This is a genomic window from Acinetobacter sp. YH12070 (assembly GCF_013419625.1).
Taxonomy (GTDB): Bacteria; Pseudomonadota; Gammaproteobacteria; order Pseudomonadales; family Moraxellaceae; genus Acinetobacter; species Acinetobacter amyesii.
In genome coordinates this window covers 1-50,404 of sequence record NZ_VOZT01000023.1, presented here as the reverse complement: position 1 = coordinate 50,404, position 50,404 = coordinate 1, and the positions used below count along the sequence as shown (strand labels likewise).

Sequence of the window (50,404 nt, the reverse complement as noted above, 5' to 3'; positions counted from 1 at the left end):
GATTCATATTAAGCTTTACGAGGGCGTTGTATCGTCTGACGAGACGTGTATCAAGATGGGAGATATTAAATTGAAGAGCATGCTCTTCAATTTAACCCAAAACTTGGGATTTGTGTAGATACCTATGTTAATAAAGAGGGGGAAGCCTCCCTTTTGTAAAGGGAGGTTTGGAGGGATTAATTTATGGGAAATTTAAAGGATTTTTAAAAATCATCCTTTTGATACATATGCGACATACGATCATGTTTGGTTTTTAAATATTGTTCGTTGAATGGATTTAAACCCACAGTAAGCGGAACACGATCAACGACATTCACCCCTTGCTCTTGGAGCGCTTCAATTTTTAATGGGTTATTGGTAATTAGACGCACTGCAGTAATGTTGAGATGATTCAACATGATAGGACACATATCATAACGACGTGCATCGGCAGGAAGATCCAATAATAAATTGGCATCCACTGTGTCATGGCCTTGGTCTTGTAGGGCATAGGCACGGATTTTATTGGTTAAACCAATACCGCGACCTTCTTGGCGTAAATATAAAATCACCCCTTGACCCGCTTCATTAATTAATTTTTGGGTGGCTTGAAGTTGTGGGCCACAGTCACATTTGAGTGAAGCGAAGGCATCACCAGTCAGGCATTCGGAGTGGATACGTACTAACACAGGTTCAGTGGGAGCTTGTTCTAGTCCTTTAGAGAGTGCGACATGTTCTTCACCGGTTTCAGGATCCTGAAAAACCGTAATATTGAATTCACCAAAAGCGGTCGGTAATCTTGACGTTGCGACAAATTCTATAGGCACTGCTTAACCCGTTTATTCGATTATAAATTGGCTAAAGTATAGCGTAATGCTTGGACATTGGTAGAATTGCAACGACGAATTTATGCAGAACATTTTCTTTTTTGTATAAAGCGAACGATAATAGTTGATAAATAGGAAGATTATTCAGGATAATCTGACTCATTCAAAATCTCCCCAACGAGATCATTGCTAAAAATTACATCGCTACAAGTTTGGCTGATTGTAAGGTGATACAATTCGACGATATGATCGAGTTACCCATTTAGACCGAGCTTAGGAATTTGCCAGGCTTTAGAAGGCTTTGCCACATTATGCTGTATAAAGAAATACCATCTCAACGCCCTGTAACACCGTTGCTGGATACGATTAACCATCCTCAACAACTTCGTTTACTCGAGCGCAGCCAATTAGAGCAAGTGGCGGATGAGTTACGTCAATTTATTTTGTATGCGGCCGGACAAAGTGGTGGGCATTTTGGTGCCAATCTTGGGGTGATCGAATTAACCGTGGCATTACATTACTGTTTTGATACGCCACGTGATCGTCTGATTTGGGATGTGGGTCATCAAGCCTATCCGCATAAAGCCTTAACCGGTCGTCGTGAACAATTAGTGACGATTCGTGCCAAAGATGGTTTAGCTGCTTTTCCTGCCCGTGAAGAATCTGAATTTGATACCTTTGGCGTAGGCCATTCATCAACAGCGATTTCTGCTGGTCTTGGGATGTCATTGGCACGTCGTTTCAAGCAAGATCCCTGTCATGTGGTTGCAATCGTGGGTGATGGCGCGATGACAGCGGGCATGGCTTTTGAAGCAATGAACGATGCGGTGGCACACAATGCTGACCTCATGGTGGTATTGAACGACAACGATATGTCGATCTCATGCAGTACCGGTGGTTTTGCCAAACATTTGGCTGCGATTTGGGAAAGTGGTCAATCGGTTAATATTTCGGAAAATGGAGAAGCCTATATTCAACCGCATCCTGAATGGGCGTATAACTCACGTTTACATTGTGCTGCGACCGATGCTGCAGATAACTTATTTAAAGCCATTGGTTTTGACTACTTTGGTCCTTTTGATGGGCACGATGTTGAACAATTGACTCATGTGTTTGAAGCCTTAAAAAAACGCAAAGGCCCACGTTTAGTGCATGTCTATACCAAAAAAGGTAAAGGCTTTGCACCTGCCGAAGCAGATCAAATCAAATACCATGCCATCAGTAAAGTGAATGCACCTGCTGCAGTGGCAACTGCACCGAAATATTCAGATGTTTTTGGTCAGTGGTTATGTGATGAAGCAGCACAGGATGAACGTTTATTAGCGATTACTCCAGCGATGTGTGAAGGCTCAGGCATGGTGCAATTTGCCAAGCAGTTCCCTGAGCGCTTCTTTGATGTTGCCATTGCAGAACAACATGCGGTGACTTTGGCAGCAGGTATGGCCTGTGAAGGAGTGAAACCGGTTGTTGCAATCTATTCAACCTTCTTGCAACGTGGTTATGACCAACTGATTCATGACGTCGCTTTGCAAAATCTTGATGTGACATTTGGCATCGACCGTGCAGGCTTGGTTGGTGAAGATGGTCCAACGCATGCGGGTGCATATGATTATGCTTTTATGCGTACCGTGCCAAACATGGTGATCATGGCGCCGAAAGACGAAAATGAATGTCGTCAAATGTTGCATACGGCTTATTTGTATAAAGGCCCAGCGGCGGTACGTTACCCACGTGGTAATGGATTGGGTGTTGAGATTCAGCAAGAGATGACTGAGCTTGAAATTGGCCGTGGTGAAATTCTTGCAAACTTCAATGATCAGCAAGATGACACCATTTCTATATTGGCATTTGGTAGCCGTGTTCAAGCGGCACTAGAGGCAGGACAGGCTTTAGCGACAAAGCTAGATGTGGCTGTGCGTGTGATTAATATGCGCTTCGTGAAACCCTTAGATACACAGTTGATCGATCAAATCGCGGCAAGCACGCAACTGTTTGTGACAGTTGAAGAGCATGCCGTCATGGCGGGTGCGGGCAGTGCAGTAAATGAATATTTAGCCCAAGCCGGCGTGGTTAAGCCTGTGCTGAATTTAGGTTTGGCTGACGAGTTCATGCATCAAGCAACACATGCTCAAATGTTGCATCAGGCTGGACTGGATGCTGAAGGCATTAGCGCTTCTGTGACACTAAGCTGGCTAAAACATAAGCAAACTGTGGTTTGTTGATTTTCTAATTTTTAGAAACATTTTTTCCCTAAAAGCCCTTATATTTGATAAGATATAAGGGCTTTTATGCATTATTCTTTATCAGTATCTTCAAATTTGTAGTGGGTGTTCAATGGAACCTATGGTGGTTATGGCTGCGCGTGCGGCTCAATTAGTTGGTCAAGAGCTTTTAAAAGCGCATCAAAATCGTCATAAACTCGATCTACAAGTCGAAGAAAAAGGAATTGATGGTCCAGTAACGCGTGTAGACCGTTATTTGGAACAATTGACTATCGATACCCTACGTAAAAGCTATAAAAATCACAGTTTCCTAGGCGAAGAGTTCGGTCTTCAAGAAGGCAAAGGTCACGACGCTGATTGGTGTTGGATCATCGACCCACTTGATGGCACATTAAACTTCGTTAATGGTGTTCCACATTTCTGTATCTCTATCGCAGTTCAACATAAAGGTGTAACTCAACACGGTGTTATTTATGACCCTGTGAAAGATGAGTTGTTCTCTGCAAGCCGTGGTCGCGGTGCGATGATGAACCAACGCCGTATTCGTGTAAATGTAAAAGACAGCTTAGAAAATACTTTCCTTTCAGTGGGTCATGCGTATCGTAAAATTCGTAATGGCGAAGTGGTTTCTTATGCGAAAAACCATTTCAACTCATTGTTAAATGTGACTGAAGCCGGTGCTCAATACCGTCGTTCAGGTTCTGCTGCTCTTGATCTAGCATATGTTGCTGCTGGTCGTTTCGATGGTTATTTCGAACTAGGTTTGAAACCATGGGATATCGCTGCGGGTGAACTTATTGTGAAAGAAGCGGGTGGTACTGTGGTTGATGCTCGTGGTGGTAACGACTCAATGGACAATGGTCAAGTACTTGCATGTTCTATGAAAATGCTTAAACCGCTTATGCAAGCTGTAGTTCCAGCTTGGGGTGAAGCTGCTAAATAATAGAACGCATAGTTCGAGTTTATTGACAGAATAATGAAATAAAGCCCTCTTTATGAGGGCTTTATTTTTGTCTAATCGGTCAAAAATAATAACTTAAACACCTATAATTTAAAGCTTCTTACAAAAAATATTCTGAAGTTGACTAAAACAGGTGACATTTAAAAACTTTCTGCTATAATCCCCGCACGCACTAAATTTCGTTCATTACCTGAACATTCTCTTCTATCATTGTGTATGCGCGTTCCGGTCCAAAGAGAGGACGATATTTCGCGCCCCACCCAATCGCTAAGCGATTCCTTCAGGTTGCGGCTGTAATCATGTGTGCGTTATACGCATCGTCGTTCTCGGATCGCCGCTGATTCTATATTTTCAGCGTCTTTTGCTGTGCCGCTTTTTGCCGATGTCCATCTGAATTTATATTTTTAATGGAGCACCCACTTTTGGGGTGAAATACTCTATGAGCAAAACTTTTGCTGATTTTCCTTTACATGAATCTTTACAACTAGCATTACAAGGTCTAGGTTTTACAACTCCGACTCCAGTGCAAGAACAATCAATTCCAGCTGCATTGGATGGTAAAGACCTTCTTGTATCAAGCCAAACAGGTTCTGGTAAAACTGCTGCATTCTTACTCCCAACTGTGAATGCATTAGCTGGTCAAGACACATTGATGTCTTTCAAAGATCGCATGAAAGCGGTTACTGCACCTTCTATTCTTGTACTTTGTCCTACTCGTGAATTGGCTCAACAGGTAAGCCAAGACGCAATTGCTTTAGTACGCCACATGAAAGGTGTTCGTATTGCTGCAATCATGGGTGGTATGCCTTTCGGTAAACAAATCCAACAGCTTAAAGGTGCACAAGTTGTCGTAGCGACTCCAGGTCGTTTACTTGACCTTGTTAACCGTCGTCAAATTAAATTAGACAACGTTGATGCGTTAATCGTTGACGAAGCTGACCGTATGCTTGACTTAGGTTTCTCTGAAGACCTAGAAGCGATCAGCGACTTGGCTGCTAACCGTAAACAAACATTAATGTTCTCTGCAACATTTGCGCCGCGTATCATTACACTTGCAGAACGCATGATGAATGATCCACAGCGTATTGCGATTGAAACTGGTCACTCTACAAATACTGATATTACTCAGACACTTCACTGGACTGACGGTTTCGAACACAAGAAAAAACTTCTTACTCACTGGTTATCTGATGAGTCTGTAGATCAAGCGGTTGTATTCGCATCTACTCAAGAAGATACAGATATGTTGGCTGAAGAACTTGCTGAAGCAGGTCACTCTGTTGTAGCACTTCACGGTGCTATGCCACAAACTGTGCGTAACCGTCGTTTACGTAGCATTCGTGAAGGCCGTGCAAAAATCTTAGTTGCGACTGACGTTGCTGCACGTGGTCTAGACGTACCAACAATTTCTCACGTAATTAACTTCGGTCTTCCAATGAAGAACGAAGACTATGTACACCGTATCGGTCGTACAGGTCGTGCGGGTCGTACTGGTAACGCGATTACTTTAGCGACTTACCGTGAACGCGGTAAAATCCGTGCTTTAGAAGACTTCTTAGATGCACGTTTAAATGTATCTGAAATTGAAGGTCTTGAGCCATCTCCACCTCCTGCACGCGGTAGCCGTGATGGCGGTCGTGGTCGTCGTGATGGCGGTCGAGGTGGTCGAGGTGGTTTCGGTGGCGGTCGCCGTTTTGAAGGTGAATCAAACTTCAAACGTCGTGAAGGCGGTGATGATCGTCCACGTCGTAGCTATGATGATAAACCTCGTGGTGAGCGTCCATCATTTGGTGGCGAAGATCGTCCACGTCGCGAATACAACAATGATCGTCCACGTCGTGAAGGCGGTTTCGAAGATCGTCCACGTCGCGAATTTAACAACGATCGTCCGCGTCGTGAAGGCGGTTTCGAAGATCGTCCACGTCGCGAATTTAACAACGATCGTCCACGTCGTGAAGGCGGTTTTGAAGATCGTCCACGTCGCGAATTTAACAGCGATCGTCCACGTCGTGAAGGTGGTTTTGACCGTCGTTCTAACGATGACAACCGTGGTAACCGTGTAGATTACAAACCAGCTCGTGAAGGTTATGGCGATCGTCCAAAACGTTCATTTGGTGAAGATCGTCCACGTCGTGAATTCAACGGTGACCGTCCTCAACGTTCATTTGGTGAAGATCGTCCAAAACGTTTCGGCGATGACCGTCCAAAACGTTTCGGTGATGATAAACCACGTGGCGAACGCACTTTCGGTGAAGATCGTCCACGTCGTAAATTCAATGACTAATTGAATTTCGAAAGAAATATCGAAAAAACCGGTGGAAACACCGGTTTTTTTTATGGATTTAAATTAGCTTTTTAATCAGAAAAATGTATATAGTCAAACTACTTTATTATTCATACAGGATTCGAAAAAAACTTGAAATAACTCATCGACTGAGTCGATCAACCATTCTTTACGCTTACGTTTAACCCATGCCCACATCTGTTCTATAGGATTTAAATCAGGGCTGTATGCAGGAAGCCAAAGAATTTTATGCCCTTGTTGTTCCAATAACTCCTGAATATCTGCTCTTTTATGAAATGCTGCATTATCCATAACCACTACACTATTTTCTGGTAATGCTGGTATGAGGAATTGCTCAATCCAAAAATGAAAAACATCTGAATTGATTTTGCAGTCAAATAAACCGACTGAAAATAAATACCCTTTATGGATTGCTCCAATGGCATTGGTCTGATTCTTTAATTGCCAATTATATTGCCCTAGACAGGGTACTCCTTTTCGTGAGTAGCCATGAGGTCTGTAATCATGTGACTTAAAACCACTTTCATCCAGATAAATAATCGGGTGGTTTTTTTCTAATTCATTCACTTGCTGAATAAATTTATCCCTAAGCTTTGTATCTGCTTTAGGATGGCTTAACGTCTTTTTTTAACTGTAATATTTAAGCGCTTTAATGCAGCACCAATAGATGAAACACCACAATTAAAACGTGCAGCACGTTCATATTGATAAGCATCAGGATACTTTTCAACATCTGCACGTAAAGCATCATCGTTAATTTTAGAAGGTTTACGTACACGAGTTTTTTTAATCTCTATACGTTTCTTCCATTCAACAATGGTATTTTTATTAATTTCAAATTGTGCAGCTACCGCTCGAATAGAATAACCTTCCTCAAGCTTAGCTAAAATTTTACGTCTAAAATGTTCTGAATAACTCATTGCACCATTGTATTGGTTTTATAATGATTTGACTATACTTGATCAAACTTTATGTGTTTAATGATAATTAATATGAACGGAAACGCGTTGGCAAATATGCGTACAGTGATGATCGAGGTACTTATGCCTTATATCGGTTTGACACTCTTATTGTGTAATATCGTTTACTATATATACAATTATTTTAACTAAATTCTTCTATTGGGTTGAAAACACCCTTTATAAAATCGCATTAATAATAAAAAACAATTTACCTGATGGAATGCAGGGATATGCGCTCATGCAATGGTAACATTTTAAACTTCAATCCTTTATAGTATGCATGCTGAAAAAAATGCAGGAAAATCCTCAGCTATGAATAATCAAACGTCTTCTCAGACTCAGGCACTGATCGAAGTGAAAAACCTGAGTTTTAAGCGAGGAGAGCGCGTCATTTATGACAATGTCAGTTTAAAAATTCGTCGTGGTCAGATCACTGCAATTATGGGTCCATCTGGTACAGGTAAAACGACTTTACTCCGTTTAATTGGTGGTCAATTGACTCCCGATAATGGAGAAGTGTTGCTTGATGGGCAGGACATTGCACAGATGTCACGTCAGGAGCTCTTCGCTGCGCGTGCGCGTATGGGGATGTTGTTTCAGAGCGGCGCATTATTTACCGATATGTCGGTATACGAAAACGTAGCCTTTCCCATTCGTGCGCATACCAAGTTGCCAGAGCATTTGATCGCTGAAATTGTTGCGTTGAAATTAGAGTCTGTTGGTTTACGCGGTGCAGAACAAATGATGCCTTCTGAACTTTCAGGTGGTATGAATCGTCGTGTGGCTTTGGCCCGTGCAATTGCACTCGATCCTGAGCTGATCATGTATGACGAACCCTTTGCAGGGCAGGACCCGATTGTGATGGGGGTTTTAACCCGCTTGATTCGTTCGCTACGTGAAGCTTTAGATTTAACCACTATTATTGTCTCGCATGATGTAGCTGAAACCTTATCAATTGCAGATTACATCTATGTGGTGGCTGAAGGGAAAGTGCAGGGCGAGGGAACACCTGAGCAGTTAAAAGCACATGCTTCGCCTTTTGTGAAGCAGTTCTTGACGGGTTCGGTAGAAGGTCCGGTCGATTATCAATTCAGTCATCAGCCCTATTTAAATCATGAGGTTCGTTCATGAATGCTATTGCCGCATTAGGTAGACGCGTCATTGAACGTGTTCGAGGAATCGGCGTAGCAACCATTATGTTGCTGCAGATTCTTTTTTCCATGCCGACTTTACTTGGCGTGAAATTGTTTATTTATCAGATGTACCGTGTTGGTGTGCTTTCATTACTGATTATTGTGGTATCTGGCTTATTTATTGGCTCGGTACTGGGTTTGCAGATGTATAGCATTCTGTCGACCTTTGGTAGTGAAGCGATGCTCGGCACAGCCGTTGCACTGACTTTACTGCGTGAACTTGCACCTGTGGTTGCGGCTTTACTCTTTGCAGGTCGTGCAGGTTCTGCTTTGACGGCTGAAATTGGTTTGATGAAAGCCACTGAGCAGTTGTCGAGTATGGAAATGATCGGGGTCGATCCATTAAAACGAGTGATCTCGCCTCGACTTTGGGCTGGTATTTTTAGCTTGCCAATGTTGTCGGTGATTTTCGCTGCGGTCGGCATCATGGGCGGTAAATTGGTGGGTGTTGATTTTTTAGGTGCAGATGAAGGCTCTTATTGGAGTGGCATCGAGAACAGTGTGCAATTCTTTAAAGACGTCTTTAATGGCACCATCATCAAAAGTTTTGTTTTTGCATTAATTTGTACTTGGATTGCGGTCTATCAGGGTTATGCCTGTGTCCCAACTTCAGAAGGTATTGCAACGTCGACCACACGTACAGTCGTGTATTCTTCGTTGTGTGTTTTAGGATCAGATTTCGTGTTGACTGCGGTCATGTTCGGAGGTATTTAATGAAATCACGTACGAGTGAACTGGCCGTCGGTTTTTTTGTCATTCTTTTTGCTATCGCTATTTTCTTCTTGGCGATGCGTGTGAGTGGTTTGGTCGGCAATAACATCGAAGACAGTTATGAATTGACCGCGACATTTGAAAATGTAAACGGGATTAAACCCCGTGCCAAAGTCACCTTAAGTGGTGTCAAAGTCGGTCAAGTGGAATCGTTGAAACTCGATCCTGTGACGCGTTTAGTGACAGCACATCTGATTATGGATGGCTCATTAACCTCTTATAACGCAGAACAATTAAAAGAAGTGCAAAAGAATGCACTCGAAGAGCTGCGTTACACATCAGACTATGAAGCAGCAACACCTGCGAAACAAAAAGAAATGGAACAGCAACTGATTGCTAACATGAAATCCATCACCAATATCGATGAAGATGCTTACATTATGGTGGCAACCAATGGTTTGTTGGGCGAGAAATATTTGAAAATTGTACCGGGTGGTGGTGTCAACTTCTTAAAACGTGGTGACCAAATTGGTAATACCCAAGGTACGATGGAAATCGAAGATTTGGTGTCTAAATTTGTGACCGGTGGTGCAGGGAACAAATCTGACAGCACGGCAGAAGCTGAACAAAAAACAGAAGCTGCTGACACAACAACGGCAGAAGAACCTGCATTTGTTGAATAATTTTTAGGAGAAATTAAGTGAACACATTGTTAAAACATACGCTTACAGCAAGTATCTTATCAACTATGATGGCAGGTACAGCTTTTGCTGCTCCAAGCGAAGCACCACCTGCATTTGTAAAAAAAGTGGCTGATGGCCTCATTACACGTTTAAAAGCAGATCACGCAAAACTACAAAATAACCCTGCAGCTGTGAAAACGATTGTTCGTCAAAACTTAGACCCGTATATCGATTCACAAGCGTTCACACGTATCGTGATGGGTACGTATGCAACGAATCAATACAGCTCAGCGGCTCAACGTGCGCAGTTTGAACGTAACTTCCGTGCAACGCTGATCGAAAACTATGGTTCAGCTTTTGCCAAGTTTAGTAACCAAACGTATAGCATGCGTCCATATAAAGCGTCGAACAGTAAGAACCCTGTTGTAACGATTGATTTCCATAACAACGGTGAAAAAATTCCAGTCTCTTTCCAGTTGGCGGATAAAGGTTCACAATGGAAAATCCGTAATATCAACGTTTCGGGTATCGACCTAGGCTTACAATTCCGTAATCAGTTTGCGGCGACTGTAAAACGTAATGGCGGTAACATTGATAAAGCAATTGCGAACTTCAAACCTGATGCTGACGCAGCATTGGACAAGAAAAAATAAGATAGGTGATGTGTGATTAAACTTCATCAACAAGAATTGATGGTTTCAGGCAAAATTGATTACAACAATGCCGAATTGTACTATCAAGACGGCTTGAAGTTGATTCAACAACAGCAAGCTTTTCCCTTAGTGGTCAATCTTGCTGAGCTTGAGCATGGCAGTACTTTAGCTTTAGCTGTTTTGGTTCGTTGGTTACGTCAAACGCCAAAAGCGCAAGGTTTGCAGTTTAAAGCAGTCCCTGAAAAAATGATGAAGATTATTCAAGCCTGTCATCTTGAGCATGACTTGCAGTTGATCTAATTAAAAAAAGCACCATAAGGTGCTTTTTTTATTTCAGCGGGACAAGAAACTCTCGCAAGTCTACGCAATAGGAAAGGATTAAATCCATTTCTTCCAACGGAAGTACATCAATGGGCCAATAAAGAATGCCACGATGATTAAGCTGACCACGATAAAACTGGTTGTACCATGTGCGAATGGCAGTACATCGGTGTTCATCCCATAGACGCTAGCCACTAACATCGGTGGCGCAAGCATACTTGGTAAAATCGAGAATCGACGAATCGTATCATTCTGTTCGGTGTTAATGAACCCTGAGGTGGTATCCAGTAAGAATCGAACCTTTTGGAACAAGAAGGCATCATGCTCAACAAGAGAGCGTACGTCTTCACTGAGTTCTCGGATGTCGGCATCATAAATATGGCTGCCCAAGGCACGAGGACGTGACAGGAAGGTAAGAACACGACGTAAGTCGATCAGACACAGTTGAGCTTTCCCGAGCATATCTTCTAAATGTGCAAGTCGGGTAATCATGTCATCTAAGTCTAAAATCATCTCACGATGACGGTTATTCAGCACTTCTGTGGAATACTTTTCTAAGTCCTTGTGGATATCTTCCAAGATATCCGCAAGCTCATCGAGTTTGGCTTCTAAAAGACCCAATAAAATCCAAGTTGGATCTTTATAGTCAATTTCATAATCATTGCGACGCGCGCGCGCACGAAAGGCACGGAAAGCTACCAGCTTTTCACCCCGTAAAGTGAATAAGCGTTCTTTATGCAAAATAAAGGCAACCGTTTGTACGGTAGCTAAGGTGCTGGCATTTTCTTCGGGTTCGCCATCGACCTGAAAATTTTTATTTTTCGTTAAAAAATAGGTGCTGATGTGCAAAATACCGTCGTCATCACGGTAAAATCGTGCACTCGACGAAATATCTTCTAATGATTTTAATGTAGGTAAATTTTGATCATAGGCATCCATAATCCATTGCTGCTCTTCCTGAGACGGGGCAATGAGATCGAGCCAGACTAAATCCTGATGTAAATCGAAGTCACCATTGATGGTGACATCTTCCAGGCTACCGCGCTCTGTGGCGTAAAAGGCTTCAAGCATGTTGTCTTTTCCCCTTGCGCAGTAAGTTAAAAATGAATGGGTGTATTTTAGACAAGGATTTGCTGAAAAACACTGTTCTAATGCTTATTTTATGAAAAAATCTGTTTAAAGTTGATTTTTCCAGCATAGCGTTCCTGATCTGATGGGGATTATAAATGAAATCTATCGCAATTTTCTGTGGTTCCGCCCTTGGTAACAATCCAGCCTATTTACAGGTGGCTGAAAAAGTCGGTCGTCATTTGGCGGCACAAGGCATCACACTGGTCTATGGTGGTGGTCGTTCAGGTTTGATGGGTATTGTGGCAGATAGTGCTTTGCGTGCAGGTGGGCAAGTCATTGGGGTGATTCCAAAAGTCTTGGTCGATAAAGAATTGGCACATCCAGATTTAACCGAATTGCATGTGGTAGAAAATATGCAACAACGGAAAACTAAAATGTCTGAACTCTCGGATGGTTTTGTGGCGATTCCAGGTGGAGCAGGGACTTTAGAGGAAATTTTTGAGCAGTGGACGTGGGCTCAATTGGGCATTCATTTAAAGCCATGTGCCTTTCTCAATGTAGATGGTTTTTATGACGATTTATTGAATTTTCTGAAAACTACCGCAGAAAAAGGCTTTACCCATCCGCGTTTTATCGAAGGCTTAATTGCAGAAGATAATATTGAAACGATTGTTGAGAAGTTTCAACATTTCACTGCGCCAGAGCCGAAATGGGGCATGGTTGAACGTACAGCCTTTATCGCGGATTTGGAACAAGATTGATGAAAACTATTACTGTTGCTGCAGCAATTATTCTAAATGAACAGCATGAACTTTTAGTGGTTCGTAAAAAACACACGGCATTCTTTATGCAAGTGGGTGGCAAGTTGGAACCCAATGAAGCCCCTGAAATCACCATGCTGCGTGAAATTCAGGAAGAAATAGGCTGCGCTGCGCAGATTGAGCAATTCATTGGTCGTTTTGAAACGGCCGCTGCGAACGAAGCAGATCATCTACTGGTGAGTTATGTCTATCTGGTCCAGTTGCGAGGTGAGCCGGAAATTGATGCGGAAATTGCAGCGATGCAATGGGTCAGCTTAGATGATACACAAACAAAACTCGCACCTTTAACACGTGAGGTGGTGATTCCTTGGGTGAAGCAGCAGGCGCGATCTCTTGCTGAAAGCTAAACTGCTTCGCTTGTTCATTTTCTTTAGAGGTTGATGTTTGAAACTAAGGCTGTGCCGCAGCAATGCATGCGGCATATACCTGCGTGCAATGTAGCTGATGTAACAGCGTACTTAATGCATGGATTGAACTCCCCGTGGTCACCACATCATCGATAATGAGGACTTTACGGAAACGGTGTTTTTCAGTTGGGTCGATAATAAATTGCTGTTCGATATTTTCTAGGCGTTCTAGCCGACTTAAACCTTTTTGAGCGTGCTGTGCTTGACGAATCACTGGTTGCCAAACAGGGATGCGCAATTGCTTTGCCATCATGTGTGCAACGAGAAGCATTTGGTTGTATCCACGGTCCTTAAGGCGTTCAACTGAAATAGGCATGGGAACAATGGCCTGAACTCGAGCTATGCGCAAACTTAAAAGGCTCTGTGCTAGTAAATTTTGATAGTGCAATTGTTGCTCATACTTATAGCTTTGAATGATGCGATCTATTGGGAAATCATAGTGAAAGGCACAAGAGATGCAGTGTTCATGGCGATCAACAATTTGTTTAAACCATGGTAGTTGTGCCCAGCAGTCGGTACAAAGCGAATGATGTCGTTGTCGATCGATACCACAGAGCAGGCAAGGGGAAACGCTCTGCATTCCTTTTTGGATGAAATGTTGGATGGATTGGAGCATGCTTTTATTCTAATCATTCTTTTTTGAGTATTTTGCACAGTTTGTGGTGAAGTGCAATCACGACACCACAGCAACCTGTTCGACAAGCTTACTGGTTAAAGCCAATCTGCATTTTTAGGATAATCGATCCATCATCCTAATTTTATACATAGGCGTACCGAGGAGCTTCAGGCAGCCATCGTTTTAAAAGCGCTTGAGCCTGTGCAGGATAATCGTTCAGGACTTGTTGAGCCACATAGTGGGCCTGATTGAGTAAATGATCATCTCGCTCTAATTTTGCTACACGAAAGCCCATATCTCCCGTTTGTTTAGTGCCGAGGAGCTCACCGGGGCCGCGAATTTCCAAATCTTTTTCAGCAATGATAAAGCCATCATTGGTCTCGCGCATGATGCGTAAACGCTCTTGCCCATTTTGCGATAAGGGATTTTTATACAGCAAGGCACAGAAACTGGCTTTGGCACCACGTCCTACACGACCACGTAGCTGATGCAATTGTGAAAGCCCTAAACGCTCTGCATTTTCAATTACCATGATTGAGGCATTCGGGACGTCAACACCAACTTCAATCACTGTGGTTGCAATCAGTAATTGCAATTCATTATTTTTAAATTGCTGCATCACTGCTTGTTTTTCATAGGCCTTCATTTTGCCGTGAACAAGACCAATATTGAGGTCTGGAAAGCGTTCTTTAATTTCATTAAAAGTCGCTTCAGCGGCCTGAGCATCTAAAGTTTCTGATTGTTCAACTAAGGTACAGACCCAATAGGCTTGTTTAGCTTCAGCACAATTGCTGGCAATCCGCTGTAGCACTTCTTCACGACGGTCAAGTGGAATAGTGACTGTTTGAATCGGTGTACGACCGGGTGGCAGTTCATCAATGACGGAGGTATCTAAATCGCCATAAGCCGACATAGCCAAGGTACGAGGAATAGGGGTTGCTGTCATCACCAGTTGATGCGGTGTCATGCCATTGAGACCTTTGTTTCGTAGCGCCAAACGCTGATCGACACCAAAACGGTGTTGTTCATCAATAATCACTAAACCCAATTTGGCAAATTGAACATTGTCCTGAAATAAAGCATGCGTGCCGACCACTAAATTGGCTGAACCATCTTGAATACTTTGTTCTGCCGCAGCTCGAGCCTTACCTTTTTGTTTACCGGAAAGCCAAGACACGGTCAGTCCCATAGGCTCAAACCATTTTTTGAAATTTAGATAATGTTGTTCGGCCAAAATTTCTGTCGGCGCCATCATGGCCACTTGCCAACCTTCCTCAAGCGCATGACAGGCTGCAACGCCTGCAACCAAGGTTTTACCTGCACCTACATCGCCTTGTACGAGTCGCAGCATAGGTTTGTTCTTTTTCAGATCGACCGCAATTTCTTTGGACACGCGTTTTTGTGCGCCGGTCATTTCAAACGGTAGTGTACTTAAAAGTTGTTTGGTGAAGTTCTTACTTGTAGAGAATGACGGTGCTTCGATTTGTTGAATATAAGCACGGCGGCTGAGCAAACTGACCTGATGGGCAACCAATTCTTCGAAAATTAAACGTTGCTGTGCAGGATGAGAACCTTGGCTCAGTTGCAACATATTGGCATCGACAGGGGGATGATGAATATAGTCCAAAGCCTGTTTTAGTGCATAGCCATTGGTGAATTTTTCTGGCAGTAATTCAGGTAAGTCATCACTATATAACTGTAGTGCTTGTTTGACGTATTCACGTAGTTTGGGCTGTGTTAAGCCTTCGGTTGCAGGGTAAATCGCAGTGAGTTGGGTTTGTGGTAAAGGCGTGTGTTCAGTAATCACCTGTAGTTCAGGATGATACATTTCTAAGCCACGAGCACCAACACGGACTTCACCAAAAATCCGTAAACGATTGCCCGGTTTTACCCGATCAGTAATGCCTTTGTAGATATGGTAAAAACGTAAAGTAACTTTGCCACAGTCGTCATCCAGTAGGGCGGCCATCGATTTACGCTTTCCGGGTGGAAAGTCGATACTTTTGACTGTACCTTCCAGTAAATAACTTCGACCCACGGTCAATTGGTTCATGGGGATGATCGTGCTACGATCTTCATAGTCGCGTGGCAGATGAAACAAAAGATCATCTGTCGTGAAAATATTTAGTTTTTCAAGTAAAGCAGCGGCGGCATTGCCAACCCCTTGCAATTGATGGACGGCAGCCATGTCCCCTCAACTTCGGTTTATATGATCTAAATGGATCAGTTCTGAGAATAGGTCGTTTGATGCATATTCTATTTATCGGTTATGGTAAAACATCGCAACGTGTTGCTAAACAATTATTTCAGCAAGGTCACCAAATTACCACAGTGAGTCGTAGTGCGAAAGAGGATGATTTTGCAGAACATTTAATCCAAGATATTCACCAACTGGATTTGTCGCAGGTTCAACCGATTGATGCTGTCTATGTTCTTTTGGCTCCTGCACGCCATGCTCAATTCAATGCTGTGGATGTTTACCGACACACTTATGTCGATTCTGTACAGCCAATTGTTCAAGCATTAGCACATCATCCAATACAACGTTTAATCGTGGTGTCGTCCACTCGTGTCTATGGTGAGCATGCGGGGGAGCGCATTGATGATGACACTGTGCCACAACCGATCGATGAGCAGGGGATGTTGTTACGCGAAATGGAGCATCGCTACTCACAAGCATTTCCTACCGAATGCGTGATTGTACGTCCATCTGGGATTTATGGCACATCGACAAAACGAATGCAGAAACTGGCCGAAACGACTCATCGCTATCCCAATATCCATTGGTCAAATCGAATACATATCGATGATTTGGCAAAATTTCTGTGTCATCTACTTCACGTGGAACATCATGAAAAATCATATATTTGTACTAATAATCAACCTCAACCCTTGCATGAGCGAATCTTGGAATTGCAAAGAGCTATGCATTTACCCGAATTGGTTTTAGAGAGCGAAGCAGAAACAGGGAAAAAGCTTTATGCAACGCGGATGATGGAGAGTGGTTTTAAGTTGGCGCACGATTGATTGTGATGTGTAGTGTAAAATTGGTGTGACGTATACATTTCAGTGCAGCTTTGTGAGTATTAAAAAAAATTCTATAAATGAATAAGATAGGTATTTTACAACATGGATTGTTCAAATTTTCGAATGGATTTCAAAGGCTAAAAATTAAATAATGACAAAATCATTTGCTGAACTTACTCAGAATCTACCCCATAGACCGATTTTGGAAAAAGCTTTGAGTTATTTTGAGAATTTACCAAAGATCGCGATTGATTGTGGTTGTGGTGCAGGAAATGAATCATCATTTCTACTCCGTCATAATTTTAAAGTATATGCATTTGATCCATCTGTTGACGCTAAAAATATCTGTCTAAGTAAATTTAAAGACAATAAGAATTTTTTATTTTCTAATCAGGCCTTTGAAGACTATAGCTTTCCTAAAGCTAGTTTAATTATTGCTTTATTCAGTTTATTTTTTTGTTCTACGGATTCGCTTGAAAGTGTTTTAAAGAAAATGCAGGAATCCTTAAGTGAGCAAGGCATCTTACTCATACAACTGTTAGGGAAAGATGATGACTGGGTAAATAATTTTTCTGAAAAATTTATAGGTTTTGAACAGGAAGAACTTAAACAATTGTTTGATGCGGACTTTGATATTATTTATATCAATGAATTTAAAGGCAATAAACCGCTAGCCAATGGAACTCCAAAATTTTGGAATGTACATACCTTAATTTTAAAAAAGAAAATATTAAATACTTTTGTATAGTCCAAAAAAAAAGAGACAAGCTTTTTACAACTTGTCCCTGATTTTGCTCATCTTCTTCCGCTTTTATGGCGAAAAAATCAGAACGGTTTATTTTTTCTTACGTTTCAAACGTTTTTTAGCTTGTTCAGCAGCCACTTTATCAAGTGCTTCTTTTAACTCTTCATCACTAAAGGTCGTAATGTGCTGCAACATTTGCAGTGTCACATCATCCAAAACGAGGTTGGCATATTGCGCAACATTTTGGAAATTTTCATCAAACACAATGGCGTTGTTTTCATTGGTACTGATATAACCTTGTTGCGTTAAGACTTTAATAAAGCTTTGGAACAAGGCCTTATCAAAGAACTCTGGCGAGTTAAATTCATACAACACAGATAGACGTTGACCAACCAAGTGGCTGAGTTCTTCAACTTGACGGGTTGAGATGTTGCCTGAACCACGTTGTGTGATTAAAGCCAAAGTCATGTAGTAACGCTCAAGACTTTGCATCACAGGTGCAGCTAAGACCACTAACTGATTGTGCTGCTCTGAGTTAGGCGCAGGGGAGATCAGGTTGCCTTCTGCATCTTCAGAAATTAGCTTGGCTTTGATCAGTACTTCTGCATACGCACAGATCTGATCTTTAAGCTCTTCATCATTCCACTTGAGGAATAACTCAGCTTTTAAGAATGGATAGAGTGTACGAATGACATTAATCAAATCACCACGGCGAATAGAACCATTATGTTCAACCAAAGCGGCAATGAGTGATGGCAAAATAAATGCGTGCAGGATGTTGTTACGGAAGTAGGTTAACAGCACCGCTTGATTATCAGCAATGGCAATAATATCGCCAAGGACATGATTAACACGTTTAATCAGCTTGAGTTTCAAGCCATAAGCAATGATTTCTTTACCCGATAGCGGTGTCACTTGCATGCGTTCATCGTAAGGTAAGGCATTTAAAAGATCGCGATAGGTATCTAACTGCTTAATGCAAATCTCTTCATCTAAAGTATGTTTAGATGTCGCCAATAAAATCAGTGAAAGCAATGAAACCGGGTTCACCACTGCTGCACGGTTAATATTTTCTAAAATCACGTGTGCAGAACTGTTAATGGCATCCGAAACTTCTGGCGGAATTGGGTCGTCATTTTTCTCGATTTTGATGTTGCTTGCATTATGCTGTTTCAACATATCATCAAGGAAAACCGGCTCACCAAAGTTCAAATGCACTTTACCGAAAATACGTTCGATCTTACGCAGAGTTTTCATAATCCCAATGATCGATTCGCCTTCTTTCGGCTTACCATTCATTTCGCCAACGTAGGTCGCACCTTCCATTAAACGCTCATAGCCGATATAGGTCGGTAAGAACACGATCGGTTTGGCTGGATTACGTAAATGACCATGGACAGTCATGGCGAGCATGCCGGTCTTCGGTGGTAATAAACGACCAGTACGTGAACGCCCACCTTCGATGAAGTATTCAAGCGGTGTATTACGCGCCAAAATACTGTAGAGGTATTCTTTAAATACGGTGGTGTAGAGACCATTGCCACGGAATGAACGACGAATAAAGAACGCACCGCCGCCACGTAAAATTTGCCCGACAAATGGCATGTTTAAGTTATCGCCCGCAGCAATGTACGGCACCATTAAGCCACGTTTATAGATCACATATGACAATAATAAATAGTCGATATGGCTACGATGACATGGGGTGTAAATGATCTCGTAGTCTTTGGCTAGTTCACGAACGGTACTGAAGTTATGCACTTCGACGCCATCATAAAGCTGTGTCCACAGACGAGTCAGGGCTAAGTCAGCAAAACGTACTGTTGATGCAGAATAGTCAGAAACGATTTCATTTAAATAACCAATCGCACGACGTTCAGCTTCAACCATACTGATTTTACTGCGAATGCTTTCACGACGAATCGCATCTTGCACATCCGTAGATTTGATCAGTCCGTGCATCACATTACGACGGTCGGATAAATCCGGACCCAAAACCACTTCACGCTGCGCATCTAAATAATCATTCAGTGTGCTGACAATATAAGTCGCAGGTGACAAGTTTGGATGTGTAGTTTTGGCATATTCAACCAAACGACGCAAAGACTGTGGCTCATGGAATTCGAGGTACGATTGACGACCGTGCAAACCAATATTGACCAACTGCTTCACTTTGCTTGGTGTAGACCATGTATCGGTAAATAATAATTTAAACCAAGAATCTTCTTTATCGGGTTCACGACCCCACAGCACGGTTACAGGAACGAGCTCAACATCCGCATCAGGATTTTTTTCCAAAACCTCAATTAAACGCAATAAACGAGGTGGAAAGGCATGTGGCGGTGGATTGAGTAAGTTGTCTTCATCATGATGTTGTAAAAACACCACAGAGGCTTTTTCTGTTTGCGTACCCACAGTCATTGGGTCGAGTGCAGGGTGTAGCTTTAAACGACGGGTTTCACCATCGACAATTAAAGCATTGCTCCGTGAATGATTTTGCAGAACGTAGCAGGTAATTTTCGTTGTCTGTACGCCGGTATCTGTATCGGTTTCAGTCACTACAGGTTCTACAGGGACTTCACCTAAAACATGCGGTGTTACCACAAGGTCAAGCAGTTTACTCGAAAGCTTTCGATACATCTGACCAAAGCCGCTCTTGGACATACAAACTCCTACTTTTCATGACCAAACCACAGAGATTCTGAGGGGAATCTATTCTGCGTAATTGTACTTAAAAACTGTATGTCATTTTCTGACAAATTGCATAGATATTGTAAGATTTTATCGTTAAAAAACGTATTTTTAGCAGTTATATTGCATCAGCAAGGTGACAGATCAGTCAGCGAATCTTTAGGGTTTTAGTCTGGATTTATGGCAAAATGGAAAATATATTTAAACATCTGTTGATGTTGCCTGCGTTAGCTTAATCCCGAATGATAGATAGGTTTGTTATGAATGCCTTAACACAAGAGTTGGTTGATTTACTCAGCCTTGAAAAATTAGAAGAAAATATTTTTCGTGGGCAAAGCCGAAATTTGGTCGGGAAACGTGTCTTTGGTGGACAGGTTTTAGGTCAGGCGCTCCGTGCGGCATCTTATACGACAGATCGACCAGCTCATTCCTTACATGCCTATTTCTTATTCGGCGGTGATATCAATGCACCGATCATTTATGAAGTGGATCGTATTCGCGATGGACGCAGTTTTGTGAGTCGTCAGGTGCGTGCGATTCAACATGGTAAAACGATTTTTATGTGTATGGTGTCATTTGCAGAGCAAGAAGACGGGTTGAACTATCAAGTTGCAGAGCCAGAATATCCAGCCGTGGAAGATTTAAAATCTGAAGCTGAGCTGAAACGAATGATGGTGGAATTTGTCCCTGAAAACGTCCGTGCATCTTTTATGCGCGACCGTCATGTGGAAATTCGCCCGATTGATCCGCAAAACCCGTACCAACCGCAGCCTGCTGCGCCATCGTATGCACACTATATTCGTACCCATGACAAAATTGCTGCTGACGTTGATGACATCTCTTTACATCAGGCTATTGCGGCATTCTATTCAGACTTTACGCTGATGACGACTGCACTACGTCCACATGGTTTAAGTTATTTATCACCAAGTTTGCAGTGTGCGAGTATTGACCATGCCATGTATTTCCATAAGCCATTCCGTGTGGATGAATGGATGCTTTATGACATGGATGCCACGGTCAGTGCTAGTTCACGTGGTCTAAATTTCGGTCGCATGTGGCAAAACGGTAAGTTGGTCTGTAGTACGACACAAGAAGGCTTGATCCGTTTACGCGAAATTGAAACCCAATAAGCTTTAAGCACTATGTGTTAAGTCGTAAAAGCTGAATACTGAAAAAACCGAATCTTCTGATTCGGTTTTTTATCTCCGTCAATTTGGGGTTATGCAACTACTCACGGAATCGAGTTATCTAATTAGGGTGCAGTACAAATTGAATTGGGTTGAATACATGCTTTGCAGAATTGTAGCAGTATATGTGACAAAAAATTCCTCGATTCCCGGTGGGTCGCATGGCATAGTGCCTGAATAAAGGATGATAAATGCAAGGCACAATGAGCTTAAATACGCAGATTTTAATTGCCGCAATATTGGGTGTGGCATTTGGCTTTTTATTAATTCAGTTTCCAGAGACGCAGTTTTTATCCGCCAGCCTGTATGGCCTGGGGATTGCCAGTAGTATTTTTATTGGCTTGCTGAAAATGATCTTGGTTCCGCTGATCTTTAGTTCGATTGTGGTGGGGGTATCGAATTTACAAGCGGGTGGTCAGCTGAGTCGTACGTGGAAAATTACCTTAGCTTGCTGTGTCACCACCACGACTTTGGCACTGATCTTGGGTCTAGCATGTGCGCATATTTTTAAAGTTGGACAGGGCGTGGACATCGTCATGTTCCAAGATGCAATGCAACAACATCAGAGTCCTGACACCCTCACAGCAGGTTCATTCTTTACCAATTTTATTCAAAATACACTGATCAATCCGTTTAAAGCCTTTAGTGATGGCAATGTACTCGCTGTCGTGGTGTTTTCACTATTTTTAGGTGTGGCCTTGGTCAAAGGCGGTGAAAAATTTCGAAGTGTGAGAAAGCTCAGTCAGCAATTTTTTGACATCATGATGATGATCATCGGTTGGGTGATGAAGCTTGCACCGATTGGTATTTTTGCATTATTGGCTAAATTGATTGCTACCGAAGATATTTCGGTGTTGAGTCGCCTCGCGGAGTTTGCTGCCGTAGTCACAGGGACCACGATTTTCCATGGGGCAGTGGTGTTACCTCTGTTGCTTTGGATTTTTGGGAAAATGAGTCCACTGACATTTTTTAGAGGAACACGAGCTGCCTTAATCACTGCTTTTGCAACCAGTTCAAGTTCAGCAACGATGCCACTGTCGATGAAATGTGCGCAGGAAAATTTAGGCGTACGTCCTCAAACAGCAGGTTTTGTGATTCCATTGGGCACACAGTTAAATATGGATGGTACAGCGTTGTATGAAGCTGCTGCTGCGTTATTTATTGCTAACTTGATGGGCTTAGATTTAACCTTGGGTCAGCAGTTAATTGTCTGTGCAACCGCCATGATTGCGTCACTCGGCGCACCGGGCATTCCAAGTGCTGGAATGGTGACAATGATTATGGTTTTACAATCGGTTGGGCTTCCTGCAGAAGCCATTGCGATATTGCTGCCGATCGATCGTCTATTGGATACGGTACGGACTGTGGTGAACGTACAGGGTGATATGATGATTAGTGTGGTGGTGGATCGTCATACGCGAGATGTAGATGAACCAGCGTTGTCGAATTAAGCAGATAAAGAGCTAAAATGCGGGTTGTAGACGATCTCCCACAGATGCCCATCTAAGTCTTGAAAATAGCCTGCATAACCACCGTAAAACGTGGGCTGTGCGGGCTTAATTGTTTTTGCACCTGCGCGTTGGGCTTGTTGCATGATTTGATCGACGGCTGCGGTACTGTTGACGTTATGTCCAAGAGACATTTGAGTTGGACAAAACGCTGATGTACTGATTCCGGTGTCATGACTCAGGCTATCTTGCGGCCAGAGTGCGAGCTTTAAACCGTGTTGTAAATCAAAAAATGCCACAGCACCATGTTCAAATTCAGTCCCAATAATCCCTGCGCTATTTAGACCTAAACCCTCCTGATAAAACGCGAATGCAGCGTGTAAATCTTTCACGGCCAGTGTAATAACGGAGATGTGAGCGTGCATGGAGATGCTCCTGAACGGTGTATTTTTATTTTAGGATGAGACTGAGTATAAATGCATTTTAAAGAGAATAGGGAACTCGGAATACCTGTACTTTAAACCTTGAACTTATGACCTTATCCATCTTGAGTGTGTTGATTGCTCAATAAAAAATTGAGCGTAATGGATGTGGGTACAAAAAAAGCAGGGCGAACCCTGCTTAATACAGATTTTAAAGTAGTGTTTAAGCGACTTTCAGTGCGGCACGTTTTGCAGCAGGAGAGTTGTCGAGATAGGCAATCGCATCTTCAGTTTTCGCTTCATGCACAGGATCGTACCAAGGCATTAAATACCCCAATTGCTGCGACACTAACCAAAGCGGATGTGGCAATAAGCGATTGTCTTTTTGCGCGATACGCGCCCATTCACGCCAAATCCACGGTTTATATACGGCAGGTTTAATCGATGCATAGCGCGAGTCTTGCTGCATGATATGTGCTGCACCATCGACCCATAGACCAAGTACGGCAGCAATCACGATCACACTTTGATAATAGCGAGAAATATAGCCCCCACCGAGATGACGATACAAATCAAAAGCCACGGTACGATGTTCTATTTCTTCTGCGCCATGCCATTTTACTAGATCGAGCATATTCGGATCGGCACCGAGGCGTTCCCACTCTTTGTTGTATAAAGCATATTTGCCTAGTACACAGGTCATGTGCTCAACTGTTGCAATTACCCCTAAACGAAAGAGATCCCACTGATGATCCAAAGCTTTAGGTACGTTGAGCCCTAAAGGTTGGTCCGCAAGCAGTTTGCCAAAGAGAAAGTCCATGATTTCAAGGTTGCGTTGAATACTGATATTGCGGTGAGATAGATATTCTTTATTGGCAGAGTTATGCGCCTGAGCATGCATGGCTTCTTGGCGGATAAATGCTTTAACGTCCTCTGCTAATTTTTCATCTCTAATTTGCGGTAATACTTTGTTATACAGACGGCAAAACCAAAACTCACCTGCCGGTAAGATCATATTAATTTCATTAATAAAATAGCTGACAAAAGCTTGGTTGGGTACCCAGTCAACTTGAGTATCTTGCCACTCAAATTTCACTTTACGTGGCTTAATTTTATATTCGATTGATGATCCAAGTTTTGTGTTTCTCAAGCGGGAGAGTAATTTCATGACCTATCCTTGTTTTTATGTGATCGAGTACACATCTGATGTATTCAGTATCCAAAAAAAATCCTGCATTGTGATTAGCAATACAGGACATTTCATTATCTTCAGATGATACTTTTTGTCAGACAATCATCCTTGCGCTGACTTTAAAATTACTGGATTAGTGGTCTGAATTTTTGCCTTCAGCTTGGGGTAAATCTTCAGATGTAGTGTCGATGTCGTCGAATGCTTCCGCATCTGCATCGATTTCAATATCATCTTCCGATGCTTCAGGAATGCTATCAAGATCAAACTCTGTCGATTGTTCTAGAGTGAAGTTAAGACGACCCGCCATGACACTCGCTAACTCTTCTAAACCTTGTTTATTCAATGATGAGAACAATTGGATAGAGAAGTTCAGCTTCATTTTTTTCAATGCTGCTTTCACTTCTTGTAGTGCTTTAGAGGCTGGGCCACGGTTTAGTTTATCTGATTTGGTGAGCAGTACATGCACGAACAATTTACGTGAATGTGCCCATTCCAACATCATGACGTCAAAGTGTTGTAGTGGATGACGGATATCCATCAACAGCACAAGACCTTGTAAACTTTCACGGTGTATCAGATAGTTTTCTAACTCTTTTTGCCACACGATTTTCATCGCTTCAGGTACAGCGGCATAGCCATAACCCGGTAAGTCGACCAAACGCTGATCAGGATTTCCTAAACTGAAAAAGTTGATCATTTGGGTACGACCCGGTTTTTTCGACGCACGAGCCAATTGCTTTTGGTTGGTGAGCGCATTAATGGCACTCGACTTCCCTGCATTTGAGCGGCCAGCAAAGGCAATTTCATAGCCGGTATCTTCAACGCAGAGGTTGAGTTTAGGCGCACTCATTAAGAACTCAGCTTTGCGTAGCCAGTTGAGCGAGCGCACAGCATATTCAGTAATCGCAGAGTCTACTTTTTTCTCATAAGTAATCTTTTGCTTCGGCGCATTGGCCGCTTTACTGTTTCGTGATTTTCCTCTGTGCTGATGCATAACCCAACTTCAATAACTGATTTAACAACACGCATTATAAAGGAAGTCGGGCAGGCAAGCGAATTTTGTCGCAGGCAAAGTGAAATTAGAGATTGATCATTTGAATCGGAGATTGTGTTGTAAATTTAGATGCGCTGCTTGGTTGCAAGACATCGGCAAGTTTGTACTGATCGAGACTTTGATAAAACTGTTCTAAAGCTTGGTCTAAAATGCTTTTTAAACCACACTGACTGCGCAGTACGCAGGGTGGGTCATTGCATTCAACAATCTGGTGATTACCTTGCAAAATCCGTACGATTTGACCGAGCTGAGCCTCAAGTGCTTCAGGGTTAAGGCGGATGCCGCCACCTTTGCCGCGGCTGGTGATTAACCAGTTTTGCTTTGCCATAAAATGCACAATTTTCACCAAGTGATTACGCGAAACGTGCAGGTCTTCTGCAATTTCAGCAATGTTATAAGGCACATCACGAGGACGTGCGATATAGAGCAAAATGCGTAATGCATAATCGGTGAATTTATTGAGTTGCATGATAATACTGTGAGTCTGAGAGAAATAAATAAGGGCTAGTCTAGCATAACTAAACTAACCCTTTGTATTTCAGGTGAATAGCTTAGTTAGTGTTTTACACCACCAGTGCCGAAAGCTTCGCTGTGAATATTGCTAGCAGGAATACCACGAGCAATTAAAGCTTTCTGTTGTTCAGCCATAAATGGCATTGGACCGCAAAGGTAATAATCCGCATTGATCGGTAACAGTGCAGTATCCATGCTGCCTAAGTCTAGACGACCAGCAGCATCATAATCTTCACCTAACTTATCATTAGCATGAGGGAACTCATACGCTGTAAAGGTGCTAAGACGTGGGTATTTTGCTTCCAAATCCTGAATGTGTTTATGCATTGCATGCACTTGTTTGCTACGGCAGGCATGGATAAATGTTACAGGTTGTGGCATGTCTAAAGTCACCAACTGATTTAGCATCGCAATCATTGGTGTTAGACCTACACCACCACTGATAAAGACATTGCGTTTTTGTGAATCAATCAGGAAGAAATTACCTGTTGGTGCAGACACTTCGATTTCTGAACCGATCTCCAAGCCATGCAGTGTATTCGATACCCAACCTGGAACCAAGTCACCTTTCTGATCTTCACGTTTTACAGAGATACGTAAGTAGTTGTCTTGTGGGCTGGTAGACAGTGTATATTGACGTGGTTGTTTTAGACCCAGCTCATCGACCAATACACGTACAGAGATGTACTGACCTGCTTCATATTTTGGTAAATCACCACCATCAGAAGGCTCAAGGTAGAATGAGGTGATTTCATCACTTTCAGCCACTTTTTTCGCGATTTTGAAATTACGCCAACCTAACCAACTGCCTTTAGTTTGCTGATGTTGCTCATAAATCGCTTTTTCAGTGCTGATAAACAAGTCTGCCAATTGTCCATATGCTGCTGCCCAAGCTGCAATCAGTGGATCTTCCATTGAAATGCTTAATACTTCACTGATCGAGTGCAGCAAATTTTCGCCGACAATATTATAGTCTGGCGCTTGAATGTTAAGACTCACATGTTTATGCGCAATTAATTCTACAACTGGTAAAAGTACAGATGGGTCCTCAATATTTTCAGCATAAGCCAATACAGCACCCGCCAAGGCTTGTGCCTGAGCACCGCTGCGCTGATGTCCCATGTTAAAGGTTTCTTTGAGGTCAGGGTTATTGCCCAACATACGATTATAGAAGTAACCAGTCAGCGCGACACCATTTTCACGTAGAACAGGAACAGTAGCTTTTACTAGGTCAATTTGCTGCGGAGTCATAGCTGATCTCTCATGGCTGTTATTTATAAGATGTATTTAAAATACATTTTTAAATACATCCGCGCAATACATGTTTTAGTAAAAACCATAAAAAAATTATGGAATATAAAAAGATTCCATAAATTTGTACTTTTTAATTGGGCTTTTAGATTATTTCTTGCCGAAGATAGAACCTAAGAGGCCACGGATAATTTTCTGACCTGTCGACCCACCCAAGCTGCGTGCTGCACTTTTTGCAAAAGTTCCTACAGTGTCTTGAATCAGTTTTTCACGTTGTTTGGCTGAGCGCTCAGCTTCTTTTTGTTGTTCGCGTGTAAGGCGTTCTTGTTCACGCGCTTGCTGTTTAGCGAGTGCATCTGCTTCCTTGGCTTGTTGTTTGGCCAACGCTTCTTGTTCTTTGGCTTCTATTTTATCTTGTTCCGCTTGGACGGCTTGTTGTTGGCGCTCCGCCACTTTATTTTGTAAAAGTTCATAGGCACTTTCACGATCTGCTTCGGTGTCATACACACCTGCGACAACGCTATTTGCCATCAGAGCTTTGCGTTCTTCTACAGCAATTGGGCTAAATGAAGAGTAGGGTGGCATCACCCAAGCACGTTCAACAATTTGAGGTGTGCCTTGTTCATCTAGACAGCTAATCAGTGCTTCACCTACAGCCAGTTCCGTAATCACTTGATCGACTTTAAACGCAGGATTGGCTCGAAAAGTATCTGCTGCCGTCTTAACAGCTTTCTGATCTTTCGGGGTAAATGTACGTAGCGCATGCTGAACGCGGTTACCCAGTTGTCCTAAAACACTCTCAGGTAGGTCAAGTGGATTTTGCGTTACAAAGTAAATGCCGACCCCTTTAGAGCGAATCAGACGAACCACTTGTTCAATCTTTTCTTGTAAAGCAGGGCTGGCGTTATCAAACAATAAATGTGCTTCATCAAAGAAGAACACCAGTTTGGGTTTATCCATATCTCCAACTTCGGGCAATTGTTCAAACAGTTCTGACAGCATCCAAAGTAAGAAAGTCGCATAGAGCTTAGGGGTATTCATTAACTTGTCGGCTGCGAGCAGGTTGATGTTGCCACGACCTTGTGCATCCGTTTGAATGAAATCCATGATATTGAGCGCAGGCTCACCAAAGAACTTGTCACCGCCTTGATCTGCCAAGGCAAGTAAATTACGTTGAATTGCACCTAAACTTGCAGGCGATAAATTGCCATATTCATTTTTAAATTCAGCTGCATGTTCACTGACGTAGCTAATCATGGCTTTTAAGTCTTTAAAGTCGATGAGCAATAAGCCCTGATCATCGGCAATACGAAAGACCGCAGATAACACGCCTTCTTGCGTGTCGTTTAAATTCAGAATTCGGGCAAGGAGAAGTGGACCAATTTCAGAAATGGTGGTGCGAATGGGATGTCCTTGTTCACCAAACAAATCCCAAAACACCACAGGGGAGGCAGCAAAAGGAATGCTCTCGATATTTAAACTTTTAATTCGTTCGTCAAACTTAGGATTGCTTTCACCTGCTTTGGCAAGGCTAGAAACATCCCCTTTGGCATCGGCTAAAAATACAGGTACACCCAGCCGAGAAAAACTTTCTGCCAACACCTTCAACGTCACCGTCTTACCAGTACCTGTGGCCCCAGCAATCAAACCATGGCGGTTTGCAAATTGTGAATGAAGCACCACATCTTGTGTGGTGTCTTGTGTTTTTTTGCCAATAATAATTGGTGTACCCATAGATGTTCCTGTATTTATTCGAGTTGCTGTTTATTTAAATGTTGTAGTGCGTTTTCTATATCTTGTATTAAATCTGCAGGATGTTCTAGTCCTATACAAAAGCGAACCAGTAAGCCGGCTTGAATATGTGAATGTTCGAGTACACGCATATCTTTTAAGTTATATAGCATGACTAAACTGACTGGGCAACCCCAGCTAAAACCAAGCTTAAACAGTTTCAGCGCATCGCAAAAGCGGCGTACATCTTGCAAGCTATATTTTTCATTAAATACCACGCTGACCAAGCCGGCACTGTGTTGTTCTGTACAAATTTCTTTCCAATGCTGATGTCCTGCGGAAGCTTCATCAGCAGGATGTAAAACCTGTACAAAGGCTGGCTGCTGTTTTAGCCAATTTAATAAAGTTAAAGCACTTTGTGACTGGTGTTCATAGCGCAGGCGCATTGAAGCCAGGCTGCGTTGTACTTGTGCTGCATCATCACCAGAGATGCTAATGCCTTGAATGGCGTGGGCACGAAACAGTTTGTGATGAAGCTTTTTATCTCGTGTAATTACCGAACCCATCAAAATATCCCCGCCGCCACTTGGGTATTTGGTCAAGGCATGTACACTGATATCGACACTCAGATGCTCAGCACTGAAATCAAAAGCATTAAAGGCAAGTCCTGCTCCCCAAGTATTGTCCAGTGCAGTGAGAATGTTATGGGCTTGGGCTTTTTTGACCAAGCCGACTAAATCTGGAAACTCTAAAGTGACAGATCCAGCAGCTTCTAACCAAATAAGCTTGGCTTGCGCTGAAGGTGTGAATGAGTTGACATCAATCGGGTTATAAACCTTGACCACGATACCGTAGCGGGTTTCTAGGTTGCGTAGATGTTCCATATTTGGGCCATAGATATTATCTGCGACCCAAACCTCATCCCCCTGACTTAAAAAACATGAATTGACCAAATTAATTGCAGACAAACCGCTTGGTGCAAGTAAGTGATACAAGCCTCCTTCAATCTGAGCAAGCTGATCGCCTAGGGTAAATGTCGTGGGGGTACCATGCGTGCCATAGCTATAGTCATAATCATCGGTCCAATGGCGATTAAATAGCGCATCTGTATTTTCGAAAATTATAGTGGATGCACGAAACAGGGGAGGTTGAACACTATTGATGTATTGCGGTGCCATTCTTGGTGCATGAATGAGTTCAGTTTGAGGATTCTTTTTCACGTGGCGCTCTGAAATGATCAAAATAATAATGAATGTTCAAAAGAATACGACTAAAACGCATGGATTTACGATGCTTTTGTATAGAAAATTAAGTGAAAAGCAAAGTTGGCTTCATTCTTGCAAAACCGATATCAGAGCAACAACAATAGGTTTAGCGCATGAAGTCGCATTTAAAAGTACATTATTTTCAGCATATTGCTGGCGAAGGGTTCGGCAGTTGTTATGAATTTTTAAAACAGCATCAGGCCAAAATTACGGCCACAGAATTCTTTGCATTACCTGTCGATCAAGCCCTAGATCTCGAGGCTTTGCCGCATGTTGAAGATGTCGATTTACTTATCATTATGGGTGGGACCATGAGTGTAAATGATGAGGCAAATTTCCCATGGTTAAAAATAGAAAAACGATGGCTGCGACGCTATTTAGCACTCGGAAAACCCGCAATCGGGCTTTGTTTAGGTGGGCAATTGATTGCCAATGCCTTGGGTGGGGCGGTGAGTCGAAATGCACAACAAGAATTGGGTTGGACGACCATCCGTAAGGTCGCTAACGTACCGCATGACTGTTTCAAACTACCGGAAGAGTTTAAAGTCATGCAGTGGCACAGTGAAACATTTGAAATTCCCAAAGGAGCGGTATTACTGGCGGAAAATGATGCATGTCGTAATCAAATGTATCAAATCGGGCAAAATGTTTTGGGCTTCCAATTTCATCCTGAAATTACTCCAGAAGTACTCGATTTATTTTTGGAAAATGATGAAGAAGTGGCATTTTTTTCAGGAACACATGTACAGCCAGTACATGATCTACGGAAAAGTGCAAAAAACAAATTTATTGAGGGAAATCAGATACTAAACCAAGCAATAGAGTATGTATTAAGAAAAAATGCCTATTGATTAAAAGTTAAGCAATTGATCTTGCATAAAAAATGAAAAATATAAGAAAAACAGCAAAAGAGATTTGCTTATGCATTAAACAATAGCTATAATGGGCGACCCTTTGATGAAGGGGGTTAGCTACGAATAAAGTAGTTAACATCGTGACAGTCGCGGCATCGATCGTGACCTTAGTGATATTTCACTGCTCTTGACACTTGCCTCTTTTAAAGTGGGGTGAGATGCGTCAAGGGTGATTCTTTATATATTTGGCTTGGAGTTAACTGGTATGTCTAACCAGAGAATTCGTATCCGTCTTAAGTCTTTTGATCACCGTCTAATTGATCAATCAGCTCAAGAAATCGTAGAAACAGCAAAACGTACTGGCGCACAAGTTTGTGGTCCAATCCCGATGCCTACACGTATCGAACGTTTTAACGTTTTAACATCACCACACGTTAACAAAGATGCGCGTGACCAATACGAGATCCGTACTTACAAACGTTTGATCGACATCGTTCAACCTACAGATAAAACTGTTGATGCATTGATGAAATTAGATCTTGCAGCTGGTGTTGATGTTCAGATCGCTTTGGGTTAAGGCTTTCGGTTAATTAACGCTCTAAGTTAATTAGGCCGCTTTTTTAGAGGTTTATGCACATGGCTATTGGTTTAGTCGGTCGCAAGTGCGGTATGACACGTATCTTTACAGATGCTGGTGTTTCTGTACCTGTAACAGTGATTGAGGTTGATCCTAACCGCATCACACAAATCAAAACGCTTGAAACTGATGGTTATCAAGCGATTCAAATCACTACTGGTGAACGTCGCGAATCTCGCGTAACTAACGCTCAGAAAGGTCACTTTGCGAAAGCTGGTGTAGCTGCTGGTCGTCTAGTTCAAGAATTCCGCGCTACAGAAGCTGATCTTGAAGGTCGTGAAGTTGGCGGAACTATCGGTGTAGATGTGTTCACAGTGGGTCAAATTGTTGACGTTACTGGTACATCTAAAGGTAAAGGTTTCCAAGGTGGTGTTAAGCGTTGGAACTTCCGTACTCAAGACGCTACACATGGTAACTCTGTATCTCACCGTGTTATCGGTTCTACAGGTCAAAACCAGACTCCTGGTCGCGTGTTCAAAGGCAAAAAAATGCCTGGTCACTTAGGTGCTGAGCGTGTAACTACACAGGGTCTTGAAATCGTTGCTATCGACGCAGAACGTTCAGTTCTAGTTGTTAAAGGTGCGGTTCCTGGTGCTACTGGTGGCGACGTTACTGTTCGTCCTACTATCAAGGCCTGAGGGGAAATAACGTGAATTTAAATACTGTTTCCGGCTCTGCTGTTGAGTTATCTGAAGTTGCGTTTGGTCGTGATTTTAACGAAGCTCTTGTACACCAAGTTGTTACAGCTTACTTAGCTGGTGGTCGTCAAGGTTCTAAAGCGCAAAAATCACGTGCTGACGTTTCTGGCGGTGGTAAAAAACCTTTCCGTCAAAAAGGTACTGGCCGCGCTCGTGCTGGTTCTATTCGTAGCCCAATCTGGGTTGGCGGTGGTAAAACTTTTGCTGCTCGTCCACAAGACTGGTCTCAAAAAGTAAACCGTAAAATGTATCGCGGTGCTATGCAATGCATCCTGGCTGAGCTTGTTCGTCAAGATCGCCTTGTTTTAGTTGAAGAGATTGCAGTTGCAGCTCCAAAAACTAAAGAATTGCTTGCAAAACTTAACGACTTGAATGCACCTCGTGCATTAATCGTTACAGATGCTGTTGATGAGAACTTGTATCTTGCTGCTCGCAACATTCCACACGTTGATGTGGTTGATGCTGCTGCAATCGATCCTGTTAGCTTGATCGCGTTCGATAAAGTTGTTATGTCTGTTGCTGCTGCTAAGAAAATTGAGGTAGAACTCGGATGAACAACGAACGTATCTATCAAGTCCTACAAGGACCTGTATTCTCAGAAAAAGCACAAGTTTTAGGCGAAACTGCTGGTGTTCAAGTGTTCAAAGTTGCACTGGATGCAAACAAACTTGAAATCAAAAAAGCTGTTGAGCAACTATTTGGTGTTCAAGTTGTTAAAGTTAACACAACGATCACTAAAGGTAAGACTAAACGCTTTGGTAAAACATTAGGACGTCGTTCTGATGTTAAAAAAGCATACGTCACCCTGAAAGCTGGCCAAGATGTTGAAATGGCTGACTTGGGCGATACCGCTGAAAACGCAGCGGAATAAGGACGAAAATTATGCCGATTCAAAAATGTAAGCCAACGTCTCCAGGACGTCGCTTTGTAGAGAAAGTGGTTCATAACCACCTTCACAAAGGCGCGCCATATGCTCCGTTGGTTGAAGCTAAAAAACGTACTGGCGGTCGTAATAACAACGGTCACATTACAACTCGTCACGTTGGTGGTGGTCATAAACAGCACTACCGTATCGTAGACTTCAAACGTAACAAAGACAGCATCCCTGCTGTAGTTGAGCGTATTGAATACGATCCAAACCGTACAGCTCATATTGCTTTATTGAAATATGCTGACGGTGAACGTCGCTATATTATTGCACCTAAAGGCCTTCGCGCTGGTGATCAAGTTCAATCTGGTAACGATGCTCCAATCCGTCCAGGTAACTGCTTGCCACTTCGCAACATGCCTATCGGTTCTACTCTTCACAACATCGAGCTTAAAATCGGTAAAGGCGCACAATTAGTACGTTCTGCTGGTACATCTGCTCAATTGTTGGGTCGTGACGGTTCTTACGCTATCATTCGTCTTCGTTCAGGCGAAATGCGTAAAGTACACGTTGAATGCCGTGCTGTGTTAGGTGAAGTTTCTAACTCAGAAAGCAACCTTCGTTCACTTGGTAAAGCAGGTGCATCACGCTGGCGTGGCGTTCGTCCTACCGTACGTGGTATGGCGATGAACCCAGTAGACCATCCACATGGTGGTGGTGAAGGACGTAACAAAGGTATTCAACCTGTAAGTCCATGGGGTCAAAAAGCTAAAGGGTACAAAACACGTACCAACAAGCGTACGACTAAGATGATCATTCGCGACCGTCGCGTTAAGTAACAAGTAAAGGAATCTGACAATGCCTCGTTCTCTGAAAAAAGGCCCATTCGTCGATGCGCACTTGTTCGCTAAGGTTGAAGCGGCTATCGCGGCTAATAACCGTAAGCCGATCAAAACTTGGTCGCGTCGTTCGATGATCTTACCGGATTTTGTTGGTCTAACAATTTCTGTACACAATGGCCGTAACCATGTTCCAGTGATCGTATCTGAGCATATGGTTGGTCATAAATTAGGTGAATTCGCGCCAACTCGTACCTATCGTGGTCACGGTGTTGACAAGAAGTCTAAACGTTAATAGGTGCTATGATGGAAGTAACTGCTAAATTACGCGGTGCCGCTATCTCGGCACAAAAAGCACGTTTGGTTGCAGACCTAATTCGCGGCAAATCTGTTGCGCATGCTTTAAATATCTTAAACTTCAGCAACAAAAAAGCTGCAGTTTTAGTTAAAAAAGCATTGGAATCTGCGATTGCAAACGCTGAACACAATAACAGTTTAGATGTAGACGACCTTAAAGTTTCTACGATCTACGTTGATGAAGGCATGAGCCTGAAACGTATTTTGCCACGTGCTAAAGGCCGTGCAGATCGTATTACTAAGCGTACTTGTCACATTACCGTTAAGGTAGGGGTTTGATATGGGTCAGAAGGTTCATCCAATCGGTATCCGCCTAGGTGTTGTGAAACGTCATAACGCTAACTGGTATGCGAATCCGAAACAATATGCTGAATATTTGCTAAAAGATCTTCAAGTTCGTGAGTTTTTAACTAAAAAACTTAAGAATGCGATGGTTAGCAATATTCTTATCGAACGCCCTACAGGCGCAGCTAAAGTAACTATTAGCACTGCACGTCCTGGTATCGTGATCGGTAAAAAAGGCGAAGACATTGAGAAATTACAACGCGAATTAACAGCCATTATGGGTGTTCCTGCGCAAGTAAGTATCAACGAAATCGATCGCCCAGATTTAGACGCTCGTTTAGTTGCTGAAGCAATCGCTTCTCAATTAGAAAAACGTGTAATGTTCCGTCGTGCTATGAAGCGTGCGGTTCAAAACTCTATGCGTGCTGGTGCTAAAGGTATCAAAGTAGAAGTTTCAGGCCGTCTAGGTGGTGCTGAGATTGCTCGTACTGAATGGTATCGTGAAGGTCGTGTACCTCTTCATACTCTTCGTGCTGACATCGACTATGCTACTATGCGTGCTGAGACTACTTACGGTACGATCGGCGTTAAAGTATGGATCTTCCGTGGTGAGATCTTGGGCGGCATGAAACAAGTCATGAACCCAGCTCCAGCTGAAGAACGTCCAGCTAAACGTGGTCGTGGTCGTGGTGAAGGTCAAGAGCGTCGTGGTCGTCGCAATGATCGTTCTGCTGAAAAAGGAGAATAATCCATGTTACAACCTAAACGTACTAAATTCCGTAAAGTGCAAAAAGGCCGTAACACTGGTCTAGCACATCGCGGTAGCTCAGTATCTTTTGGTACTATTGCACTTAAATCAATTGAACGTGGTCAAATGACTGCACGTCAAATTGAAGCAGCGCGTCGTACAATCAGCCGTCGTATTAAACGTGGTGGTAAGATCTTTATCCGTGTTTTCCCAGACAAACCAATTACTGAAAAACCATTAGAAGTTCGTATGGGTAAAGGTAAAGGTTCTGTGGAATACTGGGTTTGCCAAATCAAACCAGGTAAAGTCTTGTACGAAATTGATGGTGTTAACGAAGAACTTGCTCGCGAAGCATTTACGCTTGCTGCTGCAAAACTTCCGTTTAAAACCACTATCGTGACTCGGACGGTAATGTAATGAAAACTAATGATCTACGTGAAAAGTCGGTAGAAGAGTTGACAGCTTTGCTTGATGAGCAACAGCTTAACCAATTCCGTCTTCGTATGGCGAAAGCAACTGGTCAATTGGGTAAATCGCACGAAGTTGCACTTACTCGTAAAACTATTGCTCGTATTAAGACACTCCTAACCGAAAAACAGGGGAACGGACAATGAGTGAACAAACAGTTCGCACGTTAACCGGTAAAGTAGTTAGCGACAAGATGGACAAGTCTATCGTTGTTCTTATCGAACGCCGCGTTCAACACCCGTTGTATGGCAAATCAATCCGCCGTTCAACTAAATTACACGCTCATGATGAAAACAATGTTGCTAAAGTTGGCGACGTAGTAAGCATCAAAGAAAGCCGCCCAATTTCTAAAACTAAGTCTTGGACTTTAGTTGAAGTTGTTGAAGCTGCTGCTGAGTAATTAAACGTTCTTGCATCATCGGTCAATTTCGAGTACTCTTTGAGCCTTTCGAAATTGCGACCGGTGATGCTCGGTTTTGGAGTAGGGCAATGATTCAAACCGAAAGTATGCTCGACGTAGCAGACAACAGTGGTGCTCGCCGCGTACAATGTATTAAAGTACTTGGTGGTTCACATCGTCGTTATGCTTCTGTTGGCGACATTATTAAAGTTACTGTAAAAGAAGCTATTCCACGCGCACGTGTTAAAAAAGGTGACGTGATGAATGCTGTAGTTGTACGTACAAAATTCGGCATCCGTCGTGCAGATGGTTCAGTTATTCGTTTTGACGATAACGCAGCTGTTATTTTGAACAACAACAAAGCGCCGATTGCAACTCGTATTTTCGGACCAGTGACTCGTGAACTTCGTACTGAACAGTTCATGAAAATTATTTCATTGGCTCCTGAAGTTCTATAAGAGGCACTCATGGCTAAGATTAAAAAGGGCGATCAAGTAATTGTGATCGCAGGTAAAGAAAAAGGCAAACAAGGTACTGTTTTGTCTGTTTCAAATGACCGTGTTAAGGTTGAAGGCCTTAACTTGGTAACGAAGCATCAAAAGCCTAACCGAGCTACTGGCGCTGAAGGCGGCATCGTAACTCAAGAAGCTGAGCTTCATATCTCTAACGTGGCAATTTTTAATGCTACAACCCAAAAGGCTGACCGTGTTGGTTACCAAGTGATTGAAGGCGTGAAAACTCGCGTATTCAAATCTAATGGTGAATCAGTGGCGGTAGCGAAGTAATAGGTTGACTAGGCAATGGCCAGACTTAAAACGCGTTACAACGACGAACTTAAGGCTCAATTAAAAGAAACATTGGGCGTTAAGAATGTGATGGATATTCCTCGCATTACAAAAATCACCATCAACATGGGTGTTGGTGCTGCATCAGCTGACAAGAAATTGTTAGATGGCGCTCTTTCTGATATGCAAGCAATTGCTGGTCAAAAACCAGTACTTACTTTGGCTCGTAAATCTATCGCTGGTTTCAAAATCCGTGATGGTTGGCCGATCGGCTGTAAAGTTACTTTACGCGGCGAACGTATGTACGAATTCTTAGACCGTTTGATCTCTATCGCGATCCCTCGTATCCGTGACTTCCGTGGTTTCTCTGCGAAATCATTCGATGGTCGTGGTAACTACTCAATGGGTCTTAAGGAACAAATCATGTTCCCTGAAATCGATTTTGATAAGATTGATCGTATTCGTGGTATGGACATTACCATCACTACGACTGCTCGCACCGATGACGAAGGCCGTGCGCTTATGCGTGCATTCGGCTTCCCGTTCAAATAAGAGGTCGATATGGCTAAGAAAGGTATGATTAATCGCGAATTGAAACGCGAAGCTACTGTTGCTAAATACGCTGCGAAACGTGCTGAATTAAAAGCAATTATCGCAAACGTAAATGCATCAGACGAAGAACGTTTCGAAGCGATGATGAAATTTCAAGCATTACCACGTAATGCGTCTCCAGTACGTCTACGTAACCGTTGTGGTTTAACTGGTCGTCCTCATGGTTACTTCCGTAAGTTCGGTTTAAGCCGTAACAAATTACGTGAAACAGTAATGCAAGGTGATGTACCGGGCGTTGTTAAGGCAAGCTGGTAAGGAGCACTATAAATGAGTATGCAAGATACCGTTGCCGACATGCTAACACGTGTTCGTAACGCACAAATGGCAAAGAAACAAACTGTTTCTATGCCAAACTCAAAGTTGAAAGTTGCGATTGCTAACGTACTTCAACAAGAAGGTTATATCGCTGATGTAGCTGTTGCTGACAATGAAGGCAAAGCGACTTTAACGATTACTTTAAAATATTTCGAAGGCAAACCAGTTATCGATACTGTGAAACGCGTAAGCCGTCCTGGTCTACGTCAATATCGCGGTAAAGATGCACTTCCTAGCGTTAAGCAAGGTTTAGGTATTGCAATTGTTTCTACAAGCAAAGGCATCATGACTGATCGCGCTGCACGTGCTGCAGGTATCGGTGGTGAAGTTATTGCTTTTGTTTCTTAATAGGTGATTCCTCATGTCTCGTGTGGCTAAAGCCCCAGTAACTGTACCTAACGGTGTTACAGTTACTCAGAACGGCCGGCAGGTCGAAGTGAAAGGCAGCAAAGGTACATTGTCTTTCAACCTGCATGCGCTGGTCGAGCTAAAACAGGAAGACGGTACTCTAGTTATTGCTCCTAAAGCTGAATCTAAAGATGCTTGGATGCAAGCTGGTACTGCTCGCGCTGTGCTTAACAACCTTGTAAAAGGTGTTAACGAAGGTTTCGAACGTAAGTTACAGCTTATCGGTGTTGGTTATAAAGCTGCGGTTAAAGGTAACATTGTTAACCTTAACCTTGGTTTCTCTCACCCGATCGACTACAACCTTCCTGAAGGTGTAACTGCAGAAACTCCTACTGCAACTGAAATTGTACTTAAATCAGCTGATAAAGCTAAATTAGGTCAAGTTGCTGCAGAAATCCGTGGTTACCGTCCGCCAGAGCCTTATAAAGGTAAAGGTGTTCGTTATTCTGACGAAGTTGTACTTCGTAAAGAAGCTAAGAAGAAATAAGGCGCGAGGTTCTTATGAACGAAAAGAAACAATCCCGTTTGCGTCGTGCGAAAAGCACACGCTTGCACATCCGTGCATTGGGTGCGACTCGTTTGTGTGTAAACCGCACTCCGCGTCACATCTATGCTCAAGTTATCTCTGCAGATGGTGGCAAAGTATTAGCGCAAGCTTCTACTTTAGACGCTACTCTACGTGCTGGTACTACTGGTAACGTTGAATCGGCTCAGAAAGTTGGTGCTTTAATTGCAGAACGTGCTAAAGCGGCTGGTGTAACTAAAGTTGCATTTGACCGTTCTGGTTTCAAATATCATGGTCGTATCAAAGCCTTGGCTGATGCTGCTCGTGAAAACGGCTTGGAGTTCTAATCATGGCTAAAGTTGAACAAAACGAAGGTCTTGTTGAAAAGCTGGTTGCCGTTGATCGTGTAGCCAAAGTTGTTAAGGGTGGTCGTATCTTCTCTTTCACAGCATTAACTGTTGTGGGTGATGGTAATGGTCGCGTAGGTTTTGGTCGTGGTAAAGCACGTGAAGTTCCAGCTGCTATTTCTAAAGCACTTGAAGCTGCTCGTCGCAACATGATTACTGTTGACCTTGTTGACGGTACTGTTCAGCACCCTATCAATGCTCGTCACGGTGCAAGCCGCGTTTACATGCAACCTGCTTCTGAAGGTACTGGTGTAATTGCTGGTGGCGCTATGCGTGCAGTTTTAGAAGCTGTAGGTGTACGTAACGTATTAACTAAGTGTTATGGTTCTACTAACGCTGCTAACGTAGTAAACGCAACTTTTAACGGTTTGCGTGATATGACTTCTCCTGAGAAAGTTGCTGCGAAACGTGGTTTATCAGTAGCACAAATTCAAGGGTAATCAATCATGAAAACGATTAAAGTTACCCAGACTAAATCTTCATCGCACCGCTTGAAAAATCACAAGCTTAGCCTTAAAGGTTTAGGTCTGCGTCGTATTGGTCATACAGTTGAAGTGCAAGATACGCCTTCTAACCGTGGTATGATCAACCAAGTTTACTATATGGTTAGTGTAGAGGAATAAGCCATGACTCTGCGTTTAAATACAATTGCACCTGCAGAAGGTGCTAAACGTGACAACCTTCGTTTAGGCCGTGGTATCGGTTCTGGCGTTGGTAAGACTGGTGGCCGTGGTGTCAAAGGTCAAAACTCACGTAAGAGCGGTGGTACACGTCCTGGTTTCGAAGGTGGTCAAACTGCGTTATATCGTCGTTTACCTAAATTCGGTTTCACTAGCCAAATTGCTTTGAAAACTGCTGAAGTACGTTTATCAGAACTTGCTAAGGTTGAAGGCGACATCGTGTCTCTTGAAACTTTAAAAGCTGCTAACGTTGTACGTAAAGATATGTTGCGTGCACGCATCGTACTTTCTGGTGAAATTACTCGTGCATTCACTGTTCAAGGTGTTGCATTGACTAAAGGCGCTAAAGCTGCTGTTGAAGCTGCTGGCGGTAAAGTCGAGGAGTAATCCCCAGTGTCTATGACTCCTAGTTCAACAGGTCATGTTAACATGATGAAAGGCCAACCTTTTCATGTGAAATATCGTGAAATTATTCGCCGTATGATGTTCCTCATCGGGGCGTTGTTGGTTTTTCGACTGGGAGCACATATTCCAGTACCGGGCATTAACAATGCCGCACTAGAGAATCTGTTTAATGCAAACCAAGGTACGATCCTTGGTTTGTTTAACATGTTCTCAGGTGGTGCATTAGAGCGTATGTCAATTCTTGCTCTTGGGATTATGCCGTATATCTCTGCATCGATTATCGTGCAGTTAATGTCTACGGTTGTTCCTTCGCTGGAAGCTTTAAAGAAAGAAGGCGAACAAGGTAAGCGTAAGATCAATCAATATACGCGACAAGGCACATTGTTTCTTGCACTTGTGCAAGCTGTTGGGATGTGTGCAGGTCTGATTAGTCAAAATATTACTTTGACTAGTGGACTTGCTTTTTACGTTCCTGCTGTAACTTCTTTGGTTGCAGGTACAATGTTCCTGATGTGGTTAGGTGAGCAAATTACTGAGCGTGGAGTAGGGAATGGTATTTCCATGATCATCTTCGCTGGTATCGTTGCTGGTTTGCCGAACTTGGTTCTGCAATCTTTAACCTCAGTAGATAATGGGCAATCAAGTTTAATTGGTCTTGCAATCTTTGCATTGCTATCTGTTGCAGTGTTAGCAGCAATTGTGTTTATTGAGAAGGCGCAGCGTCGCATTCCAGTAAACTATGCTCAAAAACAACAAGGTCGTCGTGTATTTACTGCTCAGCAAACACATTTACCATTAAAAATTAATATGGCGGGTGTGATTCCTGCAATTTTTGCGAGTTCATTGCTATTGTTCCCAGCGAGCTTAGGGCAATGGGTTGGCAGTGCAGACCCAAATGCTGGTGTGATTAAACGTGGCCTACAAGATTTGGCACTCGTATTGTCGCCGGGTCAACCGATGTATTTGGTGCTATTTGGTGCATTAATTATCTTCTTCTGTTACTTCTATACTGCGCTAGTATTTAGCCCGAAAGAAGTGTCAGAGAATTTAAAACGTAGTGGTGCTTATGTACCGGGTATTCGTCCTGGTGAGCAAACTGCACGCTATTTAGATCATATTTTGAATCGTTTGACTTTTATTGGCGCGGTTTATATCACAATCATCTGTTTAATGCCGATGATTCTACAAAGCTCATTTGGTATTCCATTTAGCTTAGGTGGTACGTCTTTACTGATCGTAGTGGTGGTGGTGATGGACTTTATGGCTCAGCTCCAAGCTCATCTCACATCGCATCAATATGACAATCAATCGTTAATGCGTAAAACGACTGCTCATCCGAAAGGATAAGCGCACTTAGAGGTTTCATTATGAAAGTTCAAGCTTCTGTAAAGAAAATTTGTGGTAGCTGTAAAGTTATCCGTCGTAATGGGGTTATTCGCGTAATTTGCAGCGCAGAACCTCGTCATAAGCAGCGTCAAGGTTAATCTGATCAAGACCTGTTGATTTCAGTAGGCTAATTAGGTTATTATCCGCCCCTCAAAGATTTTGTCGGGCGGTTGATTATCTTAACTGCCTTTTTGGAGAAAATTGAATGGCTCGTATTGCCGGTGTAAACATTCCGGATAACAAGCATGCTGTTATCTCTCTAACGTACATTTTTGGTATTGGTCGCCACACTGCAAAAGCTATCTTAGCTGCTGCTGGTATTGCGCCAACAACTAAAATTCGTGAATTAGATGACGCTCAGCTTGATGCGATTCGTGCAGAAGTTACTAAGGTTCCTACCGAAGGTGATTTACGTCGCGAAATTTCCATGAACATTAAACGTTTAATGGATTTAGGCTGCTACCGCGGTCTTCGTCATCGTCGCAGCTTGCCTGTCCGTGGTCAACGCACCAAAACTAACGCACGTACCCGTAAAGGTCCGCGCAAACCTATTAAGAAATAAGATTTCTGGAAGCTAAAAGATGGCTAAAGATACTCGCACACGCAAGAAGGTCACTCGTACCGTCTCTGAAGGTGTTGCACACATTCACGCTTCTTTTAATAACACCATTGTGACTATTACCGATCGTCAAGGTAATGCACTGGCTTGGGCTACCTCTGGTGGACAAGGCTTCCGTGGATCACGTAAATCAACTCCGTTTGCTGCTCAGGTAGCTGCTGAAGTTGCTGGTAAAGCTGCTTTAGATTACGGTTTGAAAAACTTGGACGTCCTTGTAAAAGGTCCTGGTCCAGGTCGTGAATCTGCGGTTCGTGCTTTAGGTGCAGTGGGTTATAAAATTAACAGCATTACCGATGTGACGCCAATCCCGCACAACGGTTGCCGTCCACCTAAAAAACGTCGCGTGTAAGGAGAAACATTCATGGCTCGTTATATTGGTCCAAAATGCAAACTCTCTCGCCGCGAAGGGACAGACCTGCAATTAAAATCTGGCGTTAAACCATTTGACGTCAAAACAAAAAAAGCTGCTAAAGCACCTGGCCAACATGGTGGCGCTCGTGGCGGCAAACAATCTGAGTACTCACTACAATTACGTGAAAAACAAAAAGTACGTCGTATGTACGGTGTTTTAGAGCGTCAATTTAGTAACTACTACAAAGAAGCTGCTCGTGTTAAAGGCGCAACAGGTGAAAACTTGTTGAAACTTCTTGAAAGCCGTCTAGATAACGTTGTTTATCGCATGGGTTTTGGTTCTACACGTGCAGAAGCTCGTCAGCTTGTATCTCACCGTTCAATCACTTTAAATGGTCGTCGTGTTAACATCGCGTCAATCCAAGTTAAAGCTGGTGACGTTGTTGCAGTTCACGAAGGTGCTAAACAACAATTGCGTATCAAAAACGCAGTTGAGTTAGCGACTCAACGTGGCATTCCAGCTTGGATTGAAATTGATCATTCTAAATTGGAAGGTACGTTCAAAGCTGCACCAGATCGTTCTGATTTACCTGCTGAAATCAACGAAAGCTTGATTGTAGAATTGTATTCTAAATAATCCTTGAGGTAGCAATAATGACGCGTACTGCAAATGAGTTTCTAACTCCGCAAGCGATCAAGGTCGAAGCGGCAAGCGGGACCTCGGCAAAAGTTATTCTAGAACCATTAGAGCGTGGCTTTGGTCATACTCTTGGTAATGCTTTACGTCGTATCCTTTTGTCTTCTTTACCTGGCGCAGCCGTGGTTGAAGTAGAGATTGAAGGTGTCGAGCACGAGTACAGTACTTTGGAAGGCTTGCAGCAGGACATCGTCGAGCTCTTGCTGAACCTAAAAGGATTGTCTATTAAGCTGTTCGATCAAAATGAAGCTTATCTGACATTGGAAAAACAAGGTCCTGGCGACGTTACAGCCGCTGACCTTCGTTTACCACACAATGTTGAAGTGGTTAACCCTGAACACTTGATCGGTACTTTAAGTGCTTCTGGCTCATTAAAAATGCGCCTGAAAGTTTCTCAAGGTCGTGGTTATGAGACTTCTGATTCACGCTTCCCTGAAGGCGAAACTCGCCCAGTGGGTCGTTTACAATTAGATGCTTCTTACAGCCCAATCAAACGTGTGTCTTACACAGTGGAAAACGCTCGTGTAGAACAACGTACTGACCTTGATAAATTGATCATTGATCTTGAAACCAACGGTACTGTTGATCCTGAAGAAGCAATCCGCAAAGCGGCAACAATCTTGCAACAACAAATTGCAATTTTTGTTGATCTTCAGAAAGATCAAGCACCAGTTGCTCAAGAGCCTCGTGAAGAAGTTGATCCGATTTTGCTTCGTCCAGTAGATGATCTAGAGCTTACTGTTCGTTCTGCTAACTGTTTGAAAGCAGAAAATATTTACTACATTGGCGATCTTGTTCAACGTACTGAAGTTGAGTTGCTTAAAACTCCTAACTTAGGTAAAAAATCGTTGACTGAGATTAAAGATGTTCTGGCATCGAAAGGCTTGCAATTGGGCATGCGTTTAGAGAACTGGCCACCGGCTAGCCTCCGCATGGACGATCGCTTTGCTTATCGTAGCCGTTAATTAAGTAGGACTATCACCATGCGTCATCGTAATAGTGGTGTGAAATTAGGCCGTACAAGCAGTCATCGTAAAGCGATGTTCCAAAACATGGCTAATTCTTTGTTCGAACACGAGTTAATTAAAACTACTGTTCCTAAAGCAAAAGAATTACGTCGTGTTGCTGAGCCTTTAATCACTTTAGCTAAAGTCGATTCTGTAGCAAACCGTCGTTTAGCGTTTGCTCGTACTCGTTCAGCTGCAACTGTTGGTAAATTATTTACCGTTCTTGGCCCTCGTTACAAAGAACGTAACGGCGGTTATCTACGTGTTCTTAAAGCGGGCTTCCGTGCAGGTGATGCTGCACCGATGGCTTACGTTGAGCTAGTAGATCGCGAAGTTAACTAATTTCGTGAAGAGCAGCGTACGTTGTTCTAAAAAAGGTCGGTTTTTAACCGACCTTTTTTAATGCCTGCAGTTTTGTATTGGCTGTATATTGTTAGACAATAATTCAATTTGTCCTTAAAAGATAAAAATAAATCGCCTTTTGCTTAAACTTGACATTGTGCATTGTCAAAAATGTGATTTAATAAATATAAATCTAAGATAGGTTAAAAGAACAACATGGAAAAACAAGTTGATATTCTCATTGTAGGTGCAGGGATCTCTGGTGTAGGTTTGGCTGCTCATCTTTCAAAAAATTGTCCAAATCGTTCATTTGAAATTATTGAACGACGTGAAAGTTTCGGTGGTACATGGGATCTTTTTAAATATCCGGGTATTCGTTCTGATTCGGATATGTCAACTTTTGGCTTCAATTTTAAGCCGTGGAAAAAATCTAGTGTGCTTGCTGATGGGTCTTCGATTAAAGGCTATCTTTCTGAAGTGATTGATGAATATAAGATTAAAGAAAAAATTCATTTTCAGCACCGTGTTGTGAGTGCGAACTACGATTCACAAACTCGTAAATGGTCTGTTGTTATTGAAGATGCAAAGAAGAAACAACAAACCTGGGTTGCAAATTTCGTCTTTGGCTGTACGGGTTATTATAATTATGACCAAGGTTTCCAACCTGAGTTTAAAGGGCAGGAAAACTTTAAAGGTACCTTCATTCATCCACAACATTGGCCTGAAAATTTTAATTATGCAGGCAAAAAAGTTGTGATTATTGGTAGTGGCGCAACAGCAATTACCCTTGTGCCAGCAATGGCAAAAGGCGGTGCAGGGCATGTGACTATGCTACAGCGCTCTCCGACCTATATTGCCTCAGTACCTTCTATTGACATCATTTACGACAAAATGCGTAAAGTATTACCTGAAGATGTTGCTTATAAACTTACCCGTGCACGAAATATCGGTGTCCAACGGGCTGTTTATGCTGTTGCACAAAAGCAACCTAAATTACTCCGTAAATTTTTATTAAAATCAATTGAGTTGCAGTTGAAAGGTAAAGTGGATATGAAGCACTTTACCCCAGATTACAATCCTTGGGATCAGCGCCTTTGTGTGGTGCCAGATGGTGATTTGTTTAAAATTTTACGCGAAGGCCGTGCATCTGTTGAAACCGATCAAATTAAAAGTTTTACTGAAAATGGCATTCAATTAAAATCAGGTAAACATTTAGAAGCGGACGTGGTGATTTCAGCTACAGGACTCAACATTCAAATTCTAGGCGGGATCAGTGCCACAATCGATGGACAGCCACTGAATACCTCTAAGCATATGTTGTACCGTGGCGTGATGGTCAGTGATGTACCAAATATGGCGATGATTATTGGCTATATTAATGCTTCATGGACTTTAAAAGTCGATATTGCTTCTGAATACATCTGTAAATTGATTAACTATATGGATCAAAATGGTTATAACCAAGTGATTCCACAAGGTGATGCGACCGAGTTGTTAGAAGATACGGTGATGGGAAGTTTGACGTCAGGCTATATTGCACGTGCAGCGGATGTGATGCCAAAACAGGGTAAACATGCACCGTGGAAAGTCAGTAACAACTATTTGGCAGATCGTAAAGAATTAAAGCATGCTTCATTTGAAGGTGGAGTGCTGAAATTTGAAAAAAAGTCAGATCAAGTGGCGGCTAAACCCAGATTAGTTTCTTAAGTCAGTTATAGAAAAAGGAGCATCATGCTCCTTTTTTTTGCTTTAGATGAGTGACTTTAGGGTTTTATTTGATGCGCTTTATTTGTTGAAAAATATATCATGTTGAAATAAGGAAAAGCACACAGGGTTAATGTGAATATTCAAGAACATTCAGAATTTATAAAATTAAATGCTTATGAGCTATATACCAAAGCTTGGCAGCCTGAAACTACAGATAAAGATGCAACTTTGGCTCCGATTATATTGATGCATGATTCACTAGGCAGTGTTGATTTGTGGCGTGATTTTCCTGCGCAATTGGCTGCTGAGTCTTGCAGAACGGTGATTGCCTATGATCGGTTGGGCTTCGGGAAATCATCAGCGAACCCTGATCCATTAAGTACTGATTTTGTCTATGCCGAAGCACAGCGGAGCTTTAGGGCGCTTCTTCAACATTATTCCATTCAACAGTTTATTGTTATGGGGCATAGTGTCGGCGGGGGAATGGCAGTCGTCATTGCCACTACATACCCTGAACAATGTCGAGCTCTGATCTCCATAGCTGCGCAGTATGAAGTGGAAGAACTGACATTATCGGGTATACGTGAAGCCAAAACAGGTTTTGCGCAGCCGGGACAGCTTGAACGCTTGGCTAAATACCATGGGGATAAAGCCCAATGGGTTTTGGATGCTTGGACTGAAACTTGGCTCTCACCGAGTTTTCGTCAATGGAACCTCGAGCAATATGTTGGAAAAGTACAGTGTCCAAGCTTGATCATCCATGGAGAACTGGATGAATACGGGACGACAGCACAAGCTCAGAAACTTTTTTCGGGTATACAAGGTGATGCTGAGCTAGAGATTTTGGAAGGGCTTCATCACATGCCGCACAAAGAGCAACCCGCATTGGTCGCTGCACTCATCTGTGATTTTGTGAATGATTTAAGTTGATATCGAAAGAATATAAAAGCCCATCCGATGATGGGCTTTGTTGTTATAAAGAGCGGGAAATCAGCTCTTTCATAATTTCATTGGTACCGGCATAGATACGGTTGGCACGGTTGTCGATATAAGCCCGTGCAATTGGATATTCAAGCATATAGCCATAGCCGCCATGCAACTGCAGACATTCATCCACGACTTTGGAGAACATTTCTGAAATTTTGTATTTAGCAGCTGCGGCTGCGTCAATACCGAGCTGTTCCTCAAGTTGCAGCTCCATACATCGGTCTAGATAAGTTCGACAAAAATCGATTTCAGTGCGTAGCTCTGCCAATTTAAAACGGGTGTTTTGGAAACTAGATACGGTCTTGCCAAATGCCTTACGCTCTTTGGTGTATTGAACAGTGTGCGCAAAGGCTGCTTCTGCACCGGCTTGGCAAATAATCGCGACCAACATACGTTCCCAAGCCAATTCCTTCATCAGCATCATAAAGCCCATACCTTGCATGCCAAGTAAGTTGCTTTTAGGGACGCGGACATTGTCAAAGAACAGTTCACAGGTATCCTGACCTTTCATGCCAATTTTATTTAAAGGTTTGCCTTTGCTAAAACCGACGCGATCTGCCTCGACGATAATTAGCGATAAATTAGCTGAACCTTTTTCACTATTACCTGTCTTGCAGACCACAATTGCCATGTCACATAAATAGCCATTGGTGATAAAGATTTTTGACCCATTAATAATATAGTCATCGCCATCTTCTGTAGCGGTTGTGCGTACCGCTTGTAGGTCTGAACCTGTGCCCGGTTCGGTCATTGCAATGGCAGTCACGGTTTCGCCAGATGCCATTTTCGGCAGCCAATGCAGCTTTTGTTCTTCATTGCCAAAGTTATGAATATAATTGGCCACAATGTCGGAATGCAGTGAAAAGCCAGTAGAGGAGTCCATAGCATAGGCCTGCTCTTCAATCAGAATCATGCTATAGAGTCGGTCTACACCATAGCCACCGTAAGCTTCGGGCATGGTCGGGCAAAGTAAGCCCATGGCACCGGCTTTATTCCATAAGTCACGGTCAACGTGTTGCTGATTTTCGTATTTTTCGATATTAGGTATGACTTCTTTTTCATAAAATTTTCGTACTGTTTCACGAAATGCATCATGTTCTGCATTAAATAATTGACGTGGCAGCATGTTGTTGAGTGGGCGAATCGCTCCAGATTGCATTTTGAATATCCTATTCATTTTTATGGCTTTGTCTTCAACTTATAAGATGCAGCGTGTGACTGCAATGTGCAGAACATTCAAAAGCAAGAATTGCGATGAAGCATTCGGTCAATCTTTGAAAACACTCCACTTCAATGGGGTGGATGAGTTACACTAGACGGGTTCAACGATTGGGGAAGACAATGACTGATGAAATCAGCTTAGAAGAGCGTAAAGTGATCTACCGCGCACGTCGTGGTTTAAAAGAGATTGATGTTTATTTTGATCCCTACGTCAAAAATTACTATTTACAAGCCGATGCAGCTGAAAAAGACATGTTTGCAGAACTCGTTGCTGCAGAAGATCCAGATTTGTTGGATTGGTTTATGGAAGTTAGTGAACCGCCACGTCCTGAATTAAAAACGTTTATTCAAAAATTAAAACATTACGTTCATGGATAATCGGCAATTCAAACTGAAACGCAGTTTTTTATCGCATGCGTTTCAGTTTTTTATTTTTGCGGTATTGATGACGCTGCTTTATCAGTTACTAACACCTATGCTTTGGGGGGTATTTTTCCTCATTGGACTAGTGGTTTATGTACTGTTTTTCCGTAAGCATTTACACGTCACCAGTCTAGATTATTTGGATGGAACTGATTGGTCTTTGCAACGGCTCAACCGTCCAGTGCAACGCGTTCAAATTAGCCATATTTTGGATCATCAAATGTATATCGTGGTGTATTTTATGCATGCGCGTGCAAAACCAGTGATTATTTGGCGCGATCAATTGTCATTGAAACAGTGGAAATCACTCAAAGTATTGGCCAAAATGATCTAATTGTTAGACAGCCTTAATTTTTAAAATTCAATAAAATGAAAATATTTCATTATCTTATATTGCAGGTAAAATAATCTTGTCTGACAGGATTGGATTTTATTGGCAAAATATTTAAATTGTCTGACAATTTTAAGCTGTGCGGTGATTCTCTGCCTATATATTAGCCTTACCAACAGCCGTTAAAGGAAATCATCATGATGATGCCAACTTGGATGTTTCTGGTAATAGCGATTGTGTTAGCAATTGTTATAGGACGACTAGGAACAGTGCTGAAGGAACAGTTAACTCAAAAATAAGCAGTCAAACGCTTTCACAGTTAATAAGTAGCATGTGCCGAACCGTCGCTATGCTACTTTTTTTTTGCCTAAAATTTAGTCTTTCTAAAAAATCAGTCAATTGCATTCAGCGTGATTCATGGCACAGTGTGTCGTTCAAATTAGAGCAAATACTCTTTTATTCATTTTTTGCTTCTGATATGTTTGTCGTGATGGACATAAACACAATTATAGAGGACAGGAAAATGTCGAGCGTCCAAAAAATATGCCAGGGTGTGGCAGTTGTAGCAATAACAAGTACATTATTCGCGGGTTGTTCACAGGTTGTAAAAACCGGTGCTAATGTTGCACTCGGATTTACCGAAAAACCTCTGTACACGACAAATTTCATAGGATCCTTGTCCTATCAGGCTTTTTCTTTCTTAAAATTGCTAGCACTTTCTTAAATTCTTCTTTTTTTCCAAAACCAATCAAACGTAGAATAGCCATTTGAACATAGTCCAAACCGTAGCGAAATAAACTT

General features: G+C 42.5%; 62 protein-coding genes and 2 pseudogenes. 48 read left to right on the top strand and 16 right to left on the bottom strand.

All coding sequences use genetic code 11. From position 1 onward, the window contains the following. Positions 1 to 203: 203 nt before the first annotated feature. On the bottom strand, positions 204 to 806 hold the full coding sequence (gene ribA, locus FTU17_RS08880; protein ID WP_168379100.1) for a GTP cyclohydrolase II: 603 nt from the start codon (positions 804 to 806) through the stop codon (positions 204 to 206). A gap of 311 nt (positions 807 to 1,117) precedes the next feature. On the opposite strand from ribA, the gene dxs reads away from it, so the two are divergent. The 3 genes from dxs (at position 1,118) to FTU17_RS08865 (ending at position 6,273) form a co-directional block, all read left to right on the top strand. Then, complete coding sequence (gene dxs, locus FTU17_RS08875; protein WP_180135142.1) at positions 1,118 to 3,028, top strand: 1-deoxy-D-xylulose-5-phosphate synthase; 1,911 nt, start codon at positions 1,118 to 1,120, stop codon at positions 3,026 to 3,028. 112 nt (positions 3,029 to 3,140) lie between these two features. Then, a complete protein-coding gene (locus FTU17_RS08870; protein WP_078189303.1) occupies positions 3,141 to 3,971 on the top strand; it encodes an inositol monophosphatase family protein in 831 nt (276 codons plus the stop codon). 457 nt (positions 3,972 to 4,428) lie between these two features. Further along, positions 4,429 to 6,273, top strand: coding sequence for a DEAD/DEAH box helicase (locus FTU17_RS08865; protein ID WP_180135140.1), 1,845 nt, complete (start codon positions 4,429 to 4,431; stop codon positions 6,271 to 6,273). 93 nt (positions 6,274 to 6,366) lie between these two features. Here FTU17_RS08865 and FTU17_RS08860 read toward each other — a convergent pair whose 3' ends face one another. Together FTU17_RS08860 and FTU17_RS08855 are read right to left on the bottom strand one after the other, a co-directional pair. Then, complete coding sequence (locus FTU17_RS08860; RefSeq protein WP_005402039.1) at positions 6,367 to 6,861, bottom strand: IS630 family transposase; 495 nt, start codon at positions 6,859 to 6,861, stop codon at positions 6,367 to 6,369. Between the two features lie 47 nt (positions 6,862 to 6,908). Beyond that, positions 6,909 to 7,214 carry an IS630 transposase-related protein gene (locus FTU17_RS08855; protein WP_180135138.1) on the bottom strand — a complete coding sequence of 102 codons (306 nt, stop codon included), beginning with the start codon at positions 7,212 to 7,214 and terminating at the stop codon, positions 6,909 to 6,911. 354 nt (positions 7,215 to 7,568) lie between these two features. Here FTU17_RS08855 and FTU17_RS08850 point away from each other — a divergent pair, with 354 nt between their 5' ends. Genes FTU17_RS08850 through FTU17_RS08830 form a run of 5 tightly spaced genes read left to right on the top strand, consistent with a single transcriptional unit; the run spans position 7,569 to position 10,796 of the window. Continuing rightward, on the top strand, positions 7,569 to 8,387 hold the full coding sequence (locus FTU17_RS08850; protein WP_111885426.1) for an ABC transporter ATP-binding protein: 819 nt from the start codon (positions 7,569 to 7,571) through the stop codon (positions 8,385 to 8,387). Continuing rightward, a complete protein-coding gene (gene mlaE, locus FTU17_RS08845; RefSeq protein ID WP_078189301.1) occupies positions 8,384 to 9,163 on the top strand; it encodes a lipid asymmetry maintenance ABC transporter permease subunit MlaE in 780 nt (259 codons plus the stop codon). Before FTU17_RS08850 ends, mlaE begins: the two co-directional genes overlap by 4 nt. Further along, positions 9,163 to 9,843, top strand: coding sequence for an outer membrane lipid asymmetry maintenance protein MlaD (locus FTU17_RS08840; protein ID WP_078189300.1), 681 nt, complete (start codon positions 9,163 to 9,165; stop codon positions 9,841 to 9,843). The genes mlaE and FTU17_RS08840 overlap by 1 nt, the downstream gene beginning before the upstream one ends. 17 nt (positions 9,844 to 9,860) lie before the next feature. After that, positions 9,861 to 10,496, top strand: a complete 636-nt coding sequence (locus FTU17_RS08835) for a phospholipid-binding protein MlaC (RefSeq protein WP_078189299.1) — start codon at positions 9,861 to 9,863, stop codon at positions 10,494 to 10,496. 39 nt (positions 10,497 to 10,535) lie between these two features. Beyond that, positions 10,536 to 10,796, top strand: coding sequence for a lipid asymmetry maintenance protein MlaB (locus FTU17_RS08830; protein WP_218945760.1), 261 nt, complete (start codon positions 10,536 to 10,538; stop codon positions 10,794 to 10,796). 78 nt (positions 10,797 to 10,874) lie between these two features. Here the strand turns inward: FTU17_RS08830 and FTU17_RS08825 are convergent, their stop codons facing one another. Continuing rightward, on the bottom strand, positions 10,875 to 11,888 hold the full coding sequence (locus FTU17_RS08825; protein WP_078189297.1) for a CorA family divalent cation transporter: 1,014 nt from the start codon (positions 11,886 to 11,888) through the stop codon (positions 10,875 to 10,877). 155 nt (positions 11,889 to 12,043) lie between these two features. On the opposite strand from FTU17_RS08825, the gene FTU17_RS08820 reads away from it, so the two are divergent. Beyond that, positions 12,044 to 12,649 (top strand): TIGR00730 family Rossman fold protein, encoded by a 606-nt coding sequence (locus FTU17_RS08820; RefSeq protein WP_180135136.1) that lies wholly within the window; start codon positions 12,044 to 12,046, stop codon positions 12,647 to 12,649. Continuing rightward, on the top strand, positions 12,649 to 13,056 hold the full coding sequence (locus FTU17_RS08815) for an NUDIX domain-containing protein (protein ID WP_180135134.1): 408 nt from the start codon (positions 12,649 to 12,651) through the stop codon (positions 13,054 to 13,056). The genes FTU17_RS08820 and FTU17_RS08815 overlap by 1 nt, the downstream gene beginning before the upstream one ends. Before the next feature lie 43 nt (positions 13,057 to 13,099). Here the strand turns inward: FTU17_RS08815 and FTU17_RS08810 are convergent, their stop codons facing one another. Both FTU17_RS08810 and recG read right to left on the bottom strand, forming a co-directional pair. Further along, positions 13,100 to 13,732: a ComF family protein gene (locus tag FTU17_RS08810; protein ID WP_180135132.1), complete on the bottom strand. Its 633-nt coding sequence runs from the start codon at positions 13,730 to 13,732 to the stop codon at positions 13,100 to 13,102. Between the two features lie 142 nt (positions 13,733 to 13,874). Then, positions 13,875 to 15,920, bottom strand: coding sequence for an ATP-dependent DNA helicase RecG (gene recG / locus FTU17_RS08805; RefSeq protein WP_180135130.1), 2,046 nt, complete (start codon positions 15,918 to 15,920; stop codon positions 13,875 to 13,877). A gap of 59 nt (positions 15,921 to 15,979) precedes the next feature. Between recG and FTU17_RS08800 the strand changes: the two genes are divergently transcribed. Then, entirely contained in the window at positions 15,980 to 16,759 is a 780-nt protein-coding gene (locus FTU17_RS08800) for an NAD-dependent epimerase/dehydratase family protein (RefSeq protein WP_180135128.1), read from the top strand. Positions 16,760 to 16,910: 151 nt separating this feature from the next. Beyond that, a complete protein-coding gene (locus FTU17_RS08795; RefSeq protein WP_180135126.1) occupies positions 16,911 to 17,507 on the top strand; it encodes a methyltransferase domain-containing protein in 597 nt (198 codons plus the stop codon). 87 nt (positions 17,508 to 17,594) lie between these two features. Here the strand turns inward: FTU17_RS08795 and plsB are convergent, their stop codons facing one another. Next, positions 17,595 to 20,168, bottom strand: a complete 2,574-nt coding sequence (gene plsB / locus FTU17_RS08790; RefSeq protein ID WP_168379111.1) for a glycerol-3-phosphate 1-O-acyltransferase PlsB — start codon at positions 20,166 to 20,168, stop codon at positions 17,595 to 17,597. A gap of 287 nt (positions 20,169 to 20,455) precedes the next feature. Between plsB and FTU17_RS08785 the strand changes: the two genes are divergently transcribed. Then, entirely contained in the window at positions 20,456 to 21,328 is an 873-nt protein-coding gene (locus FTU17_RS08785; protein ID WP_180008449.1) for an acyl-CoA thioesterase II, read from the top strand. 248 nt (positions 21,329 to 21,576) lie between these two features. Beyond that, complete coding sequence (locus tag FTU17_RS08780) at positions 21,577 to 22,836, top strand: dicarboxylate/amino acid:cation symporter (RefSeq protein ID WP_171525930.1); 1,260 nt, start codon at positions 21,577 to 21,579, stop codon at positions 22,834 to 22,836. Here the strand turns inward: FTU17_RS08780 and FTU17_RS08775 are convergent. The 7 genes from FTU17_RS08775 to FTU17_RS08745 all read right to left on the bottom strand — a co-directional run bounded on the left by FTU17_RS08775 (position 22,833) and on the right by FTU17_RS08745 (position 30,216). After that, entirely contained in the window at positions 22,833 to 23,258 is a 426-nt protein-coding gene (locus FTU17_RS08775; RefSeq protein WP_180135119.1) for a VOC family protein, read from the bottom strand. The two genes, FTU17_RS08780 and FTU17_RS08775, sit on opposite strands and share 4 nt — an antisense overlap. Positions 23,259 to 23,478: 220 nt before the next feature. Next, entirely contained in the window at positions 23,479 to 24,423 is a 945-nt protein-coding gene (locus tag FTU17_RS08770; RefSeq protein ID WP_180135118.1) for a metal-dependent hydrolase, read from the bottom strand. A gap of 157 nt (positions 24,424 to 24,580) precedes the next feature. Next, a complete protein-coding gene (yihA, locus tag FTU17_RS08765; RefSeq protein ID WP_180110386.1) occupies positions 24,581 to 25,441 on the bottom strand; it encodes a ribosome biogenesis GTP-binding protein YihA/YsxC in 861 nt (286 codons plus the stop codon). Between the two features lie 85 nt (positions 25,442 to 25,526). After that, on the bottom strand, positions 25,527 to 25,970 hold the full coding sequence (locus tag FTU17_RS08760) for an Rrf2 family transcriptional regulator (protein ID WP_078192461.1): 444 nt from the start codon (positions 25,968 to 25,970) through the stop codon (positions 25,527 to 25,529). Between the two features lie 86 nt (positions 25,971 to 26,056). Further along, a complete protein-coding gene (gene hmpA / locus FTU17_RS08755) occupies positions 26,057 to 27,265 on the bottom strand; it encodes an NO-inducible flavohemoprotein (RefSeq protein ID WP_078192460.1) in 1,209 nt (402 codons plus the stop codon). A gap of 150 nt (positions 27,266 to 27,415) precedes the next feature. Continuing rightward, entirely contained in the window at positions 27,416 to 28,999 is a 1,584-nt protein-coding gene (locus FTU17_RS08750) for a helicase HerA-like domain-containing protein (protein ID WP_180135117.1), read from the bottom strand. A 14-nt stretch (positions 29,000 to 29,013) separates the two neighbouring features. After that, positions 29,014 to 30,216 (bottom strand): PLP-dependent transferase, encoded by a 1,203-nt coding sequence (locus tag FTU17_RS08745; protein WP_180135116.1) that lies wholly within the window; start codon positions 30,214 to 30,216, stop codon positions 29,014 to 29,016. 158 nt (positions 30,217 to 30,374) lie between these two features. Between FTU17_RS08745 and FTU17_RS08740 the strand changes: the two genes are divergently transcribed. The 31 genes from FTU17_RS08740 (at position 30,375) to FTU17_RS08590 (ending at position 47,571) form a co-directional block, all read left to right on the top strand. Continuing rightward, a complete protein-coding gene (locus FTU17_RS08740) occupies positions 30,375 to 31,112 on the top strand; it encodes a type 1 glutamine amidotransferase (RefSeq protein WP_078189281.1) in 738 nt (245 codons plus the stop codon). Positions 31,113 to 31,380: 268 nt separating this feature from the next. Continuing rightward, the gene (rpsJ, locus tag FTU17_RS08735; protein WP_000070912.1) at positions 31,381 to 31,692 is read left to right on the top strand and encodes a 30S ribosomal protein S10; all 312 of its coding nucleotides are present in this window, start codon (positions 31,381 to 31,383) and stop codon (positions 31,690 to 31,692) included. A 59-nt stretch (positions 31,693 to 31,751) separates the two neighbouring features. After that, positions 31,752 to 32,390 carry a 50S ribosomal protein L3 gene (gene rplC, locus FTU17_RS08730; protein WP_078189280.1) on the top strand — a complete coding sequence of 213 codons (639 nt, stop codon included), beginning with the start codon at positions 31,752 to 31,754 and terminating at the stop codon, positions 32,388 to 32,390. An 11-nt stretch (positions 32,391 to 32,401) separates the two neighbouring features. Next, positions 32,402 to 33,004 carry a 50S ribosomal protein L4 gene (rplD, locus tag FTU17_RS08725; protein ID WP_078189279.1) on the top strand — a complete coding sequence of 201 codons (603 nt, stop codon included), beginning with the start codon at positions 32,402 to 32,404 and terminating at the stop codon, positions 33,002 to 33,004. Further along, positions 33,001 to 33,321: a 50S ribosomal protein L23 gene (gene rplW, locus FTU17_RS08720; RefSeq protein ID WP_005012992.1), complete on the top strand. Its 321-nt coding sequence runs from the start codon at positions 33,001 to 33,003 to the stop codon at positions 33,319 to 33,321. The genes rplD and rplW overlap by 4 nt, the downstream gene beginning before the upstream one ends. Positions 33,322 to 33,332: 11 nt before the next feature. Continuing rightward, positions 33,333 to 34,157 carry a 50S ribosomal protein L2 gene (rplB, locus tag FTU17_RS08715; protein WP_078189278.1) on the top strand — a complete coding sequence of 275 codons (825 nt, stop codon included), beginning with the start codon at positions 33,333 to 33,335 and terminating at the stop codon, positions 34,155 to 34,157. A 19-nt stretch (positions 34,158 to 34,176) separates the two neighbouring features. Continuing rightward, positions 34,177 to 34,452 (top strand): 30S ribosomal protein S19, encoded by a 276-nt coding sequence (rpsS, locus tag FTU17_RS08710; RefSeq protein ID WP_004281508.1) that lies wholly within the window; start codon positions 34,177 to 34,179, stop codon positions 34,450 to 34,452. An 11-nt stretch (positions 34,453 to 34,463) separates the two neighbouring features. Continuing rightward, positions 34,464 to 34,793: a 50S ribosomal protein L22 gene (rplV, locus tag FTU17_RS08705; RefSeq protein ID WP_035265103.1), complete on the top strand. Its 330-nt coding sequence runs from the start codon at positions 34,464 to 34,466 to the stop codon at positions 34,791 to 34,793. A gap of 1 nt (position 34,794) precedes the next feature. After that, positions 34,795 to 35,547: a 30S ribosomal protein S3 gene (gene rpsC, locus FTU17_RS08700; RefSeq protein WP_078189277.1), complete on the top strand. Its 753-nt coding sequence runs from the start codon at positions 34,795 to 34,797 to the stop codon at positions 35,545 to 35,547. A 3-nt stretch (positions 35,548 to 35,550) separates the two neighbouring features. After that, positions 35,551 to 35,964 (top strand): 50S ribosomal protein L16, encoded by a 414-nt coding sequence (gene rplP / locus FTU17_RS08695; protein WP_078189276.1) that lies wholly within the window; start codon positions 35,551 to 35,553, stop codon positions 35,962 to 35,964. Beyond that, a complete protein-coding gene (gene rpmC / locus FTU17_RS08690) occupies positions 35,964 to 36,161 on the top strand; it encodes a 50S ribosomal protein L29 (protein ID WP_005012982.1) in 198 nt (65 codons plus the stop codon). The genes rplP and rpmC overlap by 1 nt, the downstream gene beginning before the upstream one ends. Beyond that, positions 36,158 to 36,415, top strand: coding sequence for a 30S ribosomal protein S17 (gene rpsQ, locus FTU17_RS08685; protein ID WP_078189275.1), 258 nt, complete (start codon positions 36,158 to 36,160; stop codon positions 36,413 to 36,415). The genes rpmC and rpsQ overlap by 4 nt, the downstream gene beginning before the upstream one ends. An 89-nt stretch (positions 36,416 to 36,504) precedes the next feature. Beyond that, complete coding sequence (gene rplN, locus FTU17_RS08680; RefSeq protein ID WP_005012978.1) at positions 36,505 to 36,873, top strand: 50S ribosomal protein L14; 369 nt, start codon at positions 36,505 to 36,507, stop codon at positions 36,871 to 36,873. Positions 36,874 to 36,882: 9 nt separating this feature from the next. Further along, positions 36,883 to 37,200: a 50S ribosomal protein L24 gene (gene rplX, locus FTU17_RS08675; protein WP_078189274.1), complete on the top strand. Its 318-nt coding sequence runs from the start codon at positions 36,883 to 36,885 to the stop codon at positions 37,198 to 37,200. Positions 37,201 to 37,215: 15 nt separating this feature from the next. Beyond that, the gene (gene rplE / locus FTU17_RS08670) at positions 37,216 to 37,752 is read left to right on the top strand and encodes a 50S ribosomal protein L5 (RefSeq protein WP_067762907.1); all 537 of its coding nucleotides are present in this window, start codon (positions 37,216 to 37,218) and stop codon (positions 37,750 to 37,752) included. A 9-nt stretch (positions 37,753 to 37,761) separates the two neighbouring features. Beyond that, positions 37,762 to 38,067 (top strand): 30S ribosomal protein S14, encoded by a 306-nt coding sequence (gene rpsN, locus FTU17_RS08665; RefSeq protein WP_067762906.1) that lies wholly within the window; start codon positions 37,762 to 37,764, stop codon positions 38,065 to 38,067. A gap of 12 nt (positions 38,068 to 38,079) precedes the next feature. Next, entirely contained in the window at positions 38,080 to 38,475 is a 396-nt protein-coding gene (rpsH, locus tag FTU17_RS08660; protein WP_078189273.1) for a 30S ribosomal protein S8, read from the top strand. Positions 38,476 to 38,488: 13 nt separating this feature from the next. Next, entirely contained in the window at positions 38,489 to 39,022 is a 534-nt protein-coding gene (rplF, locus tag FTU17_RS08655; RefSeq protein WP_078189272.1) for a 50S ribosomal protein L6, read from the top strand. A 14-nt stretch (positions 39,023 to 39,036) separates the two neighbouring features. Then, complete coding sequence (rplR, locus tag FTU17_RS08650) at positions 39,037 to 39,387, top strand: 50S ribosomal protein L18 (protein WP_067762903.1); 351 nt, start codon at positions 39,037 to 39,039, stop codon at positions 39,385 to 39,387. A gap of 2 nt (positions 39,388 to 39,389) precedes the next feature. Beyond that, entirely contained in the window at positions 39,390 to 39,887 is a 498-nt protein-coding gene (rpsE, locus tag FTU17_RS08645) for a 30S ribosomal protein S5 (RefSeq protein ID WP_067762902.1), read from the top strand. Positions 39,888 to 39,893: 6 nt separating this feature from the next. Beyond that, positions 39,894 to 40,070 (top strand): 50S ribosomal protein L30, encoded by a 177-nt coding sequence (gene rpmD / locus FTU17_RS08640; protein ID WP_005012961.1) that lies wholly within the window; start codon positions 39,894 to 39,896, stop codon positions 40,068 to 40,070. Between the two features lie 3 nt (positions 40,071 to 40,073). Continuing rightward, positions 40,074 to 40,514: a 50S ribosomal protein L15 gene (gene rplO / locus FTU17_RS08635; RefSeq protein ID WP_180135115.1), complete on the top strand. Its 441-nt coding sequence runs from the start codon at positions 40,074 to 40,076 to the stop codon at positions 40,512 to 40,514. A gap of 45 nt (positions 40,515 to 40,559) precedes the next feature. Further along, positions 40,560 to 41,879, top strand: a complete 1,320-nt coding sequence (secY, locus tag FTU17_RS08630; protein WP_171263746.1) for a preprotein translocase subunit SecY — start codon at positions 40,560 to 40,562, stop codon at positions 41,877 to 41,879. 20 nt (positions 41,880 to 41,899) lie between these two features. Continuing rightward, complete coding sequence (gene rpmJ / locus FTU17_RS08625) at positions 41,900 to 42,016, top strand: 50S ribosomal protein L36 (RefSeq protein WP_000867907.1); 117 nt, start codon at positions 41,900 to 41,902, stop codon at positions 42,014 to 42,016. Between the two features lie 107 nt (positions 42,017 to 42,123). Further along, positions 42,124 to 42,480: a 30S ribosomal protein S13 gene (gene rpsM, locus FTU17_RS08620; protein WP_078189269.1), complete on the top strand. Its 357-nt coding sequence runs from the start codon at positions 42,124 to 42,126 to the stop codon at positions 42,478 to 42,480. 19 nt (positions 42,481 to 42,499) lie between these two features. Next, positions 42,500 to 42,886, top strand: coding sequence for a 30S ribosomal protein S11 (gene rpsK / locus FTU17_RS08615; protein ID WP_001040166.1), 387 nt, complete (start codon positions 42,500 to 42,502; stop codon positions 42,884 to 42,886). A 12-nt stretch (positions 42,887 to 42,898) separates the two neighbouring features. Further along, the gene (gene rpsD / locus FTU17_RS08610; RefSeq protein WP_078189268.1) at positions 42,899 to 43,525 is read left to right on the top strand and encodes a 30S ribosomal protein S4; all 627 of its coding nucleotides are present in this window, start codon (positions 42,899 to 42,901) and stop codon (positions 43,523 to 43,525) included. Positions 43,526 to 43,542: 17 nt separating this feature from the next. After that, entirely contained in the window at positions 43,543 to 44,550 is a 1,008-nt protein-coding gene (locus FTU17_RS08605; RefSeq protein ID WP_004650465.1) for a DNA-directed RNA polymerase subunit alpha, read from the top strand. A gap of 18 nt (positions 44,551 to 44,568) precedes the next feature. Continuing rightward, a complete protein-coding gene (gene rplQ, locus FTU17_RS08600) occupies positions 44,569 to 44,934 on the top strand; it encodes a 50S ribosomal protein L17 (protein ID WP_005012953.1) in 366 nt (121 codons plus the stop codon). Between the two features lie 216 nt (positions 44,935 to 45,150). Continuing rightward, complete coding sequence (locus FTU17_RS08595; protein WP_180135114.1) at positions 45,151 to 46,641, top strand: NAD(P)/FAD-dependent oxidoreductase; 1,491 nt, start codon at positions 45,151 to 45,153, stop codon at positions 46,639 to 46,641. Positions 46,642 to 46,773: 132 nt separating this feature from the next. Continuing rightward, positions 46,774 to 47,571, top strand: a complete 798-nt coding sequence (locus FTU17_RS08590; protein ID WP_373683914.1) for an alpha/beta fold hydrolase — start codon at positions 46,774 to 46,776, stop codon at positions 47,569 to 47,571. A gap of 43 nt (positions 47,572 to 47,614) precedes the next feature. Here the strand turns inward: FTU17_RS08590 and FTU17_RS08585 are convergent, their stop codons facing one another. Beyond that, on the bottom strand, positions 47,615 to 48,787 hold the full coding sequence (locus FTU17_RS08585) for an acyl-CoA dehydrogenase family protein (RefSeq protein ID WP_180089578.1): 1,173 nt from the start codon (positions 48,785 to 48,787) through the stop codon (positions 47,615 to 47,617). Positions 48,788 to 48,969: 182 nt separating this feature from the next. Between FTU17_RS08585 and FTU17_RS08580 the strand changes: the two genes are divergently transcribed. The 3 genes and pseudogenes from FTU17_RS08580 to FTU17_RS17735 all read left to right on the top strand — a co-directional run. Continuing rightward, entirely contained in the window at positions 48,970 to 49,227 is a 258-nt protein-coding gene (locus FTU17_RS08580; protein ID WP_078189264.1) for a succinate dehydrogenase assembly factor 2, read from the top strand. Continuing rightward, the gene (locus FTU17_RS08575) at positions 49,220 to 49,606 is read left to right on the top strand and encodes a hypothetical protein (protein WP_180089580.1); all 387 of its coding nucleotides are present in this window, start codon (positions 49,220 to 49,222) and stop codon (positions 49,604 to 49,606) included. The genes FTU17_RS08580 and FTU17_RS08575 overlap by 8 nt, the downstream gene beginning before the upstream one ends. A 520-nt stretch (positions 49,607 to 50,126) precedes the next feature. Beyond that, positions 50,127 to 50,249: pseudogene (locus FTU17_RS17735) on the top strand (hypothetical protein); the annotation flags it as partial. Between the two features lie 19 nt (positions 50,250 to 50,268). Here FTU17_RS17735 and FTU17_RS08570 read toward each other — a convergent pair. Further along, positions 50,269 to 50,404: pseudogene (locus tag FTU17_RS08570) on the bottom strand (IS4 family transposase); the annotation flags it as partial.

What these genes read in the sequence shown, in the direction of transcription:
- rpsE (WP_067762902.1), top strand. Translation starts at nt 39,390, where the DNA reads ATGGCTAAAGTTGAACAAAACGAAGGTCTTGTTGAAAAGCTGGTTGCC.
- rplO (WP_180135115.1), top strand. Translation starts at nt 40,074, where the DNA reads ATGACTCTGCGTTTAAATACAATTGCACCTGCAGAAGGTGCTAAACGT.
- rpsC (WP_078189277.1), top strand. Translation starts at nt 34,795, where the DNA reads ATGGGTCAGAAGGTTCATCCAATCGGTATCCGCCTAGGTGTTGTGAAA.
- plsB (WP_168379111.1), bottom strand. Translation starts at nt 20,168, where the DNA reads ATGTCCAAGAGCGGCTTTGGTCAGATGTATCGAAAGCTTTCGAGTAAA.
- secY (WP_171263746.1), top strand. Translation starts at nt 40,560, where the DNA reads ATGAAAGGCCAACCTTTTCATGTGAAATATCGTGAAATTATTCGCCGT.
- rpsH (WP_078189273.1), top strand. Translation starts at nt 38,080, where the DNA reads ATGAGTATGCAAGATACCGTTGCCGACATGCTAACACGTGTTCGTAAC.
- FTU17_RS08605 (WP_004650465.1), top strand. Translation starts at nt 43,543, where the DNA reads ATGACGCGTACTGCAAATGAGTTTCTAACTCCGCAAGCGATCAAGGTC.
- FTU17_RS08760 (WP_078192461.1), bottom strand. Translation starts at nt 25,970, where the DNA reads ATGCAACTCAATAAATTCACCGATTATGCATTACGCATTTTGCTCTAT.
- dxs (WP_180135142.1), top strand. Translation starts at nt 1,118, where the DNA reads ATGCTGTATAAAGAAATACCATCTCAACGCCCTGTAACACCGTTGCTG.
- rplX (WP_078189274.1), top strand. Translation starts at nt 36,883, where the DNA reads ATGGCTAAGATTAAAAAGGGCGATCAAGTAATTGTGATCGCAGGTAAA.
- FTU17_RS08785 (WP_180008449.1), top strand. Translation starts at nt 20,456, where the DNA reads ATGAATGCCTTAACACAAGAGTTGGTTGATTTACTCAGCCTTGAAAAA.
- FTU17_RS08810 (WP_180135132.1), bottom strand. Translation starts at nt 13,732, where the DNA reads ATGCTCCAATCCATCCAACATTTCATCCAAAAAGGAATGCAGAGCGTT.
- rplW (WP_005012992.1), top strand. Translation starts at nt 33,001, where the DNA reads ATGAACAACGAACGTATCTATCAAGTCCTACAAGGACCTGTATTCTCA.
- FTU17_RS08780 (WP_171525930.1), top strand. Translation starts at nt 21,577, where the DNA reads ATGCAAGGCACAATGAGCTTAAATACGCAGATTTTAATTGCCGCAATA.
- rplV (WP_035265103.1), top strand. Translation starts at nt 34,464, where the DNA reads ATGGAAGTAACTGCTAAATTACGCGGTGCCGCTATCTCGGCACAAAAA.
- rpmJ (WP_000867907.1), top strand. Translation starts at nt 41,900, where the DNA reads ATGAAAGTTCAAGCTTCTGTAAAGAAAATTTGTGGTAGCTGTAAAGTT.
- rpsN (WP_067762906.1), top strand. Translation starts at nt 37,762, where the DNA reads ATGGCTAAGAAAGGTATGATTAATCGCGAATTGAAACGCGAAGCTACT.
- rplN (WP_005012978.1), top strand. Translation starts at nt 36,505, where the DNA reads ATGATTCAAACCGAAAGTATGCTCGACGTAGCAGACAACAGTGGTGCT.
- FTU17_RS08865 (WP_180135140.1), top strand. Translation starts at nt 4,429, where the DNA reads ATGAGCAAAACTTTTGCTGATTTTCCTTTACATGAATCTTTACAACTA.
- rpmD (WP_005012961.1), top strand. Translation starts at nt 39,894, where the DNA reads ATGAAAACGATTAAAGTTACCCAGACTAAATCTTCATCGCACCGCTTG.
- FTU17_RS08575 (WP_180089580.1), top strand. Translation starts at nt 49,220, where the DNA reads ATGGATAATCGGCAATTCAAACTGAAACGCAGTTTTTTATCGCATGCG.
- FTU17_RS08795 (WP_180135126.1), top strand. Translation starts at nt 16,911, where the DNA reads ATGACAAAATCATTTGCTGAACTTACTCAGAATCTACCCCATAGACCG.
- rplB (WP_078189278.1), top strand. Translation starts at nt 33,333, where the DNA reads ATGCCGATTCAAAAATGTAAGCCAACGTCTCCAGGACGTCGCTTTGTA.
- rpsQ (WP_078189275.1), top strand. Translation starts at nt 36,158, where the DNA reads ATGAGTGAACAAACAGTTCGCACGTTAACCGGTAAAGTAGTTAGCGAC.
- yihA (WP_180110386.1), bottom strand. Translation starts at nt 25,441, where the DNA reads ATGCATCAGCACAGAGGAAAATCACGAAACAGTAAAGCGGCCAATGCG.
- FTU17_RS08750 (WP_180135117.1), bottom strand. Translation starts at nt 28,999, where the DNA reads ATGGGTACACCAATTATTATTGGCAAAAAAACACAAGACACCACACAA.
- mlaE (WP_078189301.1), top strand. Translation starts at nt 8,384, where the DNA reads ATGAATGCTATTGCCGCATTAGGTAGACGCGTCATTGAACGTGTTCGA.
- rpmC (WP_005012982.1), top strand. Translation starts at nt 35,964, where the DNA reads ATGAAAACTAATGATCTACGTGAAAAGTCGGTAGAAGAGTTGACAGCT.
- rplF (WP_078189272.1), top strand. Translation starts at nt 38,489, where the DNA reads ATGTCTCGTGTGGCTAAAGCCCCAGTAACTGTACCTAACGGTGTTACA.
- rpsK (WP_001040166.1), top strand. Translation starts at nt 42,500, where the DNA reads ATGGCTAAAGATACTCGCACACGCAAGAAGGTCACTCGTACCGTCTCT.
- rplQ (WP_005012953.1), top strand. Translation starts at nt 44,569, where the DNA reads ATGCGTCATCGTAATAGTGGTGTGAAATTAGGCCGTACAAGCAGTCAT.
- rpsM (WP_078189269.1), top strand. Translation starts at nt 42,124, where the DNA reads ATGGCTCGTATTGCCGGTGTAAACATTCCGGATAACAAGCATGCTGTT.
- FTU17_RS08580 (WP_078189264.1), top strand. Translation starts at nt 48,970, where the DNA reads ATGACTGATGAAATCAGCTTAGAAGAGCGTAAAGTGATCTACCGCGCA.
- FTU17_RS08740 (WP_078189281.1), top strand. Translation starts at nt 30,375, where the DNA reads ATGAAGTCGCATTTAAAAGTACATTATTTTCAGCATATTGCTGGCGAA.
- FTU17_RS08800 (WP_180135128.1), top strand. Translation starts at nt 15,980, where the DNA reads ATGCATATTCTATTTATCGGTTATGGTAAAACATCGCAACGTGTTGCT.
- FTU17_RS08850 (WP_111885426.1), top strand. Translation starts at nt 7,569, where the DNA reads ATGAATAATCAAACGTCTTCTCAGACTCAGGCACTGATCGAAGTGAAA.
- rplR (WP_067762903.1), top strand. Translation starts at nt 39,037, where the DNA reads ATGAACGAAAAGAAACAATCCCGTTTGCGTCGTGCGAAAAGCACACGC.
- rplE (WP_067762907.1), top strand. Translation starts at nt 37,216, where the DNA reads ATGGCCAGACTTAAAACGCGTTACAACGACGAACTTAAGGCTCAATTA.
- recG (WP_180135130.1), bottom strand. Translation starts at nt 15,920, where the DNA reads ATGGCTGCCGTCCATCAATTGCAAGGGGTTGGCAATGCCGCCGCTGCT.
- FTU17_RS08595 (WP_180135114.1), top strand. Translation starts at nt 45,151, where the DNA reads ATGGAAAAACAAGTTGATATTCTCATTGTAGGTGCAGGGATCTCTGGT.
- FTU17_RS08815 (WP_180135134.1), top strand. Translation starts at nt 12,649, where the DNA reads ATGAAAACTATTACTGTTGCTGCAGCAATTATTCTAAATGAACAGCAT.
- FTU17_RS08770 (WP_180135118.1), bottom strand. Translation starts at nt 24,423, where the DNA reads ATGAAATTACTCTCCCGCTTGAGAAACACAAAACTTGGATCATCAATC.
- rpsD (WP_078189268.1), top strand. Translation starts at nt 42,899, where the DNA reads ATGGCTCGTTATATTGGTCCAAAATGCAAACTCTCTCGCCGCGAAGGG.
- hmpA (WP_078192460.1), bottom strand. Translation starts at nt 27,265, where the DNA reads ATGACTCCGCAGCAAATTGACCTAGTAAAAGCTACTGTTCCTGTTCTA.
- rplP (WP_078189276.1), top strand. Translation starts at nt 35,551, where the DNA reads ATGTTACAACCTAAACGTACTAAATTCCGTAAAGTGCAAAAAGGCCGT.
- FTU17_RS08840 (WP_078189300.1), top strand. Translation starts at nt 9,163, where the DNA reads ATGAAATCACGTACGAGTGAACTGGCCGTCGGTTTTTTTGTCATTCTT.
- FTU17_RS08870 (WP_078189303.1), top strand. Translation starts at nt 3,141, where the DNA reads ATGGAACCTATGGTGGTTATGGCTGCGCGTGCGGCTCAATTAGTTGGT.
- FTU17_RS08830 (WP_218945760.1), top strand. Translation starts at nt 10,536, where the DNA reads ATGGTTTCAGGCAAAATTGATTACAACAATGCCGAATTGTACTATCAA.
- FTU17_RS08825 (WP_078189297.1), bottom strand. Translation starts at nt 11,888, where the DNA reads ATGCTTGAAGCCTTTTACGCCACAGAGCGCGGTAGCCTGGAAGATGTC.
- FTU17_RS08855 (WP_180135138.1), bottom strand. Translation starts at nt 7,214, where the DNA reads ATGAGTTATTCAGAACATTTTAGACGTAAAATTTTAGCTAAGCTTGAG.
- rplC (WP_078189280.1), top strand. Translation starts at nt 31,752, where the DNA reads ATGGCTATTGGTTTAGTCGGTCGCAAGTGCGGTATGACACGTATCTTT.
- rpsJ (WP_000070912.1), top strand. Translation starts at nt 31,381, where the DNA reads ATGTCTAACCAGAGAATTCGTATCCGTCTTAAGTCTTTTGATCACCGT.
- FTU17_RS08820 (WP_180135136.1), top strand. Translation starts at nt 12,044, where the DNA reads ATGAAATCTATCGCAATTTTCTGTGGTTCCGCCCTTGGTAACAATCCA.
- rpsS (WP_004281508.1), top strand. Translation starts at nt 34,177, where the DNA reads ATGCCTCGTTCTCTGAAAAAAGGCCCATTCGTCGATGCGCACTTGTTC.
- FTU17_RS08585 (WP_180089578.1), bottom strand. Translation starts at nt 48,787, where the DNA reads ATGCAATCTGGAGCGATTCGCCCACTCAACAACATGCTGCCACGTCAA.
- FTU17_RS08775 (WP_180135119.1), bottom strand. Translation starts at nt 23,258, where the DNA reads ATGCACGCTCACATCTCCGTTATTACACTGGCCGTGAAAGATTTACAC.